The sequence below is a fragment of the Bartonella sp. CM120XJJH genome (assembly GCF_042194715.1).
GTDB lineage: Bacteria > Pseudomonadota > Alphaproteobacteria > Rhizobiales > Rhizobiaceae > Bartonella.
The window spans coordinates 115,343-173,013 of record NZ_JBHINE010000003.1 but is presented as its reverse complement, the minus strand read 5'-3'; the positions used below and the strand labels follow the sequence as shown (position 1 = coordinate 173,013).

Here is a 57,671-nt window from a genome sequence, read left to right as displayed (position 1 = left end):
CAACTTCTTGGTCAATTTACGAAACATTTCTCTGAAGGAGAAACAACAGCTCTTGTCCCTTTTGATGTACCACTTGAACTACGCAATGATATCGCTTGGATAAAAATAAATAATCAAAACCATGCTGCTGCAACCTTCTTGGTAGACAGCCATAACAGGATAAGCCGTGTTGCTCTTCTATCACCCGATACCAATGAAATGGCACAGCCTTTACTTTCTCCATTTTATTACATTATCAAAGCATTACAGGGATATACACAGCTTATAACAGCCGGAGGAAGAGAGCTTTCAACGGATATTGATTATTTGCTTAAACAAAATCCATCTGTTTTCATTATGAGCGACATGGTTAACATGCCTGAAAAAGCAGAAAAAAAACTTTCTGATTTTGTGAATAAAGGGGGAACACTCATCCGCTTTGCAGGAGAAAAACTCAGTAGTGCAGAACATTATGATAGTCTCCTTCCGATACCGCTACGTCAGGGGCAGCGTTTCCTTGGAAGTATTATGTCTTGGACGAAACCACAAAAGCTTGCTCCTTTTGCAAAAAATAGTTTTTTCTTCGATCTTCCTTTTCCAGAAGATGTCTCTGTCTCGCGCCAAATCCTCGCAGAACCAACCCCAGATCTTTTTGAAAAAACGTGGCTTAGCCTTGCGGATGGAACCCCTCTTATTACCGCAGCAAAACGTGGTAAAGGAACCCTCATTCTCATTCATGTTGCTCCTGACCCCACATGGTCTAATCTTCCTCTTTCTGGCTTTTTTGCACAAATGTTGCAAAAACTCATCACATTAGGGTCTAACGAAAACACAAACCTAACACATAGAGAAAAAAGAACAATGGTACAAACCCCGTGGCGAACCATAGCTGCTGACGGACAATTACAAGTACCGCCCTCTGATGTTATTCCACTGGTCTTTGACTCTCAAAATCCACCCCATCCTTCCTATCATACTCCCCCAGGACTTTATGGTATCAAAAACGATTTTTATGCACTCAATCTCTTAACTCATTCGTCGCACTTGATGAAACAATCATCATTGCCAACTTCTCTTAATAAAAGTCCTTTATCTTATGATACAAAAGAAAAAAATCTTATCGGTCTACTTTTAGGATTAGCCGTCTTATTATTCGCCTTTGACAATTTTCTCATTTTATGGATGGGAGATATTTTTTCTTTCATGAAACGGCGTAATATGTTTCTTCTCCCTTTTATAAGTCTTATTGCCTTGTTTTCATATGATCCAACTCTTCATGCACAAACGAAAGAAAATCATCATGATAGTGTACAAGCTGCTGGTGCAACACATCTTGCCTATGTTATAACCAATAATCATGATATTGATACAACAAGTAAAAGTGGTCTAGAAGCGTTAAGTCAATTTATCGCAGAGCGCACAATGCTTACCCTAGGCTCTGTTACAGCACTTGATCTCGATAAAGATGAACTCTCTTTTTATCCTCTTATTTACTGGCCAATTGATGTTAAGAGTCCTATCCCAACCCCCAAAAGCCTTGAAAAAATAAATAACTTTATGAAACATGGAGGAACAATTTTATTTGACACACGCGATCAGATAAAGAGCAATCTTAATCTTGAAGGAGATGCCACTCCAGAAACGCAAAGATTACGAGATATCTTAAAAGAGTTAAATATTCCATCTATTGAGCCCGCATCAACGGATCATGTTGTTGCACGTTCTTTTTATATTATGCCAGATTTTCCTGGTCTCTATCGTGGTTCACCTTTATGGATTGAATCCTCATCAACCAACAAAAAAAATAAAAACTCTCTTGCCAGCGGTGATAATGTAAGTTCTCTTCTCATCACTGCCAATAACTTTGCCGGTGCGTGGGCACTCGATGAAAAAGGAACATGGAAATATCCCCTTGTGCCCAATGATCCAATGCAACGTCTATGGGCATTTCGTGCAGGTTTAAATATTGTCCTTTATGTTCTTACAGGAAACTATAAAGCGGACCAAGTTCATGTTCCAGCACTCTTGGAACGCTTTAAAAGAGAAAGAAGGCAATGATATCATTTTTCACTTTTCAGCCTTTTTTACCACTCATTTGGATTCTATTCTTAAGTGGAATATCGATGCTTTTTGTCGTTGTTGGTCTTGTTACGCAACGTCAGGGTTCTTTATTTCGTCTGATGGCATTAAGCGCCCTCATCCTTGCTTTGCTGAATCCAATGGTCATAAGAGAGCAGCGCGAACCACTTAAAAGCACTGTAGGAATTGTCATTGATCGTAGCAAAAGCCAAACATTTGGAACACGTACAAACGACAGTGATGTAGCGCGCGCGCAATTAACTCAAGCATTGGCGCATTATCCACAATTTGAACCACGCTTTATTGAAGCTGGAAAACTTGCTGATAATCAGTATGCGCCCTCAACGAATTTGTTTGAGGCTTTAACACAAGCAGTATCTGATGTACCGCTCTCTCGTTATGCAGGAACCATTTTTATCACCGATGGACAAGTGCATGACATTCCGGACCTATCAGACCTTCATCATGAAGCGCCTCTCAATGCTCTGATTACAGGACACTCAGATGAATTTGATCGCCAAATCAAGTTTATTTCTCCTCCACGCTTTGCCCTTGTCAACAAACCACAAATGCTCTCCATTTTAGTAGAAGATAAAGGCCCCGACAAAAAAACAATACCGCAGAAAGCGAATATTACACTAAGCGTCAATGGAGAAGACATTGGCCATTATTCTGTGACTCCTGGCGTGATTTTTCAAACTGAAATTACCCTTCCTCATGCTGAAAAAAATATTATCCAAGTGATAACCGATCCACACAAAGGTGAACTAAGCTTTGAAAACAACCGCGCCATAACAATCATTGAAGGAATCAGAGAAAATTTACGCGTTCTTCTTATTTCAGGTGCTCCTTATAATGGAGAACGGACATGGCGAGACCTTTTGAAAGGTGACTCTAATATTGATCTTGTTCACTTTACTATTTTGCGTCCCCCCACCAAAGCAGATAATACGCCTTCAAGCCAATTATCCTTAGTGGTCTTTCCCACAAGAAAACTCTTTGTTGAAGAAATTAATAACTTTGATCTCATCATCCTTGATGGCTACCAGCACTCTACTGTTCTCCCCTTAATCTATTATGATTATATAGCCCAATATGTACAAAAGGGTGGTGCATTGTTGATGATAACAGGACCTGAATTTACCCAAAAAAACTCACTTGCAAAAACACCTTTAATAAGCATTCTACCGGCATTGCCCAATGGGACTATTATTGAAAAACCTTTTCGCCCCACGTTAACCAAAGAAGGTGAGCGCCATCCTGTCACAAAAGGTCTTGCAACACGTAACCTTCCCGCTTCTCAATGGGGGCAATGGTTGCGACAAATTGCTATTCAAAACATAAATAACGGAATCGCCCTCATGAAAGGAGCCGATGAACAACCACTTTTACTTCTTTCGCATGTTGATAAAGGACGTGTAGGCATGTTGCTCTCCGATGAAAGTTGGCTTTGGGCACGAGGTTTCGAAGGCGGCGGTCCTTATGCAGCTCTTTATCGTCGTATTGCCCATTGGCTCATGAAAGAACCAGAACTTGAGGAAGAAAAATTAAGTGCGACCAGCAGTCATCATCATTTAACAATTCGCCGCCAAACTCTAAAAGACCATCCAGAACCCGCTGAAATAACCTTTCCATCTGGAAAAAAAGAAAATATCACTCTCTCCAAAGAGCAAGAAGGTCTCTTCAGCGCAACTGTGACCACTGATGAAACAGGGATTTTTACCATTAAAAACGGCGATTTAACAATACTTTCTTCTGTAGGGATGCTCGATAATCTTGAATCGTTTGACTTAATTTCAACACAAGAAAAACTAGCCCCCATTATTAAGCACACCGGTGGTTACATCGGACGGTTACATCCTGAGGGAAAAGAAAACATTCATCTTCCTCCATTCAAGCTAATTCAATCAAAAATAAGCCCGACCTCTTCCCTAGCACATTCAATTGTTCTAAAAGAAGCGACAGAAACCCGTTTAATTAATACCTTTTATTTTTCGATATTTTCTGGTTTTTTGGCACTACTTGCTTGCCTTTTACTGTTGAGTAGCATGTGGTATCGTGAAAGCCGTTGAAAAATCTGAGATTTCGTATAATAGTTTTAAAATTCAGCTTATCTTTTTGTGTGTTTTCTTGTCTTTTACAATTAGATAAAAACATTGATCTATAATGATAATTTATCATTATAGTCATATTGAGTCATTATTCCCTGTAGAATTTTGCTTCTTTGTAATACTTTCTATATTAAATTAATTAAAATCGCTCTCTTGCACATCATGAAAAGAGGTGCTGTATGGATAGAAACCATTGAAGAAAAGAATGAAATACCTCTTATGAATTCTCTTAAAGCAAGGATTTTCATAAAATTGAGGGAAATAGTATGATGTTTTTTATTTGCACCTTGTATAAGCGTAAAGATAGTAGTGTACAGTAAGCCCTATATACTTCACAGAAGCTTTTCATATAGCATCGAGTACCGTCGTGAAATTATCTCAAACGCATTGAGAAATGTTTTTTTACAAATATGTGAATGTACAACACAATGATATTTTATTAGGGATATTCTATTTGGAACATTCAGCTTGAGATGTTCTTTTTTGCAAGCTAATTTTCATTTTACAATCTTTCTTGCCTTTAAGCACTAACTTATCTTATGTTTATTCTTTAAATCGTTTTTAATACTCTACGAGCTTTTATGTTTTATCTTGCCCATATATCGGATGTACATCTTTCCCCTCTCCCGCAACCTTCCCTCTTCGAACTTTCTGGGAAGCGTCTTACCGGTTATATAAATTGGCAAAAAAAACGTAAGAGTCAGATGGCAACAGATGTCCTAGAAATTTTAATAGATGCCTTGAACAAAAAAAAACCTGATCATCTTGTGATCTCTGGTGATCTTGTGAATCTTGCTCTCGATAAGGAATTTGAACAAGCATATCGTTGGCTATTTAACTTAGGACAACCTCAAGATATTTCCTTGACATTTGGAAATCATGACGCTTATGTCCGCGGCGCTTTCCAAAAAGCATGCACTCTCTTTAAACCTTGGATCACAGGTGACGTCCCTCAAAAAAGCGCCTTTCCTTATATGCGCATTCGCAAAGATGTTGCCATCATAGCAGCTTCTTCAGCCATTGCGACACCACCTTTTCAAGCTTCTGGTTATTTTGGTAAAATGCAAGCGCAAACTTTACCGCTCTTTTTAAAGGAAGCAGCACAGCGCAACCTTTTTCGTGTCGTCATGATTCACCACCCCCCCTTTCCCAAGGCAACGTCTTGGCATAAAAAACTATGGGATATAAAACGTTTTCTAGACATTATCAAATATCACGGTTGCGAACTTATTCTTCACGGACATACTCATTTACCCACATTGAATTACATTGAAGGACCAATTAAAAAAATTCCTATTGTTGGTGTTCCTTCCGCATCACAAGCTTTTGGTGATAAAAAACCACCCGCAGGCTTTAATTTATTTTCCATTGAACGCTTACAAAATCAATGGCACTGCCAATTGCAACGTTATAGCATTATCAACCCCAAAAACGAGATTGCATGTACTGAAACAATCAATCTTTAAACACCTTCATAGTTGCCAAAAAAAACAAAAAAGAAAATATTTTTATTTCACATCCCTTTGGAAATCATAATTCTTATTTCCTTTTTTCTCCTTAAAAGACAAAGTTTTACCTTCTCTATCGATAAATCAATTTCTCTCAGAGAGTTCCATCTGCTACTCCACTTATGTGACTGGCTTTTTACAAACTTATTGGTTTTCTTCCTTCCCGCCCTAAAGGACGAAAATTCTACCACATCTGATTTATAAGTAATTCGGATTCTTGTCGAATGAGTTTCACCTGCTGATCGCGCATGTGATTTATTTCACAATAACTCTACAAATAAACCCTGCTTTAAATTTCATCATACACTCCTCCAAAAGCATCTGATGCATAAAATCCTTATACCACTCTAGTTATGATATTTTATAGAATAATAGAGAAGCTCATTCAGCTTCTATCCCTGAAAATAGATGACTAAAAAAGCCCAATAATAACTAAAGTATATAATTTTAATAACCCAATCTACTTGTGATTCATAAACAAATGATGTTGATTGATTTATCGTAAATAGATTTGAAATGATCCACTACTATTTCACTCGACATTTATTATCGTACATTTAAAAAAATATAAAAAATAATAGATTCTATTTCGATAACAGACATAGGTAATAATGTTTTTTATGTCTCGGATAAATTCCTAATTTGCTATCTATTTTTTTCCTATAAATCACTAATACTCTTTATAATTATTTTATTATTTATAATATCACATAAAATATCTAATAATAAAAATTATAATATGAATTTCTTTTATTATTATTGAGTTATATTGCGGATGTAATTTTACGTGCTTTAGAGTTTTTTTTGTTATTAAATAAAATATTTTACGATAACGCAAAACAGAAAAGTCGATTGTATGATAGGTATTTCACATAAAACAAAACGCCATTAAGTTGCTAATTCATGTGTTGGTTTTAAAAAGCATCTTTTACAGCACCCAAATCCATTTCCCGACGGCACCTATAAATGATGTAATGATAAGTCAATTTAGCAGCACCATCTTTACGTTTATGAAAAAGCAAGCTAGTACTAAAATCTCATACTGTGCCAATCCCCAATGTAGCGACAGCCTTTAGCACTTGAGATGGTTCATAAAAAGCATTTTTATTCTTTCTTTAATGTTTTTATCTCACAGCTCTCCCTCCTTTTGACGTGCAAAAGACGCGGTTCTGATTGGTTCAACATGGTATAGGCTTAAAATGAGAAAATCTTATGATACTTGGGTCTCTCACTCAACATAAAAAAAGTAAATTATATTTACAAATCAAAGTGTTGTTCGAATAAAATAGTAGCTCTTTTGAGTGAAGAATATTTTCCAGCATATATCTGAAAAATAAAAGCCTCATTCGAAAATGAGACCTTTGAATTGCCTAATTCTGCAAAAAATTAAAATTTATAAGCTACACCCACGCGGAAATCATTTGTCTTGTAGCCCATTTCAAATTTATCATGCACGAACTTCTTTTTACCAAAATCTGAATAACGGTATTCTGCACGCACAATAACATGATCAGTCATTGCAAAATCAACACCGCCTCCGAGGGTATAACCAATCATGGTCTTTTTTTCATCATGCAACCAATCAGAAGAATCAACCTCTCCACTTTTGCTATCAGCAACTAATCCAAAAATATTCTGAAGCTGCGTATAAGCAATCCCTCCAGAAACATAAGGCATCACACGCTCAATCGCAAAACCAACTCTCACCCGCGTAGCACCAGCCCATTTTTGTTTTAAAGTATGACGTACAGCTTTAATAGGTGTTATCGGATCCTCCTCATGCAAATCTCTTGTTAGGCTTGTTTCTTCTATAGGTTTTGGTTTTTCTTCCGTTGGACTTTTTTTCGGTAGAGCGACATCTTTAGAATCCTTTTTCCCAGACCACATAATATCTGTATCAATACCTATAATAAAACTATTATCGATATCAATATTGGAACCTGCGTAAACTCCCCCAATAAAACCAGAAAGTTTAGGTAAATTCTCCTTTCCAACTGGATTCCATATCCTTGTCTCATCTTTTAAATAACTTGCAGTTGTTTTACCTGAAAAGTTACCAATCTGTCCTCCAAGATAAAATCCTGTCCAAGAAAAAGCATGCCCTGCAATAACAGGAACAGGCTGTTCAGGAATAACAATATCCGACGCCTGTACTACAGAAATTGAAATTAAAGAAAATATAGATGTTGAGACTAAATACTTTGTAATCATAATTGCTCCCCTAAAGCTAATGTGATACATAAATAATAATAAATCGTTTCACACTTTTTTCAAAAAATCTATAGCAAAAATGATACAGTTTAAAAATTTAAATTAGTTTTAAATAAATAATATTTAAATATTATTTACAATCTCCTAAAACTATTAATCTATACTAGCTTTTATAGCTTCATATTGATCATTATTATCTAGAATTATATAAATAATTATAATGTCAGTTTTTTTTGAAAAAATGAGATAAGGCTCATAAAGAATATGATTCACAAAATTAATCACTCATCGCTTTTTATATAAAGAATGACACCTAGAATAGAGATTTTTCATCACACTTGAGAAACCAGTAGAGAACTTCACTCTAACTCTCTCAAGCGTGTAATGAAATAAAAGACAAAAATTAATATATAAAAATGGAATTAATAATTTTTATTATTCTTATAAAATTATTTTAATGTTTCATGATTTTTGTAAAAACTGAACAGACCAATTGCCCAGTTTCTGCAATTAATTTTTCAACACGAAGCAAATCAGGTTCCCCAACACTATTTAACAAAAGGTCACTTAATCCAGGTGGCATGTCATTGGGATCAAGAGAATCATTTAAGCAAAGCCGTATAATTTGACTCAAATTTGTATAAAGACAATAAGCATAACGTAAATCAGCAATACATGACTGATTAAGAAAACTGTTTGGTAAGTGATCTAAAATATCCGCTGTCGTCGCTCCAATTTGAAACTCAATGACATGCGTAATAAGAGAAAATTGAGCAATAAACTCCAAATCCATAATGCCACCGGACATCGTTTTTAAATCCCATTGATTTTTTGGCGGCTTTTCTTTTGAAATCAAGGAACGCATTTCACATACTTCTTTTGCAACTTCCTTCTTATCACGAGAAATAGCAATAATTGCACACACTTCATTTTCTATCTTTTGTAAAAAATCAGGATCTCCTGCAATGCCTCGAGCCCTTGTTAAAGCAAGATATTCCCATATCCATGCTTCTTGGCGATAATATTTTTTAAAAAATGGAAAAGAAACAGCAACAGGTCCTTTATTGCCTAACGGCCGTAACCTTAAATCAACAACATAAAGAACACCTTGGCTTGTAAGAGTGGATAAAGCAGAAACGAGGCGCTGTGCTAAACGCGTATAATATTGAGAGATATAAAGAGGCTTTTCTCCATCAGATATTTCTGCGTCATCATCGTGCTCGTAAAGAAAAACGAGGTCAACATCGGAATCTGCCGTTAATTCGCGACTTCCAAGCTTTCCCATACCCAATATGCCAACACGCCCCCCTTTAACACTACCATGAAGACGAGAAAATTCCTCTTGGACGGCAGCAAGTGTTTTTTTTATCATAAGATCAGCAAGCGCAGTAAAAGCAAAACCCGCTCTTTCTCCTGTAATTGCACCATTCAAAATTCGAATGCCAATCAAAAAACGTTGTTCATCTGCAAAAATTCTTAAATGGTCGAGAATTTCCTCATAAGGAAGAACATTTTCAAGAAAATATTCAAGCCGTTTTTCTAAATACGTTTTTGTTGGTAATTCTGAAAGAATATTCGGATCTAACATTCCATCAAAAACATGGGATCTGCGTGTAATAATTTCTGCAAGACGTGGAGCAGCACCCATGATCAGGACAAGCATATCCAAAAGAGAGGGATTAGATTGCAAAAGACTAAAAAGCTGAATTCCTGAAGGTAAGCCCTGTAAAAAACTATCAAAACGCAACATCGCCTCATCAGCTCGTTTTGTCCCACCAAAAGCTTTCAAAAGAGCCGGTGTTAATTCCGTTAATCTCTCGCGTGCTTCGGCTGATTGCGTTGCTTTATAACGACCACAATGTAGAGTGCGCATAATGCGACAAATATCACTTGCTCTTTCAAAGCCTAAACGACTTAACGTTATTAATGTCTCCGGATCATCTTCTTCACCTGTAAAAACTAAATTACCAATTTCTAAACCAAGCTCTTGCTCATTCTCAAACAGTGCTGCATAATGTTTTTCAACAACCTGAAGTGTTTTTAATAAATCACGGATAAAGCTGCTACTGTCTCGATAACCCATTAAATAGGCAACACTCGTAAATTGAGCAATATCATTTGGAAGAAGATGTGTTTGTTCATCGAAAAGCATTTGAATACGATGCTCCACATTTCGAAGAAACGCATAACTTTTTATAAGGCTATTTTTCGTTTTCTCACTGATCCAACCAAGCGTGTGAAGTTCTGCTAACATTGTAACTGTTTGACGTCCACGTAATTGAGGAAAACGCCCACCAGCAATGAGCTGTTGTGTCTGAACAAAAAACTCAATCTCACGAATACCACCACGACCTAACTTTATATTATGCCCATAAGCTGCAATTTGACCGTAATTTTTATGTGCATGAATTTGACGTTTGATCGAATGAATATCAGCAATAGCAGCGTAATCTAAATATTTCCGCCACACATAGGGAAAAAGCTCTTTAAGAAAGTTAAAACCTGCCCTCTTATCGCCAGCAACTGGACGTGCTTTAATCATGGCTGCTCGTTCCCAATTTTGTCCACGCCCTTCGTAATACCGTAAGGCAGTCCTTACTGGTAAGGCTAAAGGGGTTGATCCTGGATCTGGACGAAGCCGAAAATCAAGACGAAAAACATATCCTTCCGCAGTGCGTTCTTGAATGATACGGATTAATCGGCGTACCATTTTAGAAAATACGTCAACACTTTCAGAAAGATTACCAATATGAGGTGATGCTTCATCAATGAAAACAATAAGATCAATATCAGAAGAATAATTAAGTTCCCCTGCTCCTAACTTTCCCATTCCTAAAATAATTAAACCACAGTCTTTTTCTGGATTCTCACGGCTTAATAAATTGATCTTACCATGATCATGCGCTTCTCTTAATAGAAAACGTAGCGCTACACTTAATGCTGCTTCGCCCAAACGTGTCAACCAAGCACATGAAACTTCGTAAGTAAAAATACCACTCAAATCAGCTAAAGCAATGAGAACATGCGCTTCTCGTTTTTTGCGCCTCAAAGCAGCCATCAATGAAGTTTCATTTATAGTTTCATCCTTATCAATAGCCGTAATATCATCTATAATTTCGCTCAGCCTTGTTTCTATATCAACATTCAATAAAGCATTAAGATATGATGGATTGGCAATTAAAACCTCACGCAAAAAAGGAGATAAGGTCATAATCGAACGGATAAAATCAATCTGCGTTCCACTCTCTAAAATAAGGGAAACAAGCGATTCTAAACCTTCTTTTCTTGCTTGTTCTTCCAAGTCTTTTAACCATTGGAAACCACTTTCATCGAGAGGGCATAAAGGGAGAAGCTGTGTTTTTAAAAAAGCTTGTTTCGTCTGCGCTCCCTTGAAAAGCATTTTGCTTTCCTTTCTATTGCTTTATACTTTTAAAACAGTTGTTACGTATGAAAAGAGAAAAGTGAAGAAAAATATCTTTAAGGAAATAACAAAACAGCCCTAAGCCCTGGATTTGCATTTTCAAGTAACAACTCACCCCCGTGAAGCTTCATAACTGCTTTTGCTATACTTAAACCAATTCCAAACCCAGGTTGTGTGCGGCTTTCTTCAAGACGAACAAAGCGTTCTGTCACTTTTTCACGTTTATCCTCTGCTATTCCTGGTCCATTATCGCTCACAACAACTAATAAATGTTCATCACGATATTCCATTGATAAGCAAACTTCTGCTTTCCTTTCACCTTTAGACGCATATTTAATGGCATTATCTATAAGGTTAAAAATTGATTGTGCAACAAGCTCACGATTTAACTTAAGCTCTTTATCAAATATATTGCCCAACCGAAGTAAAACACCTGACTCTTCAGCAAAAGGTTCGTAAATCTCAACAGCATCTTCAAGGATCAGTTTCATATTCATCATTTCAAGATGCTCAATTGCACTGCTGGCCTCAATACGTGAAATCATTAAAATCGCATTGAACGTACAAATAAGTTGATCTGACTCTGCAATAACCCTATCAAGGACCTGACGATATTCAAGCTTTGTCTTATTTCCTGAAAGCGCCTCTTCAGCGCGATTTCTAAGACGCGTTAACGGCGTTTTCAGATCATGAGCAATATTATCTGATACTTGACGTAGACCAATATTTAACTCTTCAATGCGGTCTAACATAACATTAAGATTAGTTGACAATCGATCAAACTCATCCCCTACTCCAGAAACAGGTAACCGCCCACTGAAATCACCGTCCATCAAGCGTTGTGATGCAGCTGTTACATGATCAATCCTTTGTAAAGCTCTCCTGCCAACAAAAAACCATATGAGTAAAGCACCTCCAACCATTGCAGCAAGTGCAATGATCACAGCTTTACGAATAACAATTGCAAAACGTTCTGGCTCATCCAAATCGCGTCCTATAAGAATCTTCATAGCATTAGGTAAATCAACAATAACCGCCAAAGCGCGATGTTCACTTGTCTTGCCATGTTCTCCAAAACGAGAATACAAAAAAGAGGTAGAAATAAAACCACTCTGATTCAAAAGACCTAATTCAATACGTGCTACATTTCCTGCTAAAATACGCCCCATAGAATCCGTAACAAGATAAAGAAATGCTCCTGGTTGTCTTGAACGATAATCAATAGTGCGCATTAATAAGGATAATCCCCCATAATTATAAGCATTTTCAATATACTTTAATTCTTCATGTAAAGCTTGTTCAGTTTGCTCTGTTAACAATGAAGCAGAAAATTCCGTCATATAAATAGAAAGTCCTGTTGCCACCAACCCAAACAATAAAATGTAAAGTGCTGAAAGCCTTAGCGCCGTCGTGCGCATTATATTAATCAAACGACTCATGCTTTGCTATCTGGTGCTTTCAGCATATACCCAGCTCCACGCACGGTATGGAGAAGGGGAACATCAAAATCTTTTTCAATTTTGGCTCTCAAACGGGAGATATGGACATCAATAACATTCGTTTGTGGATCAAAATGGTAATCCCAAACGTTTTCCAAAAGCATAGTGCGTGTAACAACCTGCCCCGCATAGCGCATCAAATATTCAAGTAAACGAAACTCTCGTGGTTGCAATAGAATGTTTCTATCACCCCGTTTTACCGTATGTGCTAGCCGATCAAGCTCAAGATTACCTACACAATAAACAGTTTCTGCTTCCTTAGGATTTTTCCGCCGTTGTAAAACTTCAACACGCGCAAGAAGTTCAGAAAAAGCATAAGGCTTTGTCAAATAATCATCTCCGCCTGCACGCAACCCCGTTACACGATCATTGACTTGCCCTAAAGCAGACAGAATAAGAACCGGTGTTTCATTGCCTTTAGCGCGCAATTCAGCAATAATAGAAAGACCATCACGATGCAAAAGCATTCGGTCAATAACCATAACGTCATAATTTTCCGTGGTCGCTAAAGTATATCCCGTATCCCCATCATAAGCAACATCAACAGAATGCCCTACTTCCAAAAAAGCTTTTTCGAGATAATGCCCCGTCTCATGATCATCTTCAATAACGAGTATCTTCATAAAACGTATCTCCATTATTTTATTATGTTGTAGGACAAATATTTAATAAACATTTGTCCTACAATTAAAACCTTATTTTTTGAAAATCGGAAGAGCGACAAAACGATTTTGATCATTTGTTCGCACTTGTAAGAGTATAGCCTTTCGTCCTAACTGCTGAGCATTTTTGATTGTACTAATAATATCAGAGACTCGTTTAACCGGTTTATTATTTACTGTCACAATGATATCACCAGGGCGTATCCCTTTATCTGCAGCATCTGAATCGGTATCGACATCCGTTACGACAACCCCTATACCATCATCAGAAGGCATAACAATCAGACCATAATCTTCCAATGTTTCATCTACATCACCCTCTCCATTTGAATATTTTGAAGCCTCTTTCTTACTTTCATCTTCAGACATTGAAGCGAGTTTAACCTTGATACTCTCCTCCTTACCTGATCTCCAAATCCCTATGGTTACCGTTTCTCCTGGTTTAATATTTGCAATACGTTTGGCCAGCTCACGCGCATCAGCAACCTTTTCATTATTCACTGAAATAATTACATCACCCGCTTTAATACCAGCCTTTTCTGCCGGTCCTTTTAACGGATCAGTAACCAAAGCACCTTTGGCTTCTTTCAAACCTATTGAATCGGAAATCTCCTTTGTTACCGGCTGAATCTGAACGCCTAACCAACCGCGTTGAACTGAACCTTTTTCAATAAGTTGTTGTACAACCTGTTTTACAGTTGCTGCCGGAATAGCAAAAGCAATCCCAACATTTCCTCCAGAAGGAGAAAAAATTGCTGTATTCACCCCAACAACCTTTCCATTAAGATCAAACGTTGGACCACCAGAGTTTCCTCTATTAACAGCAGCATCAATCTGAATAAAATCATCGTACACACCAGTGCCAATATCACGTCCACGTGCAGAAACAATACCTGCTGTCACAGTTCCACCAAGGCCAAATGGATTCCCAATGGCAACAACCCAATCCCCAACACGAAGCTTTGAATCATCGCCAAAATCAACATAAGAAAATTTTCTTTTATCATTCACTTTTAGTACGGCAAGATCGGTTTTGGGGTCTTTCCCAATGAGCTTTGCGTTCAATTCTGTACCATCATCAAGAACAACAGTATAACTTGTTCCGTCAGAAATCACATGATCATTGGTCACAATGTAGCCATCAGACGAAATAAAAAAACCCGATCCAAAAGCAATAGGACGGAGTCTTTGCGATTGGTGGGGAAATTTATTTTTAGGTTTATCAAAATCATAAAACTCTTTAAAAAATCTTTTCAAAGGATGCTGATCTGGTAGTTGATCAAACCCTGGACCACTAAAAAAGTTGCTAAAGAACCTATCTTCTTTCTTTTTATTGCTCTTTACTTGTACTGCTACAACGGCTGGTTTCACTTGAGCAACAATATCGGCAAATCCCTGTTGTTGAATTAACGAGGTAAATACAGAACTTGCATGAGCCTTTGTCATCCACAAGCTTGATGTACATCCACTAAAAAACAGTGCACTTTCCAATATCGCAGAAAAACTCACTGCGACAAATGTTTTAAAGAAAGCCTTTTTAACCATTTACTCTATGCTCCTATTCAATCATACCTTTATTCCAATTCCGATCACTTATAAAATACCAGACCTTACCATTTTCTGTCTAAATTATTAAAGTTTTGTAAGGTTTCTGTATTCCCTAATATAATTACAATAAGATTGTATGCTTATTGCAAGATTGTATGCTTATTGCAGATGATCTGATTTTTTTCTTTTATATAACATCTTTTTTAATGCAATGGCATTTTTGACTATGCTTTTTCATTCACATAACTCATTATTTTCTCATGATTATTTCGTTTGAAGTGGAAAAATATGATAATTGCGCCAATGAGAATAATGATCAAAGGCGAAAACCATAAAAACCAAGTTATTTTATTCAATGGTGGTTTCAAGAGAATAAATTCACCATATCGCTCAACAAGAAAGTCTGTGACTTGCTGATTACTATAGCCCATTTTTAGCCTTTCCCGAATTAAAAGCCGTAAATCACGTGCTAGAGCAGCATCTGAATCATCAATTGATTGATTTTGACAAACCGGACAACGTAAATGCGATGAAATATGGCGTGCTCGCGCTTCAAGAATCTTATCCTTTAAAATCTCATCCGGCTCTACTGCTATCGCTAATCGAAAAGGAAATGCTGCAATTAAAAAAAATACAATCCAAAGATTTTTTTTCATCTCAAAATCTTTTCCAAAAACTTAAAGCAAACAGTACCCTATTGTACATGCCAATGCGAAACCAATATCCCAGAAGAGAAAGACATCCCCCCATAGCCATCATGAATGCCCCTAACCAAATACATATTACATAAGGCTTCCACCATACATGCACAACAAGACCCCGATGATCGGTATGCCCTGGTACAATATATAGCTGTGATAAGCCATAATTTTGAAGACCAACTTCTGTTGTTGATGTATTTTGGCTTGAATAAAATCGCTTTGAGGCTGTTACGTGACCCACAATGTTTTTATTTTCATATATTTTAAAATAAAACTCCATTGCCGAATAATTCGAACCAACACCATCATACACTGCATCAAAATGAAGCGTTTTATCCGCTATCGTCACTCTATCCCCTACGTTCATGATTAAAATACGTTCTTGCCCAAAACTTGCCACACAAACAATACCAAATAATGTAACACCTAATCCCATATGTGCTATTGCTGCACCAAAAGTAGACCATGGCAATCCAAGAAATCTCTTAACGCGTACTGAAAAAGCTCTCTTGCCATATCCACTCTTTCCCCATAGATCCGCTAAACTGCCTAAAAAAACAAACGCTGAAAGCCCAACCCCTAAAACTGCAAAAATATCACGCACAGATGTCGCATAAAATATTATAAAACAGACGATACCAACCAATACAAAAACAAACCATAACCGTTCAAAAACTGCAAGAAAATCACCGCGTTTCCATGCCATCATTGCCCCAAACGGAACAAACAACAACAACAAAATCATTAATGGTCCACAGGTAAGATTAAAAAAAGCAGCCCCTACAGAAATTTTTTGCCCTGTTAATATCTCAATAAAATAAGGATAAAGCGTACCAATCAATACTGTTGCTGTTATTGTTGTAAGTAACAAGTTATTTAAAACAATAAACCCTTCACGTGAAATTGGTTGAAAAAATCTTTCTGTTTTTAAAATAGGGATGCGCAAAGCAAAAAGAAGAAACGCCGCTCCCGTAAAAAAAAATAAAAGCGCAAGAATTGCTTGCCCCCGTGCTGGATCAACAGCAAAACTATGAACAGAAACTAAAAGTCCCGAACGCACAAGAAAAGTCCCCATCAGAGAAAGGGAAAAAGTAAGCAGCGCTAAAAACAAAGTCCAACTTTTCAATATTTCTCGTTTTTCAAGAACAAGAGCAGAATGTAAAAGAGCCGTTCCTGAAAGCCAAGGCATAAACGAAACATTTTCAACAGGATCCCAAAACCAATAGCCCCCCCATCCTAGCTCATAATAAGCCCAATAGGAGCCAACCATAATACCCAATGTCAAAAAACACCAAGAAAGTAAAAGCCACGGACGAATCCCACGCGCCCAAATTCTATCAACATGTCCTATAATCAATGCCGCAACGGCAAAAGAAAAACAAAGTGAAAAACCAACATAACCTAAATAAAGTAGCGGTGGATGAATTGCTAATGCAATATCTTGTAAAAGAGGATTGAGACCATTTCCCTGCAATGCTGGTGGATTCACACGTAAAAATGGATTGGATACAAAAAGAATAAATAAAAGAAAAGCACTTGTAATCCAACTTTGGCTAATTAAAACAAGCGTCTTAAAATCTTCTGGCAAATGTTGTCTAAAAAAGGCCATCAATGCACTAAAAAAAGCAAGACTTAAAACCCATAACAACATAGAGCCTTCGTGGTTGCCCCAAACACCTGTAATTTTATAGAGCATCGGTTTTTCTGAATGAGAATTCTCAACAACATTCAAAACAGAAAAATCAGATACGATATAAGCATAAATTATCACTAAAAAAGATAAAAGCAGTAATGTAAAAGTGATATATGTTAGAGGAATAGCCGTTTGCATTAACAAACGCTCTCTCCACCAAAAACCTAAAGCAGGTAAAAACGCCCCTAATAAGCTTACTGAAAATGCTGCAGCTAAAAAAATATGACCCAGTTCGACAAGCACAATCGAATTATTTCTCCATACTGTAATGTTTTTTCAAACGATCAGCTGTTTCTTTAGGCATATAAGTTTCGTCATGTTTTGCTAAAATACGCGTCCCTATAAAAAAACCCTGTTTATCGAAATGCCCTTCTACAATCACCCCCTGACCTTCACGAAAAAGGTCCGGTAAGGCACCGTTGAAAATCACTTTTTCATGTTTTTTGTTATCCGTTACAAAAAAAATAACACCTCTCTCTCCAACATATCGAACAGTTTCCTTTTCAACAAAGCCACCCAAACGCAAAGGACGCCCCGTTAAAATATCTTCTCTTGTAATTTCAGAGGGCATTCTAAAAAAACTGACCCCATGACGCATTGCATACACTATGAGACTTGCTGCAATTGTCATAACCAAACAACATAATAATATGATCAGTAAGCGCTTTTTTTTTCGCTGCTCTAAAACAACCTTCCATGAGGCAGAATTCTTTAAAGATTGACGATTCATAGATACTCTACGAAAAAATTTTAAATACGTTATAATTAAGTATCAATATTTTATTTTTTAAGAGCTTTGCACATCTTCTACATAGGTGCAAGATTTCTTTTTTCTGTATGCTCACTCGATAAATCACGTAACTGAATCATCATTTTCTTAACACGTGATTGTCCTGAAAAATTTTCAGGCATTGTATCAAGAAAGCTTTGTAAAAATTGCACTGCCTGCGCAGTTTTTCCTGCTTGATGCAATGCATCGGCCAACAATAAACGTGGATAAAAATCTGTTGGCGCTAAATCTGCCGCTTTTTGAAAAGCATTTTGCGCTTCTTGTGTTATCACTCCCCCTTCATAACCAACCAATGCTAAACCGTATCCTACAAGCCTTGGAGCTGTTTCTCCATTCAAACGAAGTGCATCTAAATAAGTATTTACAGCTTCTTGAAACAGGCTTTCTTCGAGATACCCTACCGCTAACGCATCTGCTAGCTTGCCATCATGAGGTGCACGGAAAAAAAGCACTTGTAAACGAATAAGCTTTTCTTGCTTACTGAGAGTTTGAGGATTTTTATCCATCAATTCGCTAAAAAAATAACTTTTCACTTCTGGATTACCTGTCAGCCCATAAATACTCCATGTCATCAGAAGAACAAACAAAATACTCAAAGCCTTAAGAAAATTTCTTTTTTTATAATGCATATAAAGCTTGTTAAACTCAATCGTACGCTTATGGCTTCTATAACCATCTACGGTTTGAACTTTCCATTCTTTCTTTATCTCATCGTCAAAACGTAGTGAAAGAAAAAGAATACTTGCCAGAAAAGTCAGAAAAAATGCTGCAAAAATTAATAAGAGCATATCATGTTTTTCCAATACGCACAGAGAATGACTCGCTTACATTTTACCCTCTTCATGAGAAGAGTGATGTGAATTGATAAAAATTCATTTTTTTATGGAGAATATTATAAACATCTATTATATATAGATATATCAATTAAACAAAGAAACTAAAAACAATGTTTCCCTACTCTTTATGTATTGTCTGAAAATACTGCTTTACAACTTTATAGGCATTTCTTGCTTAAGGAGAAAATATGTTATTCTCCCATCCTAGGTAATAAAACTTTTGCATACAACCCACCCAAATCAGAACGTGATAAAAAGAGATTGCCACCATATTCACTGACCATATCTGAAACAATTGCTAACCCTAAGCCTGCCCCTAGTTTACTTTCATCAAACCGCCGCCCTCTTTTTAATGCTTCCTCCATTTTGTCTTCTGTTAAACCAGGACCATCATCTTCTACAAAGATACTAAAATATCCTGTTTCTTCAATATTTTCTTCTAAACAACAAGAGATCAAAACCTTTGCTCGAGACCACTGAGTAGCATTTTCAATCAAATTCCCTATAATTTCTTCTAAATCTTCCTTCTCTCCAGAAAAAATAATATCATCAACATCCATAATAAATTGAATTTGTTTCTCAGGATTAAGCTTTTTCATAACCCGCACCAAACGTTCAAGCACACTGCGAACAGACGTATGATAGACAATACTATCGCATTGTGCTGCAATCCGCGCACGCTGAAGATAATGATTGATTTGAGCTTGCATTATTTGCGTTTGCTCTCTCAACAAACAAGCCTTTTCTCCGCGCATCTTATCTGTCTCATTCATAATCACGGACAGAGGCGTTTTCAATGAATGCGCAAGATTACCAACCTGTGTGCGAAATCGCTCAATAATACGCTGATTATTATTAATGAGAGCATTCATCTCTTGTACAAGCGGCATCACTTCGCTTACTAAATCCGTATTCACATAGTGAACTCTTCCTTCGCGAATATCATTCAATGCGCGTCGAATAAGCTTCAACGGTTGAAAACTAAAGAAAATAATAGCAATATTAATAAGTACACTCCCGATACCGAAACTCCAAAGAAAAATTTGCAAAGTTCGCTTAAATTCCTTTACCTGGGCATGAGCTTCATCGATATTCCCAACAAGCCGAAAACGTGCAATATGATTTTTATTATCAAGAACAACATCACTCTCAATTACTTGTAGCTTTTGACCATTGTTTCCCGTTATCCGATAAGAGCGAAAGAATTTATTGTCAAAAGGTATATCAACGTCACTTGGTGCAAATATCTCGCCTGTTCCCAATGAGGGGGATGTCAATCTTCCTTTTAAATTATGAGATATCGCAACAACTTCCCAATACCATCCTGTTGTTGGATCAGAATAACGAATATCATCAATCCCAGCCCCTCCTCTCAAAGTACCTTCCGATGACACCGTCACTGTTGCAATAAGACTGTAGAGTTGAGCAGAAAGGATACGCTCCAAGCTTTGTTCAGTTGAACGCTTATAAAATAAAATACTGACTGCAGAAATCGATAAAAGAGAAATAACAACCCATAATGTTGATAAGATCATAACACGTAAACTGAGGGATCGAGTAATTACAAAAAAGAACCTCCTATACCAATTATTCTCTTCGACAACATTCATTAATCACCTCGCGTTCTCACGCGATATCCCATTCCTCGAATAGTTTCAATCAAATCCACTCCAAGCTTTTTCCGTAACCGACCTACAAAGACTTCCACCGTATTCGAGTCCTTATCAAAATCCTGATCATAAAGATGTTCAGTAAGCTCTGTTCTTGAAATGACCCTGTCACAATGATGCATGAGATAGGAAAGCAGTCTGAATTCATAAGATGTTAGTTTAATCAATTGACCATCCACAAAAACACGAGACGTCTTTGTATCTAACAAAACATTTCCGCAACATAATGCACTTGTCGCATGTCCCGTAGTGCGACGAATTAATGCTCGCAAGCGCGCCATCACTTCCTCCAAATGAAATGGCTTCACAACATAATCATCAGCCCCAGCATCAATACCATGCACCTTATCAGACCAACGGTCTCGTGCCGTTAGCATTAAAACAGGCATGAAGCGCCCTTCTTGACGCCACTTTTCAACGACACGAATACCGTCAATCTGCGGTAGACCTATATCAAGTATCACCGCGTCGTAAGACTCTGTACTCCCTAAAAAATAAGCCTCTTCACCATCGAAAGCACTATCGGAAACATATCCTGCACGTCTTACAGCTTCTGCTAATTGATGGTGAAGATTCCGATCATCTTCAACGATTAAGATACGCATCACAACACCATCTGCCAAAGACTAATCAGCAGGAACAAAAAACTCAACACGACGTAACTTTTCACCATTACGGGCTGGTACAACAACCACAATTGCACACATGTCCTTTCCGTCCTGAACTACCGATTTTGAACGGACGAGAACCCCCCTTTCTTGCGCGGCAGCCTTCTTACCTACTTCAGCACACCCAGAAGCTAGAACAGAATCTGCTCCTAAAAAAGCTGCTATTATTACGAATAAAAAATTTTTTTTCATCATAAATATTTCAATACCCCATCTCTTCTTTTCCTTGATAAAGGATAAAAGAAATAATGGTTTTTTTGGGTCGACTTAAAAAGCACAAATGAAAATAATTTATCCTCTATCTTACAGAAGAACACATTAATATTACTCCAAACTTTTAAAAACTCAAAATAAAATATTTTTAATAATGAGAATAAAATTTATTCAATAAAATAATAAAATCTTAATACACTATCTTACGAAAAATGAATAATTCTAAAATAAACTCTTTCTCTTTTAGCACTATAGCAAAAAAATACTTCTACTCCATATAATTATTGTAGATTTGTTTGGTTGTATTTCTTTGCCATAGGCTCTCTTTAAATGTTTGATTTTTTTAAAAAAAAGAAAAGGCAACACCGTAAGCCATTTCACAGTCCTGCTCTCATTGAATTAGACGCACGATTAGATACAGCGCTTTATCACATTCGTTCTGCTAACAGTTTTTTCTGGAAAAAGGCAAAAATCATCTCACAAAATTTTCATCTTCAAGGATGGAAACGTTTTATCGTTGAAGTTCTTGATGAAATACTGACATTAGGGTTGATGGGATTTACTCTTTTCACTATTTTAGGCATTTCTGTTTTTCAACTGACCAAAACAGATTGGTCTTCTCCTAAAAACTTTTCCATTCTTTTTCTAGATCGCTATGGAAATTCCATTGGGCACCGTGGTGCATTGCCAGCGATCTCTGTCCCCGTTGAAGAAATGCCTGACACTGTCATTAAAGCGGTTCTTGCTACAGAAGACCGTCGTTTTTTTGATCATTGGGGCATTGATTTTCAAGGGCTTACACGGGCAATTTCACAAAACATGCAAGCTAACGGTGTGGTGCAAGGTGGCTCAACTCTCACACAACAATTGGCTAAAAATTTATTCTTAACAAACGAGAGAACCATAACACGTAAAATCAAAGAAGCTTATCTTGCTCTTTGGCTAGAAGCAAATTTTAGCAAAAAACAGATTTTACAACTTTATCTTGACCGGGCCTATATGGGAGGAAACAATTTTGGTATTGCCGCAGCGGCAAAATTTTATTTTGGAAAAAACATACGGCATATATCTTTAAGTGAATCTGCTATGTTGGCAGGACTCTTTAAAGCTCCAACAAAATATGCTCCTCATAGTCATCTCTTTGCTGCTCAAACACGTGCCAATGTCGTCCTTTCTAATCTTGTTAATAGCGGCTTTATGACGAAGAGCCAGATTATCAATGCGCATCGCCACCCTGCTAGGGCACTTCCCCAAATAGAAAATAATCAGCCTGATTATTTTCTTGATTGGGCATTCGAGGAAGTCAAAAAAATGCGTCATCAACTTCCAAGCCATAGTTTAATTATTCAAACGACCCTTGATCCGAATATTCAAAAAGCAGCAGAAGAATCAATTGCATATCATTTACATCAGTATGGTCAACAATATCGCGTAACACAAGCTGCCACTGTTATACTCGATAATAACGGTGCTGTATGCGCAATTGTTGGAGGTCTAGATTATAAAAAGAGCCAATTTAACAGAGCGACACAAGGCGGACGGCAAACTGGTTCTTCATTCAAACCTTATGTTTACGCAACCGCATTGGAACACGGACTTTCTCCCTCAACAATCGTTTTAGATGCTCCTATTAATTGGGGAGGTTGGACACCAAAAAATAATTCTGGTCGTTATTTGGGAAAAATTGATTTAGCAACAGCTTTAGCTTTTTCCATTAATACAGTCCCTGTGTATCTCACCTATCAATATCTTAACCGCGATACCCAACCCATCATAGACCTCATCAAGAATATGGGGATTAACGCACATATTTTATCACATAAAACGATGGTTCTTGGCACTTCCAACATGACCCCCATGGATCAAGCAACTGGCTTTAATGTCTTTGCGAATGGCGGGATAGCTGGTAATCGGCATGGGTTCATGCAAATCAGAACAATCGATGGGCATGTGGTATGGGATTTCGAGCATAACGGAAATAAGTTACACCGAGTTCTCAGCAGACAATCAGCTGCTTATATGAACCAAATGATGGTGGGTGTCACAACACGAGGGTCTGGTAAGCGTGCTGCTCTACCCATGACTCTTGTCGCTGGGAAAACTGGAACATCACAATCCTATCGTGATGCTTGGTTTGTTGGCTTTACAGGCAATTATACTGGAGCGGTATGGATGGGAAATGATAACTTTTCACCGATGAATCGTGCTTTTGGGGGTGGAGTCCCTGCCATGATATGGCAACGCATCATGCTTGCTGCACACCAAAATATTATGCTCAAACAACTCTATGGTGTTAAAGATTCTCTTCTTCCTTATCATCCCCCAATACTTTCCTCCCATGCAGATTCTGAATTTTTCTCCCCAACGCCTTCTACGCTTTCTCCTGAAACATTGAATATTGTGCGATTGATTAACAAAGATCTGAAAAAACCATCTGCAATTTCTTTGAAGATGAAAATAACTGGAGATTCAACATTTTGAATTTAAGATATCCACTGATGTTTTTTAATATCACCATTTTCTTTTTTATCTTCGCTTTTTCTATTTTATGTGGAAAATGGAGTGTCGATTATGTGCTCAATTCCTTTCATCATTTTGGACTCTTTAGAATTGGAAAATGGAGTGCTTATCCACAAATGGGAACCGCCAATATGGATCCCTATACCCGCGCTCTCACCGCTAAACAAGGCATTGTTTCACTCGGACGCACTGAAGGTATTCAATTCCAGATTTGGCGAGATAACCAAGGGCGCCCACTCCACCCTCACTGTCATTATTTGCTCAAAGGCACCATCCCTGAAACTCGTCTTTTTACCCTTTATACAGCTGACAAATCCCTAAAACCCTATACTTCATCCAAAGAAATACCTTTTGAACTCCACACGAACGCTACTACTTATGAGCATGACGGCTCATTGCGCATCAATATTTCACCTACACCGCAAGCCGGCAATTGGCTTGCAACAGTTAGTCAAAAAGAATTCGGGCTTATTCTCACCTTATACGATACCCCAATCATCTCAGCAACGGCATTACAAAAGCTCACAATGCCCTCAATAGAACAAATCCCATCAGGACAAATAAATTGTGACTAGATTTATTCATACCGCACTTCTTGCAATCATTGGCGCTATTATCGTTCATATTTGTGTTCTCTTTCTGATCCCCACTTGGACACAAAATAATATATGGATAAGCCTTAAAAAATCCGGCGCCCCTTATCAATTTGTTGCTTTTACTCCCGATAATCCTATTCAACAATCTGCTGATCCACTCTTTCTTCTTAAAGTCTGCAGATTTAATCTTGAAAATGGACCTGTTTATTTAAAAGCTTTGAAAACACGACAATTTTGGTCACTCGCTGCTTACACGCACAACGGAATTATTTTTTACAGCCTTAATGACCGAACAGCCCCTGATAATACTCTCGATCTTATCATTGGAAAACCAATACAAATAATAGAACTCAAAAAATCAAAACCTAAAATAAATGCTAATTCAGTTTTGGTTGCTAAAAATTTGAATGAAGGTTTTGTCATTTTACGTATTTTTGCCCCTTCTTCACTTGCAAAAAAGGAAAGTGAATCTTTCCTTTCATCTGCAACCTGCCGCATATTTTATGAATAAAAACAGACTAACCTCTCATTTGGACAACACCTTACTTTCTATACAAAATAAACAAAGCCTCTCAAAATGGTTATCTTTTTTCTCTATTAATCGAATACGCGAATTCAAGTTTGTCTGATTGTAGATCCCTCAATTTTTTATTGAGATAGAATGAAATCTCTATTGCACATCATCATATCCTATTTGATACGCATTATCTGACAGAAAAAACTCCCCGCAATCAGAAGAGAAAAATCAAGAGTAAAGTTCTAGAAAAATATGCTGCTAACAACCGTAAAACTTTCTATTTGAGTTTTTTCTTTTTATTTACAAACGTTTCCATAAAGTTTGCATCAATGACATGATAAACTATAGAGGAAATTCTGATTACCTTCAATGAAGTGCAAAAATAATCGCTGGAAACTTATAAGACATTATGCATCCTTGACCTCAAAAATAAGTGCTTTATTTTTCTCTTATAAGCAGAAGCTTTTTGTAAGATAGGCACTCTGAAAAAACTTGGCTTATAGTTTACAATTGAGGGGAAAAAACTTCATGAAGAAGAGATATGTTCGGTTCGTTTCAAGAGCAGCAGTATGGTCCCCTCGATTTGGTGGATTAGCGTTCTTTATTTTATTATTTTCAGTCATTTTACAACGTTTTTCCGTCATTAACGTAATTGATTTCATAATTTTGATCGGAATCTCTAGCGGCTGTGTGATTATTTCTCTTCTTCTTGCTTTAAAAGCACTTCATAGCTTATGGGTCTATGGAGCCCTAGGGGGAATGAAAGCTTTAAAAGGGATCATTTATTCACTCATAACTGCTACACCATTGATGTTATTTTTTGGACTTTGGTTGACCTTACCAGCTCTTTACGATATTTCTACCGACACACAAAGCCCACCCACTTTTTTTCGCACAATACGTCCCAGCGATGCTTTGCCACTTAAAAGTGTTTTGACTGAACAAGCAACATTACAGATGTCACAATGGCCAGAAATGTCGGGGCGCCGTTATGATGGTTCACCTGATCGTATTCGCGAATCTGTTCTCAATGTTTTAGCAGCCTATGATTGGCCTGTTGTGGCTCAAAAAAAGTTTAAAGGTGAAGAGAATGAACTGTATATTGAAACAATGGCAAAAACTTTTTACCTTGGTTTCATTTCAGACATTATCATTCGTTTAACTGATGAAGGAGATACAACTTTTGTTGATATGCGCTCTGCTTCTCGTTATTTGCCAAGAGATTTGGGAACGAATGCTGCTTTTATTATCGATTTTATGGATGCACTTGATACAGAAATCGCCTCACTTCCTCTTTCTGAAGATAATGAGTAGAGGCTAGAAGTATAGTAAGTTACATTTACTAAATTAGCTTATTTCAAAAATAAATTTTGAGACGTGCGGAAACGAACAAATCAGTTATCGTCTCTCGACGGCCATAAGCATTACTGACAAGTTCTTTGAACACCCAAAAGCAACTTATAGCCTCTTTTTAGCGCGTGACATATAGATAAAATATTTGAATTCAAATTCTAAACTTAAATACTATAATTGATTTTACATATATTTTTTATGCTCAGAAATCTCATCATAAAAGTAGGAAAGAAGACTTCTCTAATAAGGAAATTAAGCATTTCTTACAGGCTTATTTTTCCAATGAAAATAGAAAAATATATCTTCATCAAGAAAAATGAAATACATTTATCATAAAATATGATGCATATGTAATATAGTTACAGAAAAAATCAATAATAAAATACACATAAATTCATCTGTATTTTACAATAAATGATTATTTCAATTTTATAAATAAATTTCATAATAATAAAAAAATATATATTATTACAAATAATAGAAACTTATTTAAATGAAAATAATTTTTTATCAAACATAATTTAAATATAAATACTAATATCTAATATATTTAAACGCAACATAAATAAAACAAAACGCCAAAAATAACAAAAAGAACCCACTAAATGTCTTAATTGCTTCCTTTATACTATTTTTCTAACTGTCACCACTGTATCTATAAATTAATGAAAATATAAAATAAATATTGAAAATAAAATATCAAAAACATTATTATATAAAGATAATAAATAATCATTTTTCATATAAATAACGTATACAAATAAAAACTGTTATAGAAAGTAATATAACAAATATAATGAACAAAAATGTGCTTAAAAACATTTTTTTCACAATTTCTTTGTTACTATAACCTTTAAATTTATACCGTAAAAACATTGCATAGAAAAATATAAAGAAAGAACATGTAGAAGATAATAATTCTGCAATAATACGAATAATATCACTCATAAAAAATCCAAATTAAATATATATAAAAACAATAAACATTAACATATATTATATCATACAAAAGTTAATAAAGTAAAATAATATAAAAAACGAATTTATTCTTAATTAATGATTTAATTTTAATATTTTTTTTCATTACATACCTTAGATATATAATACAATTTAAATAAATATAATTAAACAAAAAATGCAAAAAACAATTCATAAAATATATTAAAAATATAGATAACAAATAAAATTTCCAAATTAATCTATAATTATAAATCAATAATGAATAATCATTGTTCATAGAAATAACGTATATAAATAAAAAATATTATAGAAAATAATATAAAGAACAAAAATATTCTTAACAAAATTTTTTTCCAAATTTCTTTTTTACTATAACCTTTAGATTTATAATATGAAAACAATGTATAGAAAAATATAAATAAAGCACCTATAGAAAATAATAATTCTACAATAATACTAATAAGCTCATTCATAAAAAAATCCAAATTAAATATATAATTTTGTAAAATTATGCACCTAAACCTTCCTGTCAAGTTTGTAGACACATAATTATGCCTACAAGCTTGTTCATTTTAGAAATATCTGCTAATTTTTATATTAGCGATAACATCCATAGAGTGTATTTCCTATACCTGTGGCAAATCCTACTCCAGAGCCAACTCTTCCTCCTAACCATAAACCTTCCGCAGCGCCTATTGGTCCTCCAGTTACCCCCCCCATAACTCCACCAATTACCACTCCCATATCATGTCCCCTATGTCCCATTGAAAATCCTGCTGAGAGATAATCTCCAACAGTACACCCAGGTCGTGATCCACTGCTTGAAAAATTCATTGATGAAACATGAGACCAACCATTAGAAAAACTAGAACCAAATGAACGAAACATATAAAACCTCTTTAATTATTGTTAAAAATAACTGCATCACAACGATACAGTGGAAAATTCATTATTGTTCATTTTATAATAAGTCAAACATAATTTGTAAAAATAATAATAAAAATACTGTATAAACAATAAATACATTATGTTTATATTATAATATGAAAAATGCATATTATAATATAAACATAATGTATTTACAATACTGTTTAAATATGCGACATCAATCGCTCTTTCTCTTAAACAAAATCATAAATTCAAATGAGTCATTCACAAGAAAAACTAGTATCATTCTCTTGGTTTACAAGAACAACAAAGAAATATATCTATTATGTCATCGAACTCAGTTGCGTTGCTGTTGTTTTGCGTTTGCTGGGCTTGGTGAATCCTTTTATTTTTCAAGCGATTATCGACCGTATTCTCCCTTTTCAACGTATTGAAAGTCTCTATGCTATCGTTGTCTTGATGGTTGCTATCATGCTGTTTAGCACGGCTCTTAGCACTCTATCTGGCTACTTAGGAGCTTATTTAGCCAATCGGCTTACGCTAGAATTTGGACGGCGCATTTACACCCATCTTTTAAGTCTTTCTTTGCCCACTTTACGCACTTGGCAAGTGGGGGAACTGTTCACGCGAATCGGAGAGGTTGATACAATTCGCGGTTTTCTAACAGGAACCATCGCCACAACTGTTCTAAATGTTCTGTTCGCAATCATTTATCTTGCGGCACTCTTTTCCATTAGTCCGAAACTGACCTTTATTGTCCTTATTGTTTTACCCTTGCAAATGGGCTCTTTAGCGCTAGTCGGTCCCTTCTTGCGCCGCCAATTACGCCGTGCTTTCACTCTGCAAGCTGCCCATCAATCGCGCCTCATTGAAAGTTTTACCAATCTTGAAGCCATAAAAGCGCATGTAAAGGAGCCAGCCCATACAATACGCATGCAAGAAACTTTAGCCCGTAGTTTAGATCAAAGCCTTACAACCAGTAAATTGCATCTTCTCAATGGAGCCATGAGTCATATTTTTGGTGATCTTTTCACTATTTTTATTATCTTTTTTGGTGCTCAGGCAGTTCTTCAAACCCAGATTACGCTAGGGCAACTTATTGCCTTTCATCTCCTCGCTGGAAATGTTTCTGGTCCTATCTTAAGCCTTGCATCCCTATGGGAAGAATGGCAGCATTTGAAAATCTCTCGTCTTCGTTTGGGCGATATTCTTAACTCCCCTTCAGAATGGGAAGAAGAAAAGTCGCCTCTTCAACTCAGCGCTCCTCCTCATCTTGAAGCCAACGATCTCTGTTTTTCTTATGGAGATAAGTCCATTATCAATCATCTTGATGTCTGTTTACAACCTGGGCAACCAATTATGTTACTTGGTCCTTCAGGGTGCGGAAAAACAACCTTGGCGAAGCTCCTTTGTGGGCTCTATCCCCCAACAAGCGGGAAGATATTGATTAATGCCCAACCTTTACAGAATTTTGATGTCCGTAGCGTGCGTGAAACAATCGCGTATTTTCCTCAAAATCCTTGCCTTTTTTCCGGAACCATTCTTGAGAATATGCTTCTTGCTAAACCAGATGCCACTAAAGATGAAATCGACGCTGCACTATATGTTAGTGCTTGCCATGATTTAATTGCTCAGTTGCCTTTAGGACTTAATACTCAAGTAGGAGAGCAAGGTGGTTTTTTATCCGGTGGTCAGCGCCAACGCTTAGCTTTGGCTTGTTTCTTTCTGATAAACCCAAGCCTGCTTATTTTGGATGAACCTACTTCCGCATTGGATGACACTGTCAGTGCACAAATTGTTGAGCATTTATATAAACTTTCGCAAGAACGTATTGTTCTTGTTATTACCCACAAAAGTGACCTCTTTCCTCAGCATGCAACCGTCTTAAACTTTACTGATTTGGAGGCAAAAAATGGCAGATAAAGCTCCCTATTTGCGCCCTTTGTCACCAACGCTTCATATGGTGATTGCTGTTTTGGTCACCTTATTTCTCTTTATTGTAATCGGCAGCTTTATCGCAAAAACAGAGATTGTTGCACGGGGGCAAGGAAGTGTTATTCCCACCGCTTACGTTCAGCTGGTCCAAGCGCAAAATACAGGACGCATTGAGAAAATCCTTGTAAAAGAAGGGCAATTTGTTCATCAAGGCGATCTTCTTATTCAATTAGATCCTCGTGAAGCCCTCAATGAGTGTGCACGTGTTCAAGCAGATATCGCGCAACAAACCCTTCAAGCACAAATTGCAACAGCTATTTTAACAGCTTTGCATGAAAGTGATCCTTTGGATGAAGATTTTGTGACCAAAGGGCTTGCCTATCTGCCAGTTCCTCCTTCTGGCAATCAGACTGCAAGAATAGAAGGGGAAAAACTCATTAGCGCTGCCCTTCAATCTCTCCAAGATAAATTAAGAGCGCTAAAAGCACAAGCGGACCGCGTCGAGCGCAGCGGCGCAACACAACATGCGCAATTAGATAGGTTGGAAGATGATCGTCAATTAAGCCAAGGAAAATTAAAAGCTGCAAAAAGCCTAATGGAAACAAAAGTCATTAGCCAAGCGGTTTATTTAGAGCGTTTACATGACTTTAAAAATGTCGAGCATGAAATTTTAACCAATCAAAGACGTTTGGAAGAAAATGCTGCCGAAATAAACACCCTCCGCCAACAACGGCAAAGTCTCATTTCCGATGAAATCGCCCGCTATCGCCAACTTTCGCGTGAAACAGAACTGAATCTTCAAGGATTAAAAGCAAAGCTTGATAGCACTCAATACCATCTTGACCACTTATCACTTTATGCACCTGTTGATGGACGTATCGATGATTTAAGTATTCATACTTTGGGCGGCTTTGTAGAAGCTGGTAAAACGCTCATGCGTATTGTCCCTGGTGCGGGCGGTCTCATTGTTGAAGCGTTTTTTGATAATCGAGATATTGGTTTTTTAGAAAAGGGCCAACGTGTTTACATCAAATTTTCTGCCTTTCCACCTGAACGTTTCGGCGTTATCCACGGTACAGTCGTTAATGTAGGCGCTACAGCACGCTATAATAAAGAAATTAATGGTGTCTATGCTGTTTTAATCAAAATTGACCAAGATCATATCACTTTGAATAACAAACAACTTAAATTTATCCCTGGCATGACTGTGACAACGGATGTCATTACCTCAAAACGGCGTCTCATTTCTTATTTCTTTGAACCTATCACCAAAATTTTAGAACAATCCCTAAAGGAAAGATAATGTCTGTAAATGAAAATTCATCACCATCACTCATAGATCCTCTTACGGCTTTGGGTGCCATGATTGTTTTAATGCTTACATCTCCCTTATACCGCTGCTGGCGAATCTGGGATATCGAACGAAATTTAGGACCAGCTTTACAAACTGGGCAATATAAACTCTATAAAAATGAACGTGGAGAATTTTGCGCCTTTATCACTTGGGCTTTTTTAGATGAAAAAAATCATCAATCTATGCTTGAAAAGGGAGAGCTTTTGTCCGATGCGGATTGGCAAGGCGGAGAATATATGTGGTTTATTGATTGTGTAGCACCCTATGGACATGCTGCTGGTATGGTACGTGACATGCAGCGGCATGTGTTTCCTAATCAGCATTATTGCTACGCTGTTCGGCGGAATGAAGATGGTGGAATACGGAAAATCACCCGCTGGTGTTGCTATAGAGTACAAAATCCAACCAAATAGTTTTTCTAAAGCAAGCGCGGATAAACCATTGCCCCCCCTCTTATAGAAAAGAATCCTTTAAAAGAGCTCTTTGAGCGATAGCTATAGTAAAAGAAAACCTTACCATATTTAGAGCTAACCCGCTACAAATGGGTATTTTTCAGCTTACAAGACTTGCTACGAATAGCAACAGACGGTTAAGGGGGTAATCCACTCTCAAGCTGAAATTTGATTAACTAATTTCACTAGAATTGGCTGGGGTACCTGGATTCGAACCAGGGAATGCCGGTACCAAAAACCGGTGCCTTACCGCTTGGCTATACCCCAAAAAACACGCTTTATAGCGATTCTTGCACCTTATAGCGATTCCTGTGATTGGACGCAATATCTGAAAATCAAAGACCTTACTTTTTTATCATAAAATTTCTGAGTCTTGTATGACATTGCATCGATACAAATTCGTAGCAGAAACTGATATACGGTTGTGCTTTTAACACAAGTAGAAACTATTTATCCACCAATTATTTTGCTCTTTGTATTGATGTCCTAGGAACAGAAAATCTTTTAGTTTACTCATGTATCTAATAAATTTGCATATGATTTACTTTTCTTGATATACTAAAATCTCATCTTGCTTAACTAAGATAAAAGCTGTCACCATTGGGGACCGGTACAGTGTGTATTAGTGCTGCTGTGCTCTTTTATTAAGCGTAAAGATGGTAATATCCACTGGCTTTTACATTATATTATCCATGGGTAGCGCCATAAAATGAAATCAAGTACATTGAAAAATAACATTTAATATTCTGTTGAAAACACTATGATACACCTATAGGTTAGAAGAGTTTTGCAAAAATTAAAAACAAGAAATAATAGCTGTTTCCATTTACTTTTTATTCAAAAGATAATGATATTTTTTACCCATTCATAGATGTAAAAAATCTTCAGAAGAAATCTTTATATAGACTAATGCCCTTTTGGATTGATGAGCATGCATTTCCTAAAAGCCTCTTTTACAAAAAGAGAGACATTAAAATTAATTTCATACAAATAGGTATTCAACATTTGCTTTTAAATTCGGTAAATGGCAAATTAGACTTATGAAATAAGCTTAACAATTAGAATCGAGGAGATTTTTAAATGGCTTTTGAATTGCCCCCGTTGCCTTATGATTACGATGCCCTTTCACCTTATATGTCACGCGAAACGCTTGAATATCATCATGATAAGCATCACCTCGCTTATCTTAACAACACCAATAATTTTGTGAAAGAGTTAGGCTTAGAAAATGAAAGCCTTGAAGATATTGTTAAAAAAAGTTTTGGAAAAAATATTGGTTTGTTTAATAATGCAGCACAGTATTACAATCATAACCACTTTTGGCTTTGGATGAAAAAAGATGGTGGTGGCCAAAAACTTCCTGAAAAGTTAGCAAAAGCTATTGACGCTGATCTAGGTGGTTACGACAAATTCCGCGCTGATTTTATTGCTGCTGCTAGTGCCCAATTTGGTTCTGGATGGGCGTGGGTTGCTGTTAAAGACGGCAAGCTTGAAATTATGAAAACGCCTAATGGCGAAAATCCCTTAATTCACAATGCTCGACCTATTTTGGGTGTCGATGTGTGGGAACATTCCTATTACATTGATTATCGCAATACTCGACCGAAGTACCTCGAATCCTTTGTAGACCATTTAATTAATTGGGACTATGTTTTGAAACTTTATGAAGAATGTGAACTTTAAGCTATCTAGATAATTTTTTAGTGTATGAAAGTCCCTATAATCCAATAAATTATCGGAGACTTTCATACAGAGATATTATGGATTAGCAAAAGTCTTTTCCTGCTATCTTTAGAATATATGCATAAATGTAGGCAACTTCTTCTAGCTTTGAAAAACGTCCAGCTGCACCAGCGTGCCCTGAATCCATATTAATACGTAATAAAATTGCATTATCGTCTGTTTTTAGGTCTCGTAGTTTTGCCACCCATTTTGCAGGCTCCCAGTAAGTCACACGAGGATCTGTTAATCCTGCCATCACAAGTATAGGGGGATAGTTTTGAGCTTTGACATTATCGTAGGGAGAATAGGAAGCAATAAGCTTATAATCTTCTTCTGATTCAAGAGGATTCCCCCATTCGGCCCATTCTGGAGGTGTGAGTGGCAATGAAGCATCTAACATTGTTGCTAAGACATCAACAAAAGGCACATTCGCTACGATTCCAGCAAAATCCTGTGGAGCTATATTGGCAATGGCTCCCATCAACATCCCCCCTGCTGAACCACCATGAGCAATCAGCCGGTCGTGAGAAGTGAATTTATTTTTTACAAGATAACGCCCACAAGCAATAAAATCTGTAAATGTATTGTGCTTAAAGAGATGTTTTCCTTTCTCATACCATTCTACTCCCTTTTCTTTTCCTCCGCGAATATGAGCAATCGCGTAAATAAAACCTCTGTTTACTAGAGAAAGTACATTACTATTGAAACTGGCAGGAATAGAGATCCCATAAGCACCATAACCGTAAAGCAGACAAGGCGCACTACCATCAAGGGAAGTGTTTTTGTGATAAAAAAGTGAAATAGGAATCTTCTCCCCATCATCTGCTATTGCTGTAATACGTCGTGTTACATACGCATCTTTATTATGCCCAGAGGGAATTATTTGCGTTTTTAAAAGCATTCGTTTACGACTTTTCATCTCATAATCAAACACTTGATCAGGTGTTGTCATAGACGAATAGGAAAAACGAATAGTTGGACTGTTATATTCTGCAGCCCCTTGTAGACCTAAAGAATAAGCCTCTTCAGTAAAAGCAATGGAATTAACTTGTTCAGTGGTACGTTCCATTACTTTTATACGTGGAAGCCCCTCAAAACGTTCGATCCAGACAAGAAAATCTTGATAAGCATCATGGGATAATATGAGGCACCCAAGCTGATGTGGGACAAACTCAGACCAATTTTCTGATTGTGGAGATGTATATGGCGCTACCATAATTTTGAAATCTTTTGCATTATCTAAATTGGTCAGAATATAAAAGACATCACCGCCTTCTGTAAGTGAATATTCAATACCTTTTTGTCGTTTCCGTACACATTGGGGAATAGTAAAAGGCGCCTCAGCAGGAATTAACCATATCTCGGATGTTTCATGATCATGAATATTAATATAAATAACATCATTAAGCTTAGAACCGCTTACATCTAAGAAGAAACCTGGATTGTCTTCACGAAAAATAAGCTTATCTTGTGATTGATTTGTGTTTAATTGGTGATAATAGAGCTCTGAAGGTCGGTGGTTTTTATCCATCTTAGTATAGAAAAAACCTTCAGATCTAGCATCCCATACAATTTGACCAGATGTATCAGTAATTGTGTCCATACAGTCAGACAATGTCTCAAAATTACGAATTTTAGCTGTATAGAATTCTGATCCTTTGTCATCATAGGTCCATACCACGTGTGTATGGTCAGGAGATTCTTGAACTGAACCAAATTTGAAATATTCTTTGCCTTCTGCCAAGACATCACCATTAAGGTACACGTTTTTTTCTCCGCCATTCCTTGGTGTCCGAAAATAATGTGGTTGTTGACCTCCGGTAACATAAGAGAATCCGTATGCAAAAGGACCATGTTTTATAGGGACAGAACTATCATTCTCTTGGATCCTGTTTTTCATTTCGGTAAAAAGCAAATCTCGTAATGGTTTTGTATCAGCCATTTGAGCTGATTGATAAGCATTTTCTTTTTCAAGATAATGTCGAATATTGGGATCTAGACAGTTAGGATCTTTAAAAACATCTTGCCAGTTAGACGCACGTAGCCAATGATAGGGATCATCACGAAAAATACCATGATATATTTCCTTATGAGTGATTCTGGATGCTTTGGGAGGAATTGTAAAAGTGCGAGTCATACACAATCCTATATTAAAATATGTTAACAGCTTCGTTTATATGTTAGAATCACAGTTGTTGATGCAAGTGTAAAAATCTATAAGTTCTATTCACTTGCAAAAATAGCGCCATGATAATTTTTAAAATTAATACCTTTCTGTTCATTACATATCACAGCTATTGTTTTCTAAAGATATAATACCACTTTTATAATGAAAGTGACTGGTAAAACAATTAAACTATGAGAAAAAGAATTGATTTTTTTTGAAACAGTATAATCGCATAATTTTACAGAAAGGAATAAATATATATAAAGTATTATTATTACTGTATAAACAATAAAAATATCCTATGTCCTTTTAATGAATAGTTTTATATTATAAATAATGACATTATGTCATATTTATAATATAGTGTGTTTTTTATTATTAAATTTTATAAATATAAATAATAAAAATAAATTTGAAACCTATTAAATATAAACTTACTAAATTATAAGTATTCAAAACAAAAAATAATAATTTATATATTATATTTTTATAATTAGTAATTTTATTTTTACGTTCTCAAAAAAAATTAAATAAATTTTATCCTATATTTTTTTATAGTTGTGATGTATTATATATTATGTATGATATGTTATAGGATAAAAATATATTTTAGCATGTAATAATTTCGTTTTTCTTATTGTATATTATGACAAAAAATGGGTATTTATTTGATTTTTTTGTGTTTTGGCAATTTTATAGAATAATTGAATTGACAAAAAAGATTTTTGTACAATATGAAACTCATGTGCATGAGATCTTTATATCATGAGTATATGCACTATATCTCGATTTTGAATTACTCAATTTTAAATTAAAGGAAACAAGAATGGAACATCGTGCAGTCTTAGAGACTGAAAGCAATTTAGTTATTACATTGGTTGCTGATATTGTTGCTGCCTACGTGAGTAATAATTCTATTCGACCGACTGAAGTGCCAAGTTTAATTGCTGATGTCCATGCTGCTTTTCGTAAAGCAGGGAATCTAGAGTTAACAGAAGTCGAAGTTGAAAAACAAAGGCCTGCCGTTAATCCAAAGCGTTCAGTATTTCCTGATTATCTCATTTGCCTTGAAGATGGAAAGAAGTTTAAATCTCTAAAGCGTCATCTCATGACACATTATGGAATGTTGCCAGAGGAATATCGTGAAAAATGGCAGTTAGATAGTTCTTATCCTATGGTAGCGCCTAATTATGCAAAAACACGATCGGCTTTGGCCAAAGAAATGGGTCTTGGACGCAAAAGCAAACGGAAAAAAACTAAATAATCTTATTTTGCGAAAAAATGGTTTCGTGTATAAAGTTGATTATAGTATATATGTTTTGTGTGAAGCTTTTGTATATATAGCAATTTCTACCAAGGGGATTACATATAGCTTTCGTTACGAATCCGTTTAATCATTGATTTCAGACCATTTGATCGTTGTGGTGTAAGATTTTCATTTAAACCAAGTTTTTCAAAGAGCTCTTGAGCATCGGAATTGCGAATTTCAGAAGCTTTTTTGCCTGAATAAAAAGCAAGAAGTATATAAATGAGCCCACGTACAATATGAGCATCGGAATCACCTTGAAACGTCAATATTGGATCTTCTGAGTTATTACGTGAAGATAAAAGCCACACTTGGCTAACACAACCAGGAACTTTGTGAGCATCGTTTCGAGCGCTTTCCGGAAAAGGTGGCAATTCATGGCCAAGCTCAATGACATAACGATAACGATCTTCCCAATTATCCAAAAGCGAAAAGTTCTCTATAATATTACCGATTGTTTCCGCCATTATTTTAGTCCTGTTTCGTTTGAAATAATCATTCTTAAATACACTTAATAAAAATAAATATTTATTTTTCCTAACATAAATAACGCGAAGAACGTTAAAAATCCTTATTTCAAGATAACATTGTATGGTTTTGTAAGAACTATTGTCTTTCGATTTTGCAAGAAACATTAGGGGAAGTCCCTGATATTATTTTTTGTTCCCTAATATATTCCCTAGATATTCATAAGCTGCTCTTGCACCGTAATATGCGCGTTCGCCAAGTGAACTTAAAAAGGATTTTCCTACTTTGCAGGTTTCTATATTACGGTCACAAAATGCTCCTAAGTCATTTAAAGCTTCCTTAAAAGCAGTAATCACATCGCTCGTTATTGTCTCATTATTTTTGGGACCAGAAAAATGGTTACCGCTTGGATTTGCTACAAAAAATGAAATAATGACAAAAATAAAAAATAAAAAAAATGATAATTTGATTAAAAAACGTATCATGGGCAATCAATGTACCGTAGTGGTAAATACAATAAAAGAAGCATTTTATAAACTGTTTCTTTATAAAAACTTTATAAAATGTGCTTTTTATAAAGTTGAGTATTTATTTATTGGATCTATATCATTGGCTCTTTTATAAATATGGCACAATCCCGCTGTATAAAATATACATTGTCTATTCGCTAAAATAACATCCAAATTATACACCCATAGGCTGATCATATTAATGAACATACTATGATAAAAATACGAAATATAATCACGATTATGCATAAGAGGTAAGGGATACAACCTACATTTGCAACCTTTTATTTCACAAAAAAGTGTACCGATAAGATAAGAATTAAACACAGAGTCCTATTTCTTTTCCATATTGTGTACATACTTATTTTAAATAATAGTTCACCATCTTAGCTTAGTTGAAAAGGCTAAAAAGAGTCAAACTCTGTTATTCTGACTCTCGTGTCGATAAAATATTTATATTATCTATAAAATTTTTACTGGAATGTTATGAAAATGATCAGCATCTCTTATGATTACATCTCAAACAAGTTTTTTCTATAACATTGTAAACATCAATTTAATTGATACTTATGAAAATTATTGAATAGAAGGAACTTATACCAAAATATAATCATATTAAGAGATAATTATTCTTACCAAATCGTTTATGGATAAGTAATCATTTATATGTAAATTATAAAGAATAGATAATTATTGCCGTCCTTTTAGCGTTATAGGCAAGTATTTTCAATTTTATTTTATACAATAGGCAAACATATGCTCAAAAATGAAGAATAACGTGGCATTATTGTTTAGATATTTATATGTTGATAATACAGTTTGCAAACACCAAAATGATCTTGAATGCTAATCATTTGGTGCTCTCTCTGTACATATTAAAGATTTGTAAAAAATGAAATGAATAAAAATTGATAAGAACTCTTGTTGATTTATCAACTTATAAATTGATATAATGAAACTGCTCATTTTAGGAGTTTGAAAGGAAAAAGCAATAATGTTAATGCACTTCTCTCTGGCTGAAAGTAAAAACTAATTCATATTCGTTTCCTAATTTATATTCGTTTCTTTGTGAAGAATAAAGGCAACTGAAAATAAAAGTAATGACAACAAAACGAAAGAAATCCCGAAAAAAAACTGTAAAACACCGTAAATACTATAGTAGTGTTGTTATAACACTTATTCTTATAATTTTTCATTTTGTTTTTTGGAGTACAAAAACTCTTTATTTCTATACACGAAAAAATACTTTATTTTTTGTTGGATCTCTTCTTTTTAGCATTAGTTTTTTATTTATTTCATTTAATGCTTTATTTTCACAAATGACAACGCATCAAAATATTTTAACTCAAATGAAATTTTCCTCTGTTCAAAGTATAGGTAAGGGCTCTACTTTATCGGAAAAAGAAGAAAAATCACTAGAACTCTCTGGTGTAACTTCTGTACATTCTCAAAGTCATAACCACACAAATTCACCTTTACCCCCTCAATCAGCAAGCATGCTGGAAAAGCAAAAAGAACTAGCAAAATTAGGACTTTATGATGGACCATTAGATGGACTGGAAGGACCTAAAACACGCCGAGCCATCACTTTATGGAAACAGCAAACTTCTCAGAGAATGCAAAAGAATTTTCTATCTGATCCCGCAACAGATGAAATTGCGATATTAATTAAGCAGAGCGAAATAGAAACAAACAATACAAACAATATGACACACTTAAAAGAAGCTATTTTAGAGCCTTCTGTCGAAGATATTATACAAGTGCAAAAAGCTTTACACATTTTTGGGAATGAGGAGGTTATTGTCACAGGAATAGAAGATCAAAAGACGATAGAAGCCTTAAAACAGTTTCAAAAAATGTTTGATCTTCCTGTAACCGGTAAAATTAATCACACAATTTTAATGAAAATGCGTGAAATTGGTTTATTAAATTGAAGCTAATCATCTACACTATAAAAATAATCTCTTAATTTATAATGATAATTCATCTTTCGCTTGTTTAATGCTCTCCTCAAACATTCCTTCATCTCAAGCCCTCTTATATTCAATCAACCAAAATGGCTTTCTTTCACATTTCATGTTGAACCATACAATTTGCTGAAAAAAAAACATAACTGATTGCAGTAAAAAGAAATATTGCAAAATAGCAAACGCGTTTGTTCTAGCATTTTTATTGCTTCTGATGATAAAAGGACACGGAATTTTTTATAGTATCACATAAACCTTTCATATTCTCGAGCGCCGAATTGTCCATATATTATCGTCCATTTGATCTCTATAAATATGACGCAAAGAATTTGTGTAAACACCTGTAAGGATAAGTAGACGTAAAGCTAGTTGTGTTATGGTTGTTGTTTTGCAAAGTGTCTGATAAAAAAACCGGCACTTCTCTCCAATCTATTGCTGGAAAGTTTTGTGTTTTATGACATTGTTTCCTAAGAAAGCGTGTGCTTTTGGTATTTCCTATAAATCAACATCCAAACCTAATGCAGCAGTATGTTTGAAACAAATGTTAAGACAGTTTAGTATTTCTCTCAGCTGTTATAGCTTTTATATGCCAAATGGAGACAAGGATATTGCGCATCTCTGTTTGCTATAATCTCTTAAAACAGGGAGACAGCCTAATTTGGGAAGAATATGAAATTTTAAGGTAGAAACCAGTTTTCATCTTTGCCATTTCCTTTTAATTCAGCTTTACGCCTTTCAAAGACATCTAAAGCAATGGCTGTAAGATAAGGGAGATCACCTATTCCCTCATGCTTTTATTTATCACGTGTCTTTTTGCGCTCACGCCCCCTCACGTAAAACAAAATGTCCAAAACGGAATATACTTGGATTGCCATTTACGGGCTTTCTTAAAAAACATCTCTTAAAGCACCCAAGCCCATTTCACAACAACGCCCGTGAATAATAACAGCAGCCCCCCACTATGTGCGCTATCATCTTTACACTTGTGAAGAAGCAAGCCGGCACCATTACACACTGTATCTACCTTCAATTTGTAACAACTCTTGATACTTGAGACGATTCATAAGAAGCATATCCTTGCTTTATTTTTTACCCACAGACGCTCATCCCACCTGTAACATGCAAAAAACATGGTTTTGATTGATTCATTATAAAAGACGTTGAAATGAGAAAATCTTATAATATTTACAGCTTTCGTCCAATAGAGGAAATAAAAAATTATCATTATAAATCAATATATTGTATAACTTTGATATTCCTTCATAAATGTAAAGATGATAGCGCATAGTAGAGTTTATATAGTTTGGAAAGATTTTTATAAACTTACGGGGAATTTTACATAATCCCCATTCCACGAATGTCAATGTGAAATGGGGCATCCACTAAGAGATGTCTATCTAAAACAGCATGATGTGCAAAAAAATACATTTGTTTGGAGCGTTCTATTTTGCGTGAGGAGCTCATTCCCTATAAAAAGCAACCGCGTAAATTGACTGCACAATAACACGTTTCTCTCTATCAAGAGGTTCGTCAATAAAGCGTATTAATAATACATCTTTGTCTATCCTGCTTTATATTTTCTCTCATAAACCTCTAAAAAAAACACTTTCTCACGTAACATAACTTATCTTGCATTTTAGAAGCATTTTTATTCTCTTTATTACAGAAAATAAAAGAATATATAACAATTTATTTCAGTAATAACTATACAACAAAAAATATTAACCCATTATATCCTTTTTGCTATTGCGGCTTGGGCTGCTGCTAAACGAGCAATTGGTACTCGAAAAGGAGAACATGAAACATAATCTAGGTTATTTTCTTCGCATAAAGCAATAGAGGCAGGATCGCCTCCATGTTCACCGCAAATTCCCAATTTTATTTTTGCACGCTTTGAGCGTCCACGCTGTGCAGCAATGGTAATAAGTTCCCCTACTCCATCACGGTCAATAGACACGAAAGGATCTTGCTCTAAAAGACCTTTTTGAAAATAGGTTGCCAAAAAAGGAGCAGCATCATCACGAGAAATCCCAAAAGTAGTTTGTGTCAAATCGTTTGTTCCAAATGAAAAAAAATCAGCAGTTTCAGCAATTTCATCTGCTCGAAGCGCCGCCCTTGGAAGCTCAATCATCGTCCCAACTATATATTGAATAGTGCCTCCCTTTTCTTTCATCACTTCCTCAGCAACCTGATCAATACGCGCTTTTACAAAATCAAGTTCAGATTTAAGCGCAACCAGTGGCACCATAATTTCAAGTATAACAGGAGATCCAGATTTTTGAGCAGCTTCTACTGCTGCTTCAAAAATCGCCCGCGCTTGCATTTCTGCAATTTCAGGATAAGTAATAGCTAAACGGCATCCTCGTAATCCAAGCATAGGATTAAATTCATGCAACTGCTGGGCGCGTTCAGCAAGCACTTCAGCAGAAACACCCATAGCTGTTGCAACATCAAGAATTTCTGCTTTCGTTTTAGGCAAAAATTCGTGTAATGGTGGATCTAGCAAGCGGATAGTAACAGGTAAACCACACATAATTTCAAATAATTCACCAAAATCTGAACGCTGCATTGGCAAAAGCTTATCTAGTGCTTTACGACGACCTCTTTCATCATGACTTAAAATCATTTCACGCATGGCAACAATACGTTCATCAGAAAAAAACATATGCTCCGTACGGCAAAGACCTATACCCTCAGCCCCGAAAGAGCGTCCCATACGGGCATCAGATGGTGTATCAGCATTAGCGCGAACTTTGAGACGCCGCATCCCATCAGCCCATTCCATTAATTTTGCAAAGTCTCCGCAAAGCTGAGGTTGCAACATTGCAACTTTCCCTTTGAAAATTTCTCCACTTCCACCATCAATTGTGATAATATCACCTTTTTTAAAGCTTTCTCCTGAAGCAAACAGCGTATTTGTGTTATGATCAATCCGCACACTGCCAGCACCAGAAATACATGGTTTTCCCATCCCCCGCGCAACAACAGCAGCGTGACTTGTCATACCGCCACGCGTTGTTAAAATTCCCTCTGCAGCATGCATACCATGAATATCTTCTGGGCTTGTTTCTACACGGACCAAAATAACTTTACGACCTTCCGCCGACAGAGTTTCTGCCTCTTCTGAAGTAAAAACAATTTCACCAGTTGCAGCTCCAGGAGAAGCAGGTAAACCACGTCCTATAACAAAACGTTCTGCTTTGGGATCAAGTGTTGGATGCAAAAGTTGGTCCAGCGACTTTGCATCAATACGCATCACAGCCTCTTCACGGTTTATTAACCCCTCCTCAACCATTTCAATTGCCATCTTGAGAGCCGCACGAGCCGTACGTTTTCCTGAACGAGTCTGAAGCATCCATAATTTACCTTTTTCAATGGTAAATTCGAGATCTTGCATATCCCGATAATGCTGCTCAAGCTTCTGCGCAATCTGACATAATTTCGAAAAAGCCTCAGGCATGATTTTTTCTAACGAAGGTCTATTTGAACCAGCAACAATACGTGCATTTTCTGTAATATTTTGAGGCGTTCGAATACCCGCCACAACATCTTCCCCTTGCGCATTAACTAAAAATTCACCATAAAGTTCTTTTTTCCCCGTCGATGGATTGCGTGTAAAAGCAACACCGGTTGCCGAATCTTCACCCATGTTGCCAAAAACCATAGCTTGCACATTAACTGCCGTTCCCCAACTTTCCGGAATACTATGTAAACGGCGATAAGTAACTGCACGTGCTGTCATCCAACTTGAAAAAACGGCCCCAATTGCTCCCCATAACTGCTGTTCAGGATCTTGTGGAAAAGGGGTTCCTAATTTTTCTTCAACATAGGCTTTATAAGAAATAATAACATTCTTCCAATCATCTGCTGTCATTTCTGTATCAATAGTGTAACCATTGCGTACTTTTGCTTCATCAAGAATCTCTTCAAAATACGAATGATCTAACCCCAAAACAACGTTAGAATACATTTGGATAAAACGCCGATAACTATCATAAGCAAAACGTTCATTATTAGCTTGTAAAGCAATGGCTTTTACAGTCTCATCATTCATGCCAAGGTTAAGAACTGTATCCATCATCCCTGGCATAGAAGCTCTAGCCCCTGAACGAACAGACAGCAAAAGTGGCTTTTTCTCACTCCCAAATTCACGTCCTGTTTGTTCACCAACGCGTTTTAGTGCTTGCTTAACAGATTCCTGTAGCTCTTCTGGATATGATTTGTCATGGGCATAATAAAAATTACAAACTTCTGTTGTCAGCGTAAATCCGGGTGGTACGGGCAAACCAAGATTACTCATTTCTGCCAAATTAGCCCCTTTACCTCCGAGAAGGTTACGCTCACTTGCACTTCCTTCTGCCTTTCCATCTCCAAAACTATAAACCCATTTTTTCACTGTACAAATCCTCCCATATCAGCATCAAAACATCATTCAACCTAGGCTCACTTAAAAGCAATGATTTGATTCAAAATTGACTCAACAAAAAATATCGCTTCATAAATGCATAATAATAATCCTTCCAAAAGAGATAATGACCAAAAGTATCACTATCCATCTTCTGGAAAATTAAGATTCAGTTTTTAAGAAAACTATCAATCACCGAAAAAAAATCTTCTACTTTCATGGCACCTTCATATTTACTACCATTAATAAAGAAAGTAGGTGTTGCTGTGACACCAAGCTCTTTACCGCGTTCAAAAGATGCATTTACTTCATCTAAAATGGACTGATTTTTCAAACACGCAGTAAAACTTTCATCTGTAAAACCAGCCATTAAGCCAATTTTTTTCAATGGTGTCAGAGCATCTTTTCCGAAAGCCCATTCATTTTGTTTTTGAAATAAAACTTCTATCAAAGGAAAATAGCGATCTTCTGGTGCACACCGTGCCAACATAAAACCTGCTGTTGCCCGAGGATCAAAAGCATAATCACGGAAAATAAGTTTTACTTTTCCTGTTTTGATATATTTTTTACGAATTTGGGGAAGTATATCATCATAAAAATGCGCACAATGGGTACATGTCAACGAAGCATACTCAACAATGACGACTGGTGCATCCGCCTCTCCCTCAAAGCGATCCTTTACTTTACCCGATTGGAGAAGCTCTGCCATATCAACAGTTGCCACTGGTTTTAGATCACGCGCTAAAGAAACTGTTACACTGTTTTGTACAATCGTTATGAAGAGAAAAATTATCCCGAAAGATAAAAAAGAACGATATTTTACCATAAATAATACTTTTCTGTTGTTATTAACGAATAGGAATCCAATGCTTTCTCATATATTAAAGAAAAATATATAAAATATCTTTCTATTTATTATTTTTTTCCAAGAAAATGCAACAGCCAAGTTTATAAAGTGCTTGGTGCAAGCTTTTATCTTCAATTCCTTCAAGCATTTTTTCCACGCATTTTTTGTCTTGTTCACTCAAAGGCGGTTTTAGAGGCAAGTGATTCATAAAAACCGACATACTCCTTTGCTCAATCCTGATGCGATCAATAGCAATATAGCCAAAAAATCCGTTAATTCTATGAAGTAATTCCTCTGTTTCATGCATCAATTTTAACGCAGCAAATCCTTCACATGCGACAACAAGTGTTGCTGGTTGAAAAACTTCATCTTGGTCTGCACGACGTTTCCAAATAATTTTAAGCGGTATTGTATATTCACTGATATCATAGCCCGCAATTTGTGGCCAATGTTCTATAAGCGCTACATTAAGCCCTGTTCGTTTGCGTAAAACTGGATCAAGTATTTTGTATACCGTCTCAGAAAGAGAATAAAAGATACGTTTTTTAAGTTGTTTTCTCATTTTTATATCATTGTTCAACCGCTTACTAAATTAAAATTATTTGTTTCATCTAAAAAATTATTGCCTCCTCAATCTATGGAGTATCAACAAAATAAAAAGCCTTTTCTCACCAGAGCCTTGACAATAAAAGAGAAAAAAACATGAATTACCAAATAAATAATTTTTTCTTTTGCATTTTATATCTCCCTATGCTTGAAAGCAATCATGTATGAAATTTCTTCGCACCTCCTTGCTTGGTACGATCAAAATCACAGACATCTCCCATGGCGGATTACCCCCAAAAAGCAAAAACAAGGTATCCGTCCTGATCCTTATCAAGTTTGGCTTTCTGAAATCATGCTTCAACAAACAACCGTTGAAACAGTTAAGCCTTATTTTAAAAAGTTTCTGAAACTATGGCCTGATCTTTCCTCTTTAGCAAAAGCCTCACAAGATGATATCATGAAAGCATGGGCTGGACTTGGTTATTATTCACGCGCACGTAATCTTAAAAAATGTGCGCAACAGCTTGTTGAAAACTACGCGGGACAATTTCCACAATCTGTAAAAGAATTGCGAACTCTAGCCGGCATTGGAGATTATACTGCCGCAGCTATTGCTGCAATTGCTTTTAACCACCCTGTAGCAGTGGTTGATGGTAATGTCGAACGTGTGGTAGCGCGCCTTTTTGCTATCACTTCAATATTACGAAAAGCAAAAGTTGAAATTAAAGAAAAAACACAAAAAATTACTGCTTTAAATCGTCCTGGCGACTTTGCTCAAGCAATGATGGATTTGGGAGCAACAGTTTGTACTCCACGCAAACCATCTTGTTATACCTGTCCTCTGCAATGTTTATGCAAAGCAGCAAAAACGCAACAACCGGAATCTTTTCCAGTCAAAGCCCCTAAAAAAGAACGCCCTTCAAAAACAGGTATTGCTTTTGTGGTCCTTAATAAAAAGAGACAAATTTATTTGGAAAAACGACAGACGCAAAAACTCCTTGGTGGAATGACCCAAATTCCTAACAATATTGGCATAAACAACGAAAATGGGCTCCAAAACGCACCCTTTACGGCTAATTGGCAATTCAAAGGACAAATTACGCATGTTTTTACTCACTTTTCTCTAAAGCTCGATGTTTACTATACCGAGGATGTTCATGAAATGAACTGTGAAAATGGTTGGTGGTGTAACATTCAACATCTTGCCGAAGAAGCATTACCTACTGTTATGAAAAAAGCCATTTCCGTAGCGCTTCCCAATTCTTTCAGTTTTAAATAATCTTTCCTATTCGTAAAAATATTTTCTAACGGAGACTTTTGTATCTCTAGCGACCATTTCTTAATCTGAAAAATTTAAAAAAATGAAATAACCAATTTTTTCTACAAATAAGAATGAAGGAGGGATAGAAAAGCTTAGATTTAAATTTCAGGATCTATCCTTTTTTCGCTCATGAAGGAGCAAATCGGCACCATCATTATATTTACCAATCCCCTACAACAACCCTTGGCACTTGAAACAGTTCATAAAAAGTACTTTTAGTTCTTTCTTTAACAATTTTTATTCACACGCCAACTCCGCTGATGACATGTAAGCAAGTAAATTTCATTGATTCAATATGGAACAGGTCCGAAATAAGAAAATTTGACGATATTCGGGGAAAACCTCAATGTGAATAACGCTAAATTATCTTTATAAATCAATTATATCATACACACTTTACAGATGTGCGTATTATCTCAAAAAAGCACTTAATTTTGTACTTCTGAATGAGCCTTTTAATTCTGGTCTTTCATTTTCACAAAATTATATTGAAATTTTACTATTTTGAAACTCAAATGAGAACATAGAGTGAAAGTTTCTCATTTTAATTTCTTCTACAAGAAGCAAAAAATACTCGCTTGCCGCTTACAAGTGGGATTAGTGTGTCAATAAACAACATCTAAGAAAGGCATAAAACACCTTCACCTCGATCTCAATCAAGATCAGGTACATTAGTGATCAATAGAATGAAGCAATCAGCTTAGTTCATACAACACCCGTTTTTAACATTTGTGAACGTATGATCATTCTTAAATGATCTATGGACTTCAACCGTCCATTTTCCTCATAATACCAAAAAGTCCAACCATTACAACTCTGCGAATCTTGAGCTTTTCTTCCCATTGCGTGAATTGAGCCCGCTTCACCACCATGCATAATCGTACCATCAGCTCTTACAATAGCAGATACTTGCTTCTTGCGATCATAAAGAACTTCTCCGGGATAGAGTAAACCTGCTTCAAGCAAACTGTTGAATGCTACGCGCGGTTCTGCTTTTTTTCTATCCAAAATCGCTAGTTCTGGTTGCGCTAAAGGTTTAACCGCAGCAATTCTCTCACATGCTGCATCAATGTAATCTTGCTCGCGTTCAATCCCAACAAAATCACGCCCTAAAAGCTTGGCAACAGCCCCTGTTGTTCCCGAACCAAAAAACGGATCAAGAATAACATCGCCAGGTTTACTAGAAGCCATAATAATACGCGCTAATAATGCTTGCGGTTTTTGTGTTGGATGTAATTTACGCCCTGAATCATCTTTTAAACGTTCAGCTCCAGTGCAGAGAGGGAAAAGCCAATCTGAACGCATTTGTAGATCTTCATTTGCCGCTTTTAAGGCATCATAATTAAATGTGTACTTTTTATCTTTTTGATCTCGCACGGCCCAAATAAGCGTCTCATGCGCATTTTGAAAACGTCGCCCTCGAAAATTAGGCATCGGATTATTTTTGCGCCAAATAATATCATTAAGCATCCAAAAACCTAAATCTTGTAATGCCGTCCCAACTCGAAAAATATTATGGTAAGATCCGATAACCCAAAGTGTTCCGTTGGGCTTTAATACACGACGACAAGCAAGCAACCATGCACGGGTAAACGCATCATAAGCAGCAAAACTCTCAAACTGATCCCATGCATCATCAACCGCATCAACAAGCGAATGATCTGGACGATATAAAGCTCCATCCAATTGTAAATTATAGGGTGGATCCGCAAAAATCATATCAACCGAATGTTTTGGCAGTTTTTCTAGAACGGAAACACAATCTCCTTTAAAAATTTTATTGCGCCATGGCATCTGTGAGGGAGTACGAAGAAAATCTTTTTGAAGCTGAATAACTGTCATGAAAAACCCAACAAAATTAACTGAATTTGCCCTATAATCAATCAAAATAGTTTATAGGCCCGCATTACCAATCTATATTTACAAAATAGCGTAAACGTATCGTTAAAATTCTATAAAATTGATAATTGTTTTTTTAAGTAAAAAAACTTTCATATGAATGAAACCTTATTTTTCTTTTTTTCAATGTCCTGTTCCCATATCTTTTATTTCGTAAAATAATTAAGAATCATTTTCAAAGCGTATTTTTATGAAATAAGGTCCTCTCAATATCGTTTTTATGAAAGTTGTCCATCTCGTAACATGTAAAGGAATATCTTATGCCTCAGATAGATCTTATTATTTTTGATTGTGACGGGGTTCTCGTCGACTCTGAATATCTTGCAGCAAAAATTGGATCTCAATTGCTCAAACAAACAGGATATGAAATATCACCCGAAGAATTGAGTGAGCGTTTTGCAGGGCTTATCTTTCGCGATATTCTTAAACACGTTGAACAGGAAACAGAAAAACCAATTTCTGCTCATCTCATAGATCAGATGACTAATATTTTTCGTACACAAATAAAAACTGAATTACGGGCTATCGATGATGTAAGAGAAGCTGTAGAAATTATTCAAACACGCTATCCCTACTGTATCTGCTCTAATGCAAAAAGCGTAGATATAAAAGAGATGCTCACCACGGTTGATCTCTATAACCTTTTTGAAGGTAAAATATTTTCAGCACCTGAAGTTGGAACAAAAAGAACGAAACCGGCCCCTGATGTTTTCCTTTTTGCCGCACAACAATTACAAGTAGAGCCCAAAAACACTATCGTTATAGAAGATTCAATTCATGGTGTCCACGCAGCCATAGCAGCAGGCATGCGTGTCATCGGCTTTACGGGAGGATCACATAGCTATCTTGGTCACTCTAATGCCCTTGCAGAAGCTGGCGCAGAAACAGTTATCGCAAAACATGCTCATTTAGGAGAAGTCTTAGAAGCAATGGCAGTATGGCGAGATCTATTATAAAAAACCTCTTGAATGTATCAGTTTGTAAACTCTTGTAAGAAGCATTTTTATTCAAATGCCCTTCTCTTTTCGCTGCTCCTTTTATAATAACTTCAATAAATGTGTAATTCACGACACAAGTGAATTGCATCTCAATGTGAAGGAAAAAAATATAGCACCTTGTTGAACAATTATAAGTCAGCTAACCATTGCATGTACTTTAAAAAAGCAAAAAACAGGGGTGCAAACTCATAAAAATAAAACTCTGCTTATCTATCTCAACTCCGATATCACACTCCCAACCTCAGCATCCCATCCTGATAAATTATTATATGTGTCAAAAAAGGAATATTACGATACCTTGTTCGATAAGATGTAAAAATTGCTATGCCAAAACTACGCCCTCTCAGCTTATTAAGTACATTACCCAACATAGTAAAATTGTATACTATGATCGTATTGACCATAGGGGAACACGTTGAAATTCTCAGAATCTATGAAACGCAATGAGCTATTGAAAACAAAAAACGTCCTTGTTGAGTTACAAGAGCTTATATTTACTCTATCCAAATCTCGTAAACTTGTTGAAAGCTTATTTTCTTTGCTGTTTAAACAGTATTTTAACAGTATCAATTGGTACAACCTCCCTAAGATTACAAAAGATATATTCTTATGACGATGTGGACTTTATAAAAAATATTTCATACCAAGTAATTTACAGACAACGTATTTATTTATACTGATAACTTACTGTTATTCAAATTAAATAAATAAAGAAATAAAACGCCTCTTAATGAATCATCTCAAAATGCAGAAATTATAGCAACATTAGGAGCGAACAAAGTGTATGGCGATGCCATCTTTTTTCTTTATAAACGTCAAAGATTCTGATGCCCTAAGAATTTTATATTATGGGGATTTACCATTGTATCACTCATGTGCATCATTGCAGAATAGGCTTGAGTACCTTGAGAAGGGTTTCTTAAAAAAGCACATAAATATGAAACATATAATCATGTAAAACAACGTAAAGAGATACCAGTAGTTGCTCAAAATTTTCCGAAAGCACTTAATAGACTTTTTAAATAAGCAATGAAATCAGATCTTTTCAAAAGTAATCCCACTTTAAGAAAAACACTCTTTCTAAAAATAAAAGTGGCTTTTCAGTTTAAAAAGAAGAAAATGTTAAAAAATATTATCCAATGCTGATCTTTCGGCACTTATAAATATGTAGGAATTTATATTCTTCTATACACAGCTTTGCATCATAGTAATATGCTGTTCACATTGGCGAAATAAAGATTATATCATTTATCTTTATCCAATTAGAGCCCTATTTTATACGATGATAGAACTATATATTTTTAGCATCTATAATAAATACTATGAATCATGAAATTTTATCGTGTCAATTTATAATAGATACTAAATAATTTTTATATATTTAGTATGTAAAAATTTTGATCAATTTTATTATCTATGAATGTATTAAAAAATAATATTAATATCATTTTATAAAAATTATATGATAACCACATGTTATTTATATATAACACATAACGAAATATTTCATAAAATTTTAAGAATATTTTTGTAATTATTACTGTTACTTTTTTACAATAATGTTTATTAAAAATTACAGTTATATTTTTATATGTATTTTTATTATTGACTAAAAACACATATTGAAATAATATATTTTATATAGGGTGAGATATATAAACATTATGTATATTTCTTACATATATAATTTAAGAATATTTGAGGTAAAGTTATGGTAAAAATATTTAAAAATTATATCTTAAGCATTTTTATAGCGAGCACTTTTTTTATTTCACAAACTGTAAATGTTAATGCAAACTATTTGAAAAACGATACTCCAAAAGAGGAACTTTCTGTTTCCCCAATGGAACAAGTAAAATATGCGAAATCCAATGTAGTTTCTACGGCTGCTTCCTATGTTCCATCTGTAAATTATAAAACAGAAAATGGAACAACAAGTGAAGGAAAATTTGAAAAGGTCGTTGAACCTATGACTATAGGAATGGGATTATTGCTTACTGGATATGCAATGAGTTTTATAGGATCAATAATAAGTTGGATAAAGGACATAGTATTGATGTTCAAATAATTCAACCTCATCTAGAACTCTAGAATAATAGCTTCATTGTGTTTCTATAATTCATTGTAAATAATTACATAATGAAGCTCACCTTTCTACAAAAGATAAATGTTGTAGATTATATCCAAATATCCAAAGTATAAATTTACACATATATTGAATAGTATAAAATATTTGAGGTAAATTATGATTAAATTGTTTAAAAATCATATGTTAAGTATTTGCATTATGTCTGCCTTTTCTCTTTCTCAGGTTGTAAATGTGCATGCAAACTCTTTGCAAAATAATACTCATCGTGAGAATATTTCTGTTTCTACAATAGAGCAGAAAAGAAAGGATGCAATCCATACCGTTTCTCTCTATAGACCCAGTCTAAATCGTGGAATGGATAATGAAACTACTATTGAAGGAAAATTTGAAAAGGTCGTTGAACCTCTTACAATCGGGAATTTTGGTATGGGGATGGCACTTGGATATGCATCAAGTACGATAGGCATGTTTTTAGGATGGATCATAAGTAAAATAATATCGTATTTTACATCTCGTTAAAATTGAAATTTCATCAGAATAAAACCTTCTCATATGAAATGTAAACTATGGATATATTCTGTGTTGACCCATTATTGATGACAAAAAACTAATGAATTATCACACTAAGAATGAAAAAAGCTTTAAATGCTTCTGTTTCTCTCGATGTGTACTAATTCTGCCGATGCATCTATTCAATTCAGATTAAAATAAAATAAAAGATTGGTGATAAATTATGATTAAAGTATTGAAAACTTACGTATTAAATATTTTAATAGCAGTTTCTTTTTTGCTTTCACAAGTTATTAATGTTCATGCCAATCATTGGAAAAATGATACTCAATGGGAAACTGTCTCTTTAATAGAACAAGGAAAGAAAAAAGCTATCGATATAGCTGCTCTTTATGTCCCAAGTTTCACTCATAAAGCAAAAAGTGAATCTGCCTTTGAAGGAAAATTTGAGAAAGTGTTTGAACCAATTACGCTAGGAATTTTTTCTACAGTAGGAGCTTTGGGTTTTGGATTTTTGACTGGATTTGTTATGTCCATATTTAGCGGGATAATCGGATGTGCAATAGGAAAAATTAAAGGAAAATAATTCAAAGATACTCCGTGATTTTTTCTATTTAAAATAAGAATATTTTACAGCCTGCTTCACATCATTTAGCAGGCTGTTTTTATGTTTTCTATGGATAAACTTTCGGTTACCATCCTGTATAGCACAAATATAATATCTATTATTATACAAAATGATAAATTAAGCTAAAAAAGAGTATTCAAAGTATAGATTTGCGCATGAAATGCCATAAAATTACCTTATAAATCTTCTATTATGAATCTTGATATGTATAGTTTTAAATTCATTTTAGCAGATTTAATTATTACAAAGTATAAGAGTATAAAATAACTATGAATGGTTGAGTTTTACAAAAAAATCTTCAATAAATACCATTCTATCTATTTGGTTTTATTATTTAAGTAAGGTGTACAAGTGAAGATACGTTGTAAAATTTAAGTGAATGAATAATAGAGAGAAAATTTTCGACTGTAACAGATTTTCTGTGGACATTTGACGTTTATATCTCAAAAATAAAAATGCTTAAGACTCTTTCCTTTCATTATTGAGTTAAAAAGAAGAAAAGAAACTCTATCCATTTAATAATTTAAATATTATGAAAAACGTGAAATAAATAACTTCACCAATTTGCCCGAAATAAAAAAGGATAAGACTTATGGAATATATCAGCACGAGAGGTGAAGCTCCTGCTTTAAGCTTTACGGAAACGATCATGACAGGATTGGCAAGTGATGGGGGACTTTATCTGCCAGATAAATTTCCTCAGCTATCATTTGATGCGTTACGAGCACTTCGTGGTCAGTCCTATACAACAATTGCTAAAACTATTCTGTGGCCCTTTGTGAATAACGAAATCGAATATACAGCTTTTGAAAAGATGATCGCTGAATCTTATGCAACCTTTCACCATCCAGCAATCTGTCCGTTACGACAAACTGGAACAGATGAATTTATCCTTGAACTCTTTCATGGTCCTACTTTAGCTTTTAAAGATGTAGCAATGCAGTTTCTTTCTCGACTGATGGATTATGTTTTGACTGAAAAAAATAGATGTGCAACGATTATTGCTGCAACATCAGGTGATACAGGAGGAGCTGCAATACAAGCTTTTGCTGGAAAAGAACACTCAGATATTTTTATTTTATTTCCTAAAGGACGTGTATCACCTGTTCAACAACGGCAAATGACAACCAACCAATGTTCAAATGTTCATGCCATTGCCATTGAAGGAAATTTTGATGATTGCCAAGCTCTTGTCAAAGCAATGTTTAATGACCACAATTTTCGTAAAAAAAGAGCGCTTTCAGGTGTTAATTCTATAAATTGGGCGCGTATTATGGCGCAAATTGTTTACTATTTTTCATCTGCACTTTCCTTAGGATCTCCTGATAGAGCTGTTTCATTTACTGTTCCTACTGGAAATTTTGGTGATATTTTTGCAGGTTACGTTGCAGCCCGTATGGGATTACCCATTGCTCAACTGGTCATCGCAACGAATGATAACGACATCCTTGTACGTACATTGATCAGTGGTACTTACGAAACACAACCAATAGTCCATACAACATCACCTTCTATGGATATTCAGGTCTCTTCTAATTTTGAACGTTTGCTCTTTGAAAGTGGCAATCGTGATCCAAAGTGGATTCGCAATGCAATGGAAAACTTGAAACAATCAGGACATTTTACTCTTAATGAAAAGCAACTCAAAAATATTCGTTCCCTATTTTCCGCTGGGAAAAGCACCATGGCTGCAACAGCTCAAACAATTGATAGTGTCTATAAAGAAAGTGGCTATCTTGTTGATCCACATACAGCCGTCGCTCTTCAAGTAGCGCGTGAAAACAAAAAACCGCATATTCCAATGATTGTCCTTGCCACGGCTCATCCAGCTAAATTTCCTGATGCTATTAAAAGTGCTTGTGGCCTGCATGCCCCATGGCCATCTCATCTCAATGATGTAATGAAACGCGAAGAACACTTTATAAGTCTTGCTAATGATGAAAAAATAGTAAAAGATTATATCTCTTTAAAATCACGTGCATCTTATTAAAGTTAGCTGCATTAATTTAAATCAAGAATATTCTAATACCCTTACAATGAGGTATTTAGCTTACTTAATGGAGTTGTAAATACATGGATGTAGATATATGTCGCCTTAGTAATGGTTTGACTATCGCCACACATACAATGCAACAAATTGATAGTGTTGCCCTCGGGATATGGGTTAAAGTAGGCTCACGCAATGAAACCTCTACACAGCATGGTATCGCTCATCTTCTTGAACATATGGCTTTTAAAGGAACCGAAAACCGCACTGCTTTTCAAATTGCAACCGATATTGAAGATGTTGGCGGTGAAATCAATGCCACAACCAGTATTGAAACAACAGCTTACTTTGCACGTGTACTTAAAAGCGATATTCCACTTGCTATAGACATTTTGGCCGATATTTTAATGCATTCAAAATTTGACGACGATGAACTAGAACGAGAAAAACAAGTAATCTTTCAGGAAATTGGTGCCGCCCATGACACTCCTGATGATATTGTTTTTGATCACTTTACAGAAACAGCCTTTCGTCATCAATCCCTTGGGCGCTCTATTTTAGGAACAGCTAAAACTATTCAATCATTTACATCTACTGATCTCCATGATTTCATCAATAAACAATATAGTGCAGATCGTATGATTGTCGTTGCTGCAGGAGCTGTAGAGCACGAAAGTTTCTTGCGAGAAGTTGAAAGTCGTCTTGGTACTTTTCGCTCCCATTCAACCGCACCTCTTACTAATCTTGCAAATTATGTCGGTGGCGACTTTCGTGAATATCGCGATTTAATGGATACACAAGTTGTTTTAGGGTTTGAAGGGCGTGCTTATCACGCGCGTGATTTTTATGCGGCCCAAATTCTTTCAATCATTCTTGGTGGTGGTATGTCTTCACGTCTTTTTCAAGAGGTAAGAGAGAAACGTGGATTATGCTATTCTATCTATGCTTTTCATTGGGGATTTTCAGATACTGGGCTTTTTGGTGTTCACGCAGCTACCGGACAAGAAGGGCTCAAAGAACTTATTCCTGTGATTCTTGATGAACTTTCCAAGGTCAGCAAAAATATTCACGCCAATGAACTGCAACGAGCACAAACGCAATATCGTGCGAATCTGACAATGTCACAGGAAAATCCCTCTAGTCAAGCACACCTCATTGCTCGCCAAATACTCCTTTATGGTCGACCAATTCCAATATCGGAAACAATTGAACGCCTCAGTCTCATCACTCCTCAAAGATTAACTGATTTAGCACATCGTCTTTTTACAAACTCCACGCCAACACTAACTGCTGTTGGACCTGTAGGACCCCTCATAAATTTTGATGATTTAACGTCAACACTTTCATACAAGCTAAAGTAAAAACTTCTTTTCAAAGCAGCATCACATAACATACACATATTTTATCATAAAATTTACCACAAAAGCTCTCCTCATTAAATAAGTTTTGGAAATATTGGGCAAAGAAGCGTACAAAACTACCCAATTCATACTTCATGTGATAAAGATTCTAATAAGTGAAGGTATATTTGTGAAATCTGGAATTTCATGGTTTAACTTTGCCCTTTTAAAATATAAAATTTCATTCGCTTCAAGTTCCATTGAAGCAAATGGTATGTAGTTTATTTGTATATAAAACCACATAACTTAAGAAAAAGTGATAACAATTTATTATGTAGATAAATTATAAAAGGTGGGCGTTTTTTCTCAGAAATCGAAATGAAAATTAAACATCCTAAAATATTGAGAGTGGGACATTGTGAAGAGTTTGCGTAAAATAATTGACATCATTTTCATTGTAGTCGTTAGTTCTCTTGTCCATCTTACATCAGCACAAGCAATTGAACCAGTTAAAATTTCTCCTCAGGATGCTGCGCTTGATCTTTCACAAGCAATTGAAATTCACCATACAAACAACTCTATTTTTCAAACAAGTACAGCGCCAGGACCAGATGGTATTGTATGGCGTATTGAGGTGCAGGCAAAAAATGAAAATTTTTCCGGAAATTGGGCAGTTTTTTCTCTTGCAAATCCAACAGATGAACAAATCGATCGTCTCATCGTTGCTCCCCATTACCGCATGGCGCATTCTGGATTTTTTTGGCCCGACCTTGGATCAGCAAGGATTCAATCCATAAC

40 protein-coding genes, 1 tRNA gene and 1 pseudogene (2 of these 42 running past the window's edge) are annotated in these 57,671 nt (G+C 35.7%); 21 read left to right on the top strand and 21 right to left on the bottom strand.

From position 1 onward, the window contains the following. From ACFIKU_RS02540 to ACFIKU_RS02530, 3 genes are all read left to right on the top strand, one after another. On the top strand, positions 1–2,037 hold the 3' portion of the coding sequence (locus tag ACFIKU_RS02540) for a DUF4159 domain-containing protein (protein ID WP_375656585.1). 762 nt of this gene lie to the left of the window's left edge; only the last 2,037 of its 2,799 coding nucleotides appear in the window; its start codon lies off the left edge, out of view; it ends in the stop codon at positions 2,035–2,037. Further along, positions 2,034–4,130, top strand: a complete 2,097-nt coding sequence (locus ACFIKU_RS02535) for a glutamine amidotransferase (protein ID WP_375656584.1) — start codon at positions 2,034–2,036, stop codon at positions 4,128–4,130. The genes ACFIKU_RS02540 and ACFIKU_RS02535 overlap by 4 nt, the downstream gene beginning before the upstream one ends. A 620-nt stretch (positions 4,131–4,750) precedes the next feature. After that, positions 4,751–5,635 (top strand): metallophosphoesterase family protein, encoded by an 885-nt coding sequence (locus ACFIKU_RS02530; RefSeq protein ID WP_375656583.1) that lies wholly within the window; start codon positions 4,751–4,753, stop codon positions 5,633–5,635. Positions 5,636–7,063: 1,428 nt separating this feature from the next. On the opposite strand, the gene ACFIKU_RS02525 is transcribed toward ACFIKU_RS02530, so the two are convergent. The 12 genes from ACFIKU_RS02525 to ACFIKU_RS02470 all read right to left on the bottom strand — a co-directional run bounded on the left by ACFIKU_RS02525 (position 7,064) and on the right by ACFIKU_RS02470 (position 21,571). Beyond that, a complete protein-coding gene (locus ACFIKU_RS02525) occupies positions 7,064–7,888 on the bottom strand; it encodes an outer membrane protein (protein WP_375642254.1) in 825 nt (274 codons plus the stop codon). A gap of 454 nt (positions 7,889–8,342) precedes the next feature. Continuing rightward, the gene (locus ACFIKU_RS02520; RefSeq protein WP_375656582.1) at positions 8,343–11,288 is read right to left on the bottom strand and encodes a bifunctional [glutamine synthetase] adenylyltransferase/[glutamine synthetase]-adenylyl-L-tyrosine phosphorylase; all 2,946 of its coding nucleotides are present in this window, start codon (positions 11,286–11,288) and stop codon (positions 8,343–8,345) included. A 77-nt stretch (positions 11,289–11,365) separates the two neighbouring features. Next, positions 11,366–12,748: an ATP-binding protein gene (locus ACFIKU_RS02515; RefSeq protein ID WP_375642256.1), complete on the bottom strand. Its 1,383-nt coding sequence runs from the start codon at positions 12,746–12,748 to the stop codon at positions 11,366–11,368. Then, on the bottom strand, positions 12,745–13,431 hold the full coding sequence (locus ACFIKU_RS02510) for a winged helix-turn-helix domain-containing protein (RefSeq protein WP_375642257.1): 687 nt from the start codon (positions 13,429–13,431) through the stop codon (positions 12,745–12,747). The genes ACFIKU_RS02515 and ACFIKU_RS02510 overlap by 4 nt, the downstream gene beginning before the upstream one ends. Before the next feature lie 72 nt (positions 13,432–13,503). Beyond that, positions 13,504–15,015 carry a Do family serine endopeptidase gene (locus tag ACFIKU_RS02505; protein ID WP_375656581.1) on the bottom strand — a complete coding sequence of 504 codons (1,512 nt, stop codon included), beginning with the start codon at positions 15,013–15,015 and terminating at the stop codon, positions 13,504–13,506. Between the two features lie 227 nt (positions 15,016–15,242). Further along, a complete protein-coding gene (locus tag ACFIKU_RS02500; protein WP_375656580.1) occupies positions 15,243–15,674 on the bottom strand; it encodes a cytochrome c-type biogenesis protein CcmH in 432 nt (143 codons plus the stop codon). Between the two features lies 1 nt (position 15,675). Beyond that, positions 15,676–17,655 (bottom strand): heme lyase CcmF/NrfE family subunit, encoded by a 1,980-nt coding sequence (locus ACFIKU_RS02495; protein ID WP_375656579.1) that lies wholly within the window; start codon positions 17,653–17,655, stop codon positions 15,676–15,678. Between the two features lie 7 nt (positions 17,656–17,662). Then, positions 17,663–18,142: a cytochrome c maturation protein CcmE gene (ccmE, locus tag ACFIKU_RS02490; protein ID WP_375642261.1), complete on the bottom strand. Its 480-nt coding sequence runs from the start codon at positions 18,140–18,142 to the stop codon at positions 17,663–17,665. 77 nt (positions 18,143–18,219) lie between these two features. Further along, on the bottom strand, positions 18,220–18,990 hold the full coding sequence (locus tag ACFIKU_RS02485) for a tetratricopeptide repeat protein (protein ID WP_375642262.1): 771 nt from the start codon (positions 18,988–18,990) through the stop codon (positions 18,220–18,222). A 239-nt stretch (positions 18,991–19,229) separates the two neighbouring features. Continuing rightward, complete coding sequence (locus ACFIKU_RS02480) at positions 19,230–20,648, bottom strand: ATP-binding protein (protein ID WP_375642263.1); 1,419 nt, start codon at positions 20,646–20,648, stop codon at positions 19,230–19,232. Then, entirely contained in the window at positions 20,648–21,313 is a 666-nt protein-coding gene (locus ACFIKU_RS02475; protein ID WP_375656578.1) for a response regulator transcription factor, read from the bottom strand. The genes ACFIKU_RS02480 and ACFIKU_RS02475 overlap by 1 nt, the downstream gene beginning before the upstream one ends. Positions 21,314–21,334: 21 nt before the next feature. Then, on the bottom strand, positions 21,335–21,571 hold the full coding sequence (locus ACFIKU_RS02470) for a hypothetical protein (RefSeq protein ID WP_375642265.1): 237 nt from the start codon (positions 21,569–21,571) through the stop codon (positions 21,335–21,337). A 348-nt stretch (positions 21,572–21,919) separates the two neighbouring features. Between ACFIKU_RS02470 and ACFIKU_RS02465 the strand changes: the two genes are divergently transcribed. The 4 genes from ACFIKU_RS02465 to ACFIKU_RS02450 all read left to right on the top strand — a co-directional run bounded on the left by ACFIKU_RS02465 (position 21,920) and on the right by ACFIKU_RS02450 (position 26,536). Continuing rightward, positions 21,920–24,070, top strand: coding sequence for a transglycosylase domain-containing protein (locus ACFIKU_RS02465; RefSeq protein WP_375642266.1), 2,151 nt, complete (start codon positions 21,920–21,922; stop codon positions 24,068–24,070). 17 nt (positions 24,071–24,087) lie between these two features. Further along, positions 24,088–24,684, top strand: a complete 597-nt coding sequence (locus ACFIKU_RS02460; RefSeq protein ID WP_375642267.1) for a DUF1214 domain-containing protein — start codon at positions 24,088–24,090, stop codon at positions 24,682–24,684. Next, positions 24,677–25,216, top strand: a complete 540-nt coding sequence (locus tag ACFIKU_RS02455; protein WP_375656577.1) for a hypothetical protein — start codon at positions 24,677–24,679, stop codon at positions 25,214–25,216. The genes ACFIKU_RS02460 and ACFIKU_RS02455 overlap by 8 nt, the downstream gene beginning before the upstream one ends. Positions 25,217–25,750: 534 nt before the next feature. After that, a complete protein-coding gene (locus ACFIKU_RS02450) occupies positions 25,751–26,536 on the top strand; it encodes a DUF1499 domain-containing protein (RefSeq protein ID WP_375656576.1) in 786 nt (261 codons plus the stop codon). Between the two features lie 1,596 nt (positions 26,537–28,132). Here the strand turns inward: ACFIKU_RS02450 and ACFIKU_RS02445 are convergent. Continuing rightward, a complete protein-coding gene (locus tag ACFIKU_RS02445; RefSeq protein ID WP_375656575.1) occupies positions 28,133–28,423 on the bottom strand; it encodes a hypothetical protein in 291 nt (96 codons plus the stop codon). Positions 28,424–28,678: 255 nt separating this feature from the next. Here ACFIKU_RS02445 and ACFIKU_RS02440 point away from each other — a divergent pair, with 255 nt between their 5' ends. The 3 genes from ACFIKU_RS02440 to ACFIKU_RS02430 are packed head-to-tail and all read left to right on the top strand — an operon-like array spanning position 28,679 to position 32,125. Continuing rightward, complete coding sequence (locus ACFIKU_RS02440) at positions 28,679–30,346, top strand: peptidase domain-containing ABC transporter (protein WP_375656574.1); 1,668 nt, start codon at positions 28,679–28,681, stop codon at positions 30,344–30,346. Then, entirely contained in the window at positions 30,336–31,661 is a 1,326-nt protein-coding gene (locus tag ACFIKU_RS02435) for an HlyD family type I secretion periplasmic adaptor subunit (protein WP_375656573.1), read from the top strand. The genes ACFIKU_RS02440 and ACFIKU_RS02435 overlap by 11 nt, the downstream gene beginning before the upstream one ends. Then, positions 31,661–32,125 carry a toxin-activating lysine-acyltransferase gene (locus tag ACFIKU_RS02430; RefSeq protein ID WP_375656572.1) on the top strand — a complete coding sequence of 155 codons (465 nt, stop codon included), beginning with the start codon at positions 31,661–31,663 and terminating at the stop codon, positions 32,123–32,125. Before ACFIKU_RS02435 ends, ACFIKU_RS02430 begins: the two co-directional genes overlap by 1 nt. Before the next feature lie 231 nt (positions 32,126–32,356). On the opposite strand, the gene ACFIKU_RS02425 is transcribed toward ACFIKU_RS02430, so the two are convergent. Next, a tRNA-Gln gene (locus tag ACFIKU_RS02425) sits at positions 32,357–32,431 on the bottom strand. A gap of 813 nt (positions 32,432–33,244) precedes the next feature. Here ACFIKU_RS02425 and ACFIKU_RS02420 point away from each other — a divergent pair. Further along, complete coding sequence (locus ACFIKU_RS02420) at positions 33,245–33,847, top strand: superoxide dismutase (RefSeq protein ID WP_375625105.1); 603 nt, start codon at positions 33,245–33,247, stop codon at positions 33,845–33,847. Positions 33,848–33,929: 82 nt separating this feature from the next. On the opposite strand, the gene ACFIKU_RS02415 is transcribed toward ACFIKU_RS02420, so the two are convergent. Then, the gene (locus ACFIKU_RS02415; protein ID WP_375656571.1) at positions 33,930–36,023 is read right to left on the bottom strand and encodes a S9 family peptidase; all 2,094 of its coding nucleotides are present in this window, start codon (positions 36,021–36,023) and stop codon (positions 33,930–33,932) included. Positions 36,024–36,879: 856 nt separating this feature from the next. On the opposite strand from ACFIKU_RS02415, the gene ACFIKU_RS02410 reads away from it, so the two are divergent. Next, positions 36,880–37,317 carry a MucR family transcriptional regulator gene (locus ACFIKU_RS02410; protein WP_012754848.1) on the top strand — a complete coding sequence of 146 codons (438 nt, stop codon included), beginning with the start codon at positions 36,880–36,882 and terminating at the stop codon, positions 37,315–37,317. 98 nt (positions 37,318–37,415) lie between these two features. On the opposite strand, the gene ACFIKU_RS02405 is transcribed toward ACFIKU_RS02410, so the two are convergent. Together ACFIKU_RS02405 and ACFIKU_RS02400 are read right to left on the bottom strand one after the other, a co-directional pair. After that, a complete protein-coding gene (locus ACFIKU_RS02405) occupies positions 37,416–37,826 on the bottom strand; it encodes a SufE family protein (RefSeq protein ID WP_375641971.1) in 411 nt (136 codons plus the stop codon). Positions 37,827–37,965: 139 nt separating this feature from the next. Further along, positions 37,966–38,312: pseudogene (locus ACFIKU_RS02400) on the bottom strand (DUF5330 domain-containing protein). Positions 38,313–39,436: 1,124 nt separating this feature from the next. On the opposite strand from ACFIKU_RS02400, the gene ACFIKU_RS02395 reads away from it, so the two are divergent. Further along, a complete protein-coding gene (locus ACFIKU_RS02395) occupies positions 39,437–40,270 on the top strand; it encodes a peptidoglycan-binding domain-containing protein (RefSeq protein ID WP_375641970.1) in 834 nt (277 codons plus the stop codon). Between the two features lie 1,762 nt (positions 40,271–42,032). Here ACFIKU_RS02395 and ppdK read toward each other — a convergent pair. The 3 genes from ppdK to ACFIKU_RS02380 form a co-directional block, all read right to left on the bottom strand. After that, the gene (ppdK, locus tag ACFIKU_RS02390) at positions 42,033–44,699 is read right to left on the bottom strand and encodes a pyruvate, phosphate dikinase (RefSeq protein ID WP_375656570.1); all 2,667 of its coding nucleotides are present in this window, start codon (positions 44,697–44,699) and stop codon (positions 42,033–42,035) included. Between the two features lie 178 nt (positions 44,700–44,877). Further along, a complete protein-coding gene (locus ACFIKU_RS02385; protein WP_375641968.1) occupies positions 44,878–45,534 on the bottom strand; it encodes a DsbA family protein in 657 nt (218 codons plus the stop codon). 82 nt (positions 45,535–45,616) lie between these two features. Beyond that, a complete protein-coding gene (locus ACFIKU_RS02380; protein ID WP_375641967.1) occupies positions 45,617–46,117 on the bottom strand; it encodes a DUF721 domain-containing protein in 501 nt (166 codons plus the stop codon). Positions 46,118–46,321: 204 nt separating this feature from the next. Between ACFIKU_RS02380 and mutY the strand changes: the two genes are divergently transcribed. After that, complete coding sequence (gene mutY, locus ACFIKU_RS02375; protein ID WP_375641966.1) at positions 46,322–47,380, top strand: A/G-specific adenine glycosylase; 1,059 nt, start codon at positions 46,322–46,324, stop codon at positions 47,378–47,380. A gap of 747 nt (positions 47,381–48,127) precedes the next feature. Here the strand turns inward: mutY and ACFIKU_RS02370 are convergent. Next, the gene (locus tag ACFIKU_RS02370; RefSeq protein ID WP_375641986.1) at positions 48,128–49,216 is read right to left on the bottom strand and encodes a site-specific DNA-methyltransferase; all 1,089 of its coding nucleotides are present in this window, start codon (positions 49,214–49,216) and stop codon (positions 48,128–48,130) included. Positions 49,217–49,581: 365 nt separating this feature from the next. Between ACFIKU_RS02370 and ACFIKU_RS02365 the strand changes: the two genes are divergently transcribed. From ACFIKU_RS02365 to ACFIKU_RS02335, 7 genes are all read left to right on the top strand, one after another. Further along, a complete protein-coding gene (locus ACFIKU_RS02365) occupies positions 49,582–50,277 on the top strand; it encodes an HAD family hydrolase (RefSeq protein ID WP_375656569.1) in 696 nt (231 codons plus the stop codon). A 1,753-nt stretch (positions 50,278–52,030) separates the two neighbouring features. Continuing rightward, complete coding sequence (locus ACFIKU_RS02360; RefSeq protein ID WP_273722969.1) at positions 52,031–52,387, top strand: hypothetical protein; 357 nt, start codon at positions 52,031–52,033, stop codon at positions 52,385–52,387. A 177-nt stretch (positions 52,388–52,564) separates the two neighbouring features. Beyond that, positions 52,565–52,927, top strand: a complete 363-nt coding sequence (locus ACFIKU_RS02355) for a hypothetical protein (protein ID WP_375641965.1) — start codon at positions 52,565–52,567, stop codon at positions 52,925–52,927. Between the two features lie 214 nt (positions 52,928–53,141). Next, positions 53,142–53,504, top strand: coding sequence for a hypothetical protein (locus ACFIKU_RS02350; protein ID WP_375641964.1), 363 nt, complete (start codon positions 53,142–53,144; stop codon positions 53,502–53,504). Positions 53,505–54,138: 634 nt separating this feature from the next. Continuing rightward, entirely contained in the window at positions 54,139–55,536 is a 1,398-nt protein-coding gene (gene thrC, locus ACFIKU_RS02345) for a threonine synthase (RefSeq protein WP_375656568.1), read from the top strand. An 83-nt stretch (positions 55,537–55,619) separates the two neighbouring features. Then, the gene (locus ACFIKU_RS02340) at positions 55,620–56,894 is read left to right on the top strand and encodes a M16 family metallopeptidase (protein WP_375656567.1); all 1,275 of its coding nucleotides are present in this window, start codon (positions 55,620–55,622) and stop codon (positions 56,892–56,894) included. A gap of 397 nt (positions 56,895–57,291) precedes the next feature. Then, positions 57,292–57,671, top strand: partial view of an EAL domain-containing protein gene (locus ACFIKU_RS02335; protein ID WP_375656566.1) — the 5' portion only. 2,506 nt of this gene lie beyond the right edge of the window; 380 of the gene's 2,886 nt are visible here — the first part of the coding sequence; the start codon lies at positions 57,292–57,294; its stop codon lies beyond the right edge, outside the window.

Bases quoted from the DNA above. Each gene is read 5' to 3' on its own strand.
- ACFIKU_RS02525 (WP_375642254.1), bottom strand. From the start codon at position 7,888: ATGATTACAAAGTATTTAGTCTCAACATCTATATTTTCTTTAATTTCA.
- ACFIKU_RS02520 (WP_375656582.1), bottom strand. From the start codon at position 11,288: ATGCTTTTCAAGGGAGCGCAGACGAAACAAGCTTTTTTAAAAACACAG.
- ACFIKU_RS02430 (WP_375656572.1), top strand. From the start codon at position 31,661: ATGTCTGTAAATGAAAATTCATCACCATCACTCATAGATCCTCTTACG.
- ACFIKU_RS02420 (WP_375625105.1), top strand. From the start codon at position 33,245: ATGGCTTTTGAATTGCCCCCGTTGCCTTATGATTACGATGCCCTTTCA.
- ACFIKU_RS02465 (WP_375642266.1), top strand. From the start codon at position 21,920: ATGTTTGATTTTTTTAAAAAAAAGAAAAGGCAACACCGTAAGCCATTT.
- ACFIKU_RS02480 (WP_375642263.1), bottom strand. From the start codon at position 20,648: ATGAATGTTGTCGAAGAGAATAATTGGTATAGGAGGTTCTTTTTTGTA.
- mutY (WP_375641966.1), top strand. From the start codon at position 46,322: ATGTATGAAATTTCTTCGCACCTCCTTGCTTGGTACGATCAAAATCAC.
- ACFIKU_RS02380 (WP_375641967.1), bottom strand. From the start codon at position 46,117: ATGAGAAAACAACTTAAAAAACGTATCTTTTATTCTCTTTCTGAGACG.
- ACFIKU_RS02350 (WP_375641964.1), top strand. From the start codon at position 53,142: ATGATTAAAGTATTGAAAACTTACGTATTAAATATTTTAATAGCAGTT.
- ACFIKU_RS02445 (WP_375656575.1), bottom strand. From the start codon at position 28,423: ATGTTTCGTTCATTTGGTTCTAGTTTTTCTAATGGTTGGTCTCATGTT.
- ACFIKU_RS02360 (WP_273722969.1), top strand. From the start codon at position 52,031: ATGGTAAAAATATTTAAAAATTATATCTTAAGCATTTTTATAGCGAGC.
- ACFIKU_RS02355 (WP_375641965.1), top strand. From the start codon at position 52,565: ATGATTAAATTGTTTAAAAATCATATGTTAAGTATTTGCATTATGTCT.
- ACFIKU_RS02415 (WP_375656571.1), bottom strand. From the start codon at position 36,023: ATGACTCGCACTTTTACAATTCCTCCCAAAGCATCCAGAATCACTCAT.
- ACFIKU_RS02530 (WP_375656583.1), top strand. From the start codon at position 4,751: ATGTTTTATCTTGCCCATATATCGGATGTACATCTTTCCCCTCTCCCG.
- ACFIKU_RS02470 (WP_375642265.1), bottom strand. From the start codon at position 21,571: ATGATGAAAAAAAATTTTTTATTCGTAATAATAGCAGCTTTTTTAGGA.
- ACFIKU_RS02405 (WP_375641971.1), bottom strand. From the start codon at position 37,826: ATGGCGGAAACAATCGGTAATATTATAGAGAACTTTTCGCTTTTGGAT.
- ACFIKU_RS02440 (WP_375656574.1), top strand. From the start codon at position 28,679: ATGAGTCATTCACAAGAAAAACTAGTATCATTCTCTTGGTTTACAAGA.
- ACFIKU_RS02510 (WP_375642257.1), bottom strand. From the start codon at position 13,431: ATGAAGATACTCGTTATTGAAGATGATCATGAGACGGGGCATTATCTC.
- ACFIKU_RS02535 (WP_375656584.1), top strand. From the start codon at position 2,034: ATGATATCATTTTTCACTTTTCAGCCTTTTTTACCACTCATTTGGATT.
- ACFIKU_RS02485 (WP_375642262.1), bottom strand. From the start codon at position 18,990: ATGCTCTTATTAATTTTTGCAGCATTTTTTCTGACTTTTCTGGCAAGT.
- ACFIKU_RS02450 (WP_375656576.1), top strand. From the start codon at position 25,751: ATGAAGAAGAGATATGTTCGGTTCGTTTCAAGAGCAGCAGTATGGTCC.
- ACFIKU_RS02475 (WP_375656578.1), bottom strand. From the start codon at position 21,313: ATGCGTATCTTAATCGTTGAAGATGATCGGAATCTTCACCATCAATTA.
- ACFIKU_RS02460 (WP_375642267.1), top strand. From the start codon at position 24,088: ATGTTTTTTAATATCACCATTTTCTTTTTTATCTTCGCTTTTTCTATT.
- ACFIKU_RS02410 (WP_012754848.1), top strand. From the start codon at position 36,880: ATGGAACATCGTGCAGTCTTAGAGACTGAAAGCAATTTAGTTATTACA.
- ACFIKU_RS02385 (WP_375641968.1), bottom strand. From the start codon at position 45,534: ATGGTAAAATATCGTTCTTTTTTATCTTTCGGGATAATTTTTCTCTTC.
- ACFIKU_RS02500 (WP_375656580.1), bottom strand. From the start codon at position 15,674: ATGAAAAAAAATCTTTGGATTGTATTTTTTTTAATTGCAGCATTTCCT.
- ACFIKU_RS02370 (WP_375641986.1), bottom strand. From the start codon at position 49,216: ATGCCATGGCGCAATAAAATTTTTAAAGGAGATTGTGTTTCCGTTCTA.
- ACFIKU_RS02515 (WP_375642256.1), bottom strand. From the start codon at position 12,748: ATGAGTCGTTTGATTAATATAATGCGCACGACGGCGCTAAGGCTTTCA.
- ACFIKU_RS02435 (WP_375656573.1), top strand. From the start codon at position 30,336: ATGGCAGATAAAGCTCCCTATTTGCGCCCTTTGTCACCAACGCTTCAT.
- ccmE (WP_375642261.1), bottom strand. From the start codon at position 18,142: ATGAATCGTCAATCTTTAAAGAATTCTGCCTCATGGAAGGTTGTTTTA.
- thrC (WP_375656568.1), top strand. From the start codon at position 54,139: ATGGAATATATCAGCACGAGAGGTGAAGCTCCTGCTTTAAGCTTTACG.
- ACFIKU_RS02505 (WP_375656581.1), bottom strand. From the start codon at position 15,015: ATGGTTAAAAAGGCTTTCTTTAAAACATTTGTCGCAGTGAGTTTTTCT.
- ACFIKU_RS02395 (WP_375641970.1), top strand. From the start codon at position 39,437: ATGACAACAAAACGAAAGAAATCCCGAAAAAAAACTGTAAAACACCGT.
- ACFIKU_RS02365 (WP_375656569.1), top strand. From the start codon at position 49,582: ATGCCTCAGATAGATCTTATTATTTTTGATTGTGACGGGGTTCTCGTC.
- ACFIKU_RS02340 (WP_375656567.1), top strand. From the start codon at position 55,620: ATGGATGTAGATATATGTCGCCTTAGTAATGGTTTGACTATCGCCACA.